Raw genomic sequence first — 54,806 nt, 5'->3', positions numbered from 1 at the left:
CCGGCGGAGGCGCTGTCGCGGGCGGCCGCCTTGCCACCGGCGGACGTGTTGTCGCGGGTCGCCGTCTTGCCACCGGCGGAGGCGCTGTCACGGGCAGGCGGCCTGCCGCCGGAAGGAACCTTCTCGCGGGCCGGTGCCCTGTCACGGGCGGGCGGCTTGGCGTCGGCGGGTGGCTGGTCGCGGGTCGCCAGGGGGTTCCTGGGGGACGGGACTCTCGTGCCGGCCGGGGGCTGGGCGGCGGAAGGGGCGGCCCAGGGCCAGGGGAGGCGGCGGTGGGTGCCGCGGCGGCGGCCCGACACGCGGAGCGAGAGGACGATGGTCATGAGCACCATCGCGGCCAGCAGCGCGGGCGGAGTGCCTAAGACGTCCAGCGGCGACCCGTGCCCGGTCTCCGCGCGGGGCGGCGACACGAACGGCCGCTCGGTGGTCCGGATCTCCTCCAGCCGGTCGGACCCGGCCTTGACCATGCGCGGGATGCCGTACCCGACGACCTTGTCCGTCTCCCTGGTCTTGCGCTTGAGCCAGACGCGATCCACGTTCGCCTCGATGGTGTGGATCTTCGTGCCGCTGACGCGCTCCACGACGCCGACGTGGTCGATGCCCTTGTAACTCTTGCCGCCGCGCCAGTCGAAGAAGACCAGCGCGCCCGGCTCGGGCTTCTGCGTCCAGGCGCCCTGCTTGATGAACCAGGCCGCGTGGGAGGGCGTCCAGGCGAACTCACCGACGTAGTCGGAGATGCCGGCCTTGTTCGCGGCATAGGCGAGGAACATGTCGCACCATGGCGCGTTGCGGTACTGGGTGTCTTGGACGCGATCCGCGTACCACTGGCCGAACTTGGTGAACTGGCCGCTCTTCTCCTTATAGCCGAGTTCCTGCCGCACCGTCTTCAGCAGCTCGTCCGCGATCGGGTCCAGGGTGACTCCTCCCAGAAAACCGACAAATCACGATGGACTGTAGTAGCGCCGTCGCAGAATTGCGCGTGTCACCCGGAAAGTGTCTTGCTATGAGCCGAAATTTCGGCTATGTGGCTGCTGAGGCTGGTGGGACTTACTACTATCCTCGTTAGCAGCCGGCACCGACGCGATAGACGCCCGCGTCTCCCGCGCCCGGCGCGACCACGTCGGCCACGATCACGGTCACGTTGTCCGGCGAGCCGCCCTCGTTGGCCAGATCGATCAGCCTCTGGACGGCCGCCGCGGGGTCTGCCACCGTGGTCAGCACCTCGTGCAGGACTTCGGGCCCCAGCACGGTCGTGAGCCCGTCGGAGCAGAGGAGGTAGCGGTCATCAGGCTCCGCTTCGCGCAGCGCCATGTCGGGCTCCGCCCTGCCCTCGCTGCCCAGCACGCGCAGCACCATCGACCGGCGGGGGTGCACGGCGGCTTGATCCTCCGTTATCCGTCCTTCGTCCACCATCGACTGCACAAGTGTGTGATCCTTGGTCATCTGGTAGAGCGCACCATCGCGAAGCAAATATCCGCGGGAGTCACCGAGATGAGCCAGGGCGAACCGGTAGCCGTCCCACAGCATGGCGGTCACCGTGGTCCCCATCCCCCTGCGCGCGGGGTCGATGTCGGCCAGCTCGACCAGCCTGCGCGCCGCCTCGTGCACGGCGGCCTCCAGCGCGGCCTCCAGGTCCGAGCCCGTCTCGGGAAGCGTGGCATCCAACTCGCGCATGACGGCGATCGCCGCCGAGCTCGCCAGCTCGCCGGCCGCGTGTCCACCCATCCCGTCAGCCACCACGAGCAACCGGCCACTCGCGTAGCCAGAATCCTCGTTCTGCTCCCTGCGGCGGCCCACATCTGATCCGGCGGCATAGCGGATGTTGTGCTTCATACCCAGCAGTAAATCATTGGTTGAAAGACTTCACAAGCAGATGCGCTGAAGACTCTTGTGAACTACTGTGGGCTTCATGAGCCACGACCCGACCGTCAACGCCGGGGACATCGCCCGGCTCGCCGGTGTCGGGCGGGCCGCGGTGAGCAACTGGCGCCGCCGCCACGACGACTTCCCCCAGCCCATCGGCGGCACCGCCAACCAGCCGCTGTTCTCGCTGCGGCAGGTGGAGTCGTGGCTGCGTCGCTACGGGAAGTCCTACCAGGTCTCCCTGGGAGATCGGGTGTGGCAACGCCTGAAAGCGGCGGGTGATTTGCGGCTGGGCGAGCTGGTGGCCCACGCGGGAACCCTACTGACCCGGGCCGCCCCGCGCAGCGTCGGAGGCGCCGGGAACGGCGGCTCGCACGACGACGGCCCGCACGGTGACGGCCCGCATAGTGACGGCCCGCGCAGTGACGGTGTCGGCGGTGGTGCCGGGACGGAGCAGGCGCATGGCGGGGCGGACCGGACGCCGGGCGCGCTGGATCAGGCCCACGCCGCGCCCGGGCAGGCGGGCGCCGACCCTGATCAGGCGGCCACCGGCTCGGAGCGGGCAGGTCCCGCGTCCGAAGCGGCAGGTGGCGCGTCCGAAACGGCGGGTCGCGCGTCCGAAACGGCGCGTGGCGGGGCCGGTGCTGCGGGTGGCGGGCTGGATTCCGAGTTGGCCGGGCTCATTCTGGAGCTGGGCGAGCAGCTGGGCCCGCTGGCCGCGTACGAGTTCCTCTGCGAGCGCTACCTGGAGGCCCACTCGCGCCAGCTCTCCGTCACCCGCGACGACGTCGCGGAGCTGATGGTCCGCCTCGTGGGCGCGGACGCCGGCACCGTGCTCGACCCGGCGTGCGGCGTCGGCACGCTGCTCCTGGCCCCCACCCTCCTGAACCCCGCGGGTACGACGCGGATGCTCGGCCAGGAGCTCAGCGAGACCTCGGCCGCCATCACCGCCGCCCGGCTGCGGCTGCGCGGCATCGAGGCCGGTGTCGTGGCCGGCGACTCCATGCGCCACGACGGCTTCCCGGACGAGCGGGCCGACGCGGTGGTGTGCGATCCGCCGTTCAACGAGCGGGCCTGGGGCTACGAGGAGCTGACCGGCGACCCGCGCTGGGAGTACGGCCTGCCGCCGCGCGGCGAGCCCGAGCTGGCCTGGGTGCAGCACTGCCTCACCCACGTCAAGCCGCGCGGCCTGGTCGCCATCCTCATGCCGCCGGCCGCCGCCAGCCGCAAGGCGGGCCGCCGGATCCGTGCCAACCTCCTGCGCGCCGGAGCGCTGCGGGCGGTCGTGGCGCTGCCCGGCTCCGACCTGTGGCTGCTGCGCCGCCCGGCGGCGGGTGAGCGCCCGCCGTCCGAGGTGCTGATCCTGGACGCCACGGCCGACCTCCCGGCGGTCGAGCCGGCCTGGCAGGCGTACCTGGAGGACCGTTCCGACCAGACCGTACGCATCATCGACCTGCTGGCCGACGAGGTCGACATGACCCCGGCCCGCCACCAGCGGCGCGACGACGTGGGCCGGGCGTTCGCCGAGGCGCGCGACCGCTTCCTGGCCGCCGCCGCCGTGCCGCCCGACCTGAAGGTGCTGGAGCAGCCGCTCGACCAGCCCGCCACCACGCTGGGCGACCTGATCAAGGAGGGCCTGGTGACCACGTCGCAGGCCCCGCCCAAGATGGCCGCGGACGAGGGCGACGTGCCCGTCCTGACCTCCGACGACGTGTTCAGCGGCGGCTCGCCGTCCGGCTTCACCACCATGCAGCAGGGGCTCATCGCGATCCACCCGGGCGACGTGGTGGCCTCCTACTCCGCCGTACGCGTGATGGCCGACGGCGGCGGGGCCGTGCTCGGGCCGCACCTGACCCTCTACCGGGTCGACTCCCGCAGGCTGGATCCCGACTTCCTGGCCGGCTTCCTGCGGGCCGCGGGCGGGCGGGTGACGACCGGCTCCAGCAGGTTCGACGTGCGGCGCACCCGCCTGCCGCGGCTGTCGCTGAAGGAGCAGAAGGCGTACGGCGAGGCGTTCCGGCAACTGGCCGTGCTGGAGGACGCCATTCGCGAGACCTCGACGCTGGGGCAGACGCTGATCCGGCTGGGCCTCGACGGCCTCGCGGACGGCCACCTGCACCCGCAGTCCTGACGGTGTAGCTTTTTCCCGAAAGGCTGCTGGGAGGGGCGAATGGTCATCGGCGACCGCTATGAGCTCGACGACCTCCCACTCGGGCAGGGTGGCATGGGAGCGGTCTACGCGGGGCACGACCGCCACCTCGATCGCCGGGTCGCGGTGAAGCTGCTGCGGCTGCCCAGCGGGCCCGACCACGAGCTGGAGACCAGGTTCATCCGCGAGGCGCGCATCCTGGCCAGGCTGGAGCATCCCGGCGCTCCCGTGCTCTACGACTTCGGCACCCACGAGCAGCGGCTCTACCAGGTGATGCAGTTCATCGAGGGCGTCACGGTGGCCGACGTGGTGCACGAGCACGGGCCGCTGCCGGTGCCGTGGGCGGCGGCCATCGCGGCCCAGGCGTGTGCCGTGCTGTCGGCGGCCCACGCGCTGTCGATCTGCCATCGGGATCTCAAGCCGACGAACCTCATGCTCTGTCCGGACGGCAGCGTGAAGGTGCTCGACTTCGGGCTGGCCATGCTGCGGGAGTCCGACGTGACCACGTTCACGAGGATCGGGCAGATCCTGGGGACGCCGGCGTACATGGCTCCCGAGCAGATCCAGCACGGGGTGGCCGAGCCGCGCAGCGATCTCTACTCGCTGGGGTGCGTGCTGCACGAGATGCTCAGCGGGCGGCAGCTCTTCACCGGGCCCACCGACTACGTGGTCTTCGAGAAGCAGGTCAAGGAGCGGCCGCCGGCGATTCCCGGATTGCCGGAGGAGCTGGGGGCGTTGCTGGCGCAGCTGCTGGAGAAGAAGCCGGATGATCGCCCGGCGGATGCGAACGAGCTGTACGAGCGCCTTGATCCGTTCGCCGTGGGGTTGCCCATGTTGCCGGGGTTCCTCGCCAGGGCGCCGAGCCCGGGCCGGATGTACGCCCGGATGGCCGGTCGCGCCCTGACCGGTTGACCCAGGCCCTCGTGAGATCGAGGAGCGGGCGACCGAGGACACCGCTGCGTCCACTGCCTGAAGAAGCCGCCGACGTCGGTGATGGGACCGGGCGGGGTCGCCTGCGAGGACACCACGGGGCGCCGAGCGCGAGCGGGTGGCCGGTTTCCAATCTGGGAACGCGCTCTCTCGGGTAACACGGATCGTTATTTAACTTCCGTTGACAGAGGCATGTGAGCTCCAACAATCTCGTGAGAGAGCGCTCTCTCATCATCCCCCTAAGTGCGACCCAGGAGGGTTTCCATGACCCCTCGTATCCGGCGGCTCGGCCTGCCCTTGCTCACCGCGTCCGTCCTCGCCCTGGCGACGGCGTGCGGTGGCGGCGGTGGCGGGAACACCGCGACCGAGGCGAGCGCCAAGCCCGGAGAGAAGATCAAGCTGACCGTCGGCCTGTTCGGCGACTTCGGCTTCAAACCGCTCTACGAGGAATACAAGAAGACCCACCCCGACATCGAGATCGTCGAGAACGTCACGCAGTTCAACGACCACCACAGCAACCTGGTCAAGCGGCTGGCCACGAACGCGGGCGCGGGGGACATCGAGGCGGTCGAGGTCGGCTACGTCAGCACGTTCACCGCCCAGCCGGGCAGGTTCGTCGACCTCAAGCAGTACGGGCTCGACAAGCGGCAGGCCGACTACCTCGACTGGAAGTGGCAGCAGGGCCTGAGCAAGGACGGCGCGCAGGTCCTCGGCCTGGGCACCGACGTGGGCGGGCTGGCCATGTGCTACCGCAAGGACCTGTTCAAGAAGGCCGGGCTGCCGGAGGAGCGCGACAAGGTGGCGGCGCTCTGGCCGACGTGGGAGGAGTACATCGCGACCGGCAAGAAGTTCGCCGGGGCGAACGTGGCCGGCGCCAAGTTCGTGGACTCCCCCGGTGAGATCTTCCGCGCGATGGTCAACCAGGCGCCCGTCGGCCTGTACGACGCCCAGGACAACATCATCGTGGAGTCCAACCCCGACGTGAAGAAGGCCTGGGACCTGTCGAACCAGCTCACCCAGGAGGGCCTGACCGCCAAGCTGGCCGCCTTCTCACCGCCGTGGAACACCGGCTTCGCCAAGGGCTCGTTCGCCACGATCATCTGCCCGGCCTGGATGACCGGCTTCATCCAGGAGCAGGCCAAGGACGCCTCCGGCAAGTGGGACATCGCGACCGTGCCCGGCGGCTCGGGCAACAGCGGCGGCTCGCACCTGATGGTGCCCAAGCAGAGCAAGCACCCGAAGGAGGCGGCCGAGCTCATCGACTTCCTCACCTCGAAGGACAACCAGGCCAAGGTGTTCAAGGAGGAGGGCACGTTCCCGTCGATCCCGGCGCTGTACGACGACCCGTCCATCCAGAACTTCACCAAGCCGTTCTTCGGTGACGCCCCCATCGGCAAGATCTACTCCGAGGCCGCCAAGGCGCTCAAGCCGCAGCACCTCGGCCCGAAGGAGGCCGACGTCCGGGTCGCCATCGGCAACGGGCTCGGCCGGGTCGAGCAGGGCAAGCAGACGCCGGACGAGGCGTGGGCGCAGGTACTCGAGGACGTCAAGAAGATCAAATGAGCACCCTTCCCCTCGCGGTCACGCGACGGCGTAGGCGCAGCGTGCGGCACACCCTCGACGTGAGGGTGTCGCCGTACGCCTACGTGGCCCCGTTCTTCCTGCTGTTCTGCGCCTTCGGCCTGTTCCCGCTGGTCTACACGGCCTGGGTGAGCCTGCACGAGTGGACGCTGCTGTCCGAGACGCAGGAGTTCGTCGGGGCGGCGAACTACTCGACGCTGCTCGCCGACGAGTACTTCTGGAACGCCACCTTCAACACCCTGTCCATCGGCGTGCTGTCGACCGTCCCGCAACTCGCGCTGGCCATCTGGCTGGCGCACCTGCTCAACCGGCGGCTGCGGTTCCAGACGCTGTTCCGGGTCGCGCTGCTGCTGCCCAACGTCACGAGCGTGGTGGCGGTGGTGGTGATCTTCAGCCAGCTCTTCGGCCGGGACTTCGGCATGATCAACTGGGTCCTGTCCTGGTTCGGGGCGGGCACCATCGACTGGGGGGCGGGCACGGCCAGTTCGCACATCGCCCTGTCGGTGATGATCATGTGGCGCTGGACCGGGTACAACGCGCTGATCTTCCTGGCCGCCATGCAGGCCGTGCCGCGCGAGCTGTACGAGGCCGCCACCCTCGACGGCGCGGGCAACTTCACCCAGCTCCGCAAGATCACGATGCCGATGATCCGGCCGACGATCATCTTCGTGGTCATCGTCTCGACGATCGGCGCGATGCAGATCATCGCCGAGCCCATGCTGTTCGGGCAGAGCAGCGGCGGCGGTGGCGGCATCGCGACGGGCGGTCCCGACCGGCAGTTCCAGACCCTGGCGCTGTTCGTCTACGAGCAGGGCTTCGCGAACTCGACGTTCGACTTCGGCTACGCCTCGGCGGCGTCGTGGCTCATGTTCGTGGCCGTGGTGATCGTCGCCGGGATCAACTTCCTGATCACCCGCAAGGTGAAGGGCGGGCTGGTATGAGGCTGCGTTACCTGACCCTCATCGCGGTGGCCTTCTTCTCGGCCTTCCCGCTCTACTACAGCGTCGTGGTCGCCTCCCGGCACAACTCGGCGCTGGCCGAGGTGCCGCCGCCGCTGCTGCCCGGCGGGAACTTCTTCGCCAACGTCGCCAGGGTCTTCGACACCGTCCCCTTCGGGCTCGCGCTGGTCAACTCGGTCATCGTGGCCGGGTCGATCTCGATCGCGGTGATGTTCTTCTCGACGCTGGCCGGGTTCGCCTTCGCCAAGCTGAAGTTCCGGGGCCGGAACATCATGCTGGTGATCACGGTCGCGACCATGATGGTCCCGGCGCAGCTCGGCATCATCCCGCTCTACATGCTCATGGTGAAGCTGGAGTGGACCGGCACCAACTACGCGCTGATCGTGCCCGCGCTGGTCAACGCGTTCGGCGTGTTCTTCATGACGCAGTACCTGTCGCGCGCCCTGCCCACCGAGCTGCTGGAGGCCGGGCGAGTGGACGGGTGCTCGACGTGGGGGCTGTTCTGGCACGTCGTGCTGCCCACCGCGCGGCCCGCGGCGGCGGTGCTGGGCATGCTGACGTTCATGTCGGCCTGGAACGACTACTTCTGGCCGCTGGTCGTGCTGAACCCGGACAACCCGACCGTCCAGGTGGCGCTCTCGACCCTGGCCAGCGGGTACGTCAACGACTACGTGCTCGGCCTGGCCGGCACCGCGATCGGGACCCTGCCGCTCGTGGCCGTGTTCGCCCTGTTCGGCAAGCAAATCATCGGTGGAATCATGCAAGGAGCTGTTAAGGGATGATCTTTCCCGAGGACTTCGTCTGGGGCGCCGCCACGGCCTCCTACCAGATCGAGGGGGCGGTCAAGGAGGACGGGCGGGGCCAGTCGATCTGGGACACCTTCTCCCACACCCCCGGGAAGGTGTCCGACGGCGACACCGGAGACGTGGCCTGCGACCACTACCACCGCTACCGGGACGACATCGGGCTGATGCGCGAGCTGCGGCTGGGGGCCTACCGGTTCTCGGTGGCGTGGCCGCGCGTCCAGCCCGACGGCGATGGCTCGATCAACCCCCGCGGCCTGGCCTTTTACGACAAGCTCGTCGATGAGCTACTGCAAGCCGAAATTTCGCCTTATGTCACGCTTTATCACTGGGACCTGCCGCAGGCGCTGGAGGACCGCGGCGGCTGGACCAACCGCGACACCGCCTACCGCTTCGCCGACTACGCCCAGGCCGTCTACGACAAGCTCGGCGACCGCGTCGCGGACTGGGCGACGCTGAACGAGCCGTGGGTGGCGGCGTTCCTCGGCTACGGCAACGGCGTGCACGCGCCGGGCCGCCGCGATCCCGCGGACGCGATGCGCTCGGCGCACCACCTGCTGCTCGGCCACGGGCTGGCCGCGCGGCGGCTGCGCGCGGCCGGGGCGCGGCGCATCATGCTGGTGGTCAACTCCTCCCCCGTGCTCACCCCCGCCCAGGTCAACGACCCCTCGGCGGTGCCCAGCGAGGCGGACGCGGCCGTGGCCCACCGCATCCACACGTTGCTGACCAGGCAGTTCCTGGACCCGGCCGTGTACGGCACGTACCCCGAGGAGGTGCTGGAGGCCGCGGCGCGCAACGGCGGGACGGAGCACATCCACGAGGGCGACCTCGCGCTGATCAACGCGCCGATCGACCTGATCGGCGTCAACTACTACAACCCGTGCGTGGTCGAGTCGGGCCCCGGGCTGCCGGCCGACGCCGCGTGGCCGGGCTCGGAGGACGTCAGGTTCGCCACGGCTGACGCGCCGACGACCGCGATGGGCTGGCCGATCGTGCCCGACGGCCTGTCCCGGCTGCTCGTACGGCTCTCGCAGGACTACCCGCAGGTCGGGCTCATGGTCACCGAGAACGGCGCGGCCTTCGACGACCTCGTGGAGGACGGGCGGGTGCACGACGACGAGCGGGTGGCGTACCTGGACGGGCATCTGCGCGAGGTGCACCGGGCCATCGAGGCGGGTGCGGACCTGCGGGGATACCTGGTGTGGTCGCTGCTGGACAACTTCGAGTGGGCCGAGGGTTACCGGCGGCGCTTCGGCATCGTGCACGTGGACTACGCGACCCTGACCAGGGTGCCCAAGGACAGCGCGCTGTGGTACCGGGACGTGATCAGCAGAAACGGCCTGTAGATTTTTTCCGTGCTCTCCCTTCTGGTTCAGTCATGAGACGCCCGACGCTCGAGGCGGTCGCCGCCCGGGCGGGCGTCTCGCGTGCCACCGCCTCCCGTGTGGTCAACGGGCAGACGACCGTGGCGCCCCACATCCGCGACGCCGTGCTGCGCGCGATCGACGAGCTGGGCTACGTGCCCAACTCGGCCGCGCGCAGCCTGGTCACCCAGCGCACCGACTCCGTCGCCCTGGTCGTCAGCGAGCCGGGGACGCGGGTCTTCTCCGAGGACCCGCTGTTCTCCACCGCGATCAGGTCGGCGTCGGTGGAGCTGGAGGCGATCAACAAGCAGGTCGTGCTGATGCTCGCCTCCTCACCCAAGAGCCATGCCCGGGTGGAGCGTTACATCGCCGGCGGCCACGTGGACGGCGTCATGCTGCTGTCCATGCACGGCGCCGACCCGCTGCCGGCCGCGCTGGCGCGGCTGCGCGTGCCCGTGGTCTCCTACGGGCGGCCCGCCGTGCCGGTGGACATCCCGTTCGTGGACAACGACAACGTGGGCGGGGCCGAGTCCGGGGTGCGGCACCTGGTGGAGTCGGGGCGGCGCCGGATCGCCACGATCGCCGGGCCGCAGGACATGATCGCCGGGCAGGACCGGCTGGCCGGCTACCGCAACGTGCTGCGCGACTCCGACTGCCGCTCGATCGTCGCGGTCGGCGACTTCACGCGCGAGTCCGGGGCGATCGCGATGCGGCAGCTCCTCGGCGACGATCCGTCGCTGGACGCCGTCTTCGTGGCCAACGACCTGATGGCGGTGGGGGCGTTGCAGTCGCTGCGCCAGGCCGGGCGGCGGGTGCCCGACGACGTGGCGGTGGTGGGCTTCGACGACATCGAGGCGGCGAAATACACCGAGCCGCCGCTGACGACGCTCAGGCATCCGGTGACCGAGCAGGCGGCGGCCATGGTGGGGCTGCTGCTCAACCTGTTCGAGGGGGGCCCGACCGATCCGGTCATCCTGCCCACGGAGCTGGTGGTCCGGGAGTCGGCCTAGAGGTCCATTGACAAAAAATCATATTTAAGTAGAAGGTCGCATGTGCTGCCCACCAGAAGGGAATCGCACATGACGACGACCCGACGCATCCTCCTGGCGTTATGCCTGGTCACCGGCTTGCTCGCGAGCGCGGGCCCGGCCGGGGCGGACGTCACGGGGCCGCCCGTGCTGAACGCGCCGGTGTTCAACGACCCGACCGCCGACTCCGGGGTGGCCGGCAGCCCGAGCGCCAAGCAGTCGGCCGTCATGGACCAGCTCATCCGCCTGATCCGGGCCGTCCCCACGGGCGGGGAGATCCGGTTCGTGACGCATGAATGGGCGCCCGGCGACCGGTCGAGCGAGATCGCCGACCAGCTCGTCGCCGCGCACGACCGCGGCGTACGCGTGCAGGTGATCCTCGACAGCATGGAGAACGGCGCCAACGACGCCATCACCGCCACGCTCAGGGCGGCGCTGGGCACCTCGGAGTCGGCCGGCTCCTGGGTGATCCGCTGCGAATATCCGAACGAGTCGACGGTCGATCGCGGCTGCATCGCCCGGAACTACCTGCACAGCAAGTTCGCGCTGTTCTCCAACGTGGTGATCGACGGCACCTCGCACCCGAACGTGGTGTTCCAGACCTCGTCGAACCTGTCGAACTGGTACCTGTACAACTCCTACAACGACGCGTACACCTTCACCGACCAGGCCGTCTACAACGCCTACCGGACCTACTTCGCCGACCTGCAGGCGGGACGGCGCAAGGCGGTCGACCCCGGCTACTACTGGACCTCGCCGACCGGGACCACGCACCGGGCCACCTTCTACCCCCGCCTGGCCGGCGACCCCGACCCCATCGTCTCCATCCTGCGGCTCGTCGAGTGCGGCTACCAGGACGCGGACGGGGTCACGCGGCAGACCGACATCCGCATGGCGCTGACCGCGTTCAACAAGAACCGGGTGGCGATCGCGAACGAGCTGGTCCGGCTGCGCGGTGAGAACTGCTGGGTGGACATCGTGTACTACGAGAACGCCGCCGGGGCGGCCAGCAAGAACGTGGACGACACGATCCGGCAGACCCTGGCCAGGACGGTCAACGGGCGGGCCGTCCAGGTCACGCCGTGCCGGTTCAGGGTGGGCACGCGGGACGTGGTGACGCACAACAAGGTCATGATGATCGACGGGTTCTACGACGACGACATCACGCCACGGGTCTACACGGGGAGCGCGAACTTCACGTACATGGAGAACGCGGACGACGCCTTCGTCCGGATCTCCGGGCGGGACATCCACAGCCGGTACCTGTCCTGGTTCTACGGGCTGCGCACCGCCTGTAGACAATAGGGGCATGATCTCCCGCACCGCCGCCGTGTCCGCCGCCGTCGCCGTGGCCGCGGAGCACGGGGTGCGGGTGCGGGCGCCGGTGGTGCTGAACGACTCGTTCAACCTGCGGATCCATCTGGCGCCCGCGCCGATCGTGGCGCGGGTGCCCACCGTCACCGCGCTCGGCAGGCCCCGGCCCGCCGAGGCGCTGGAGCGCGAGCTGGCGGTCGTGTCCTACCTGCACCGGGCGGGCGCGCCGGTGGTGCCCCCGAGCGACCTGCTGCCGGCCGGGCCGCACGTACGGGACGGGGTCGCGCTGTCCTTCTGGGCCCACGCCGGGCACGATCCGGACCATGTGGTGACGCCGGACGCGGCCGGGCGGATGCTGTTCGAGCTGCACGAGGCCCTGCGCGGGTTCCCCGGCGAGCTGCCGCTGCTCGGGCCGGTGCTGGAGGAGCCGGCCCGGCTGATGGAGCTGCTCGGACCGCAGGTGCCGGCCCGCCTGCGGGACGCGCACGCCGGGCTGGCCGAGCGGCTGCGGGACGGGACGGCGGCGCAGGCCGTGCACGGTGACGCGCACCCCGGCAACCTGCTCGCCACCCCGGCCGGGCTGCTCTGGAACGACTTCGAGGAGAGCATGGCCGGGCCCGTGGAGTGGGACCTGGCGTGCCTGCTCCGCACGACGCGGCTCGACGGGCGGGCGGCGGTGCGCGCGTACGGGGCCGATCCGGACGCTCCCGGCCTGCGGGCCTGCCTGGCGGCTCGCGGGCTGCAGGGCACGCTGTGGGTGCTGGCCAGGGCGACGCGCTTCCCCTCGGAGGCCGGGAGGGCGCGCGCGGCCCTGGAAGCGTTGTTGCGCGACCCCAGCGGCGCCACCCGGTGACCTACACGCGGAAGACGCGGAGCTGGAGTGCGAGCGTGGAGTAGTAGCCCACCAGCGTGGTCAGCTCGAACAGCGTCCGCTCACCCAGCGCCGCGTACTCCTCGTCGTCCAGGTCGCCCTTCGCCACCAGGGCGCGGGCCACGCCGAGCACCGCCGCCTCGGCCGGGTCGTCGAGGGTCAGGGGCGAGCCGTCGCGCAGCGCCTGGAGCTGCTCCTCGGTGAAGCCCAGGCCGCGGGCGATCGGCTCGTGGGCCGCCCGCTCGAACGCGCTGTCCTGGTGCCCGGCCACGACCAGGATCGCCAGCTCCCGCGCCCGGTCGGTGAGCGAGGAACGGTAGCGGACGGCCGCCCCGAGCTCCTGGAGCGGGTCGCCGACGGGCGGGCTGAGCAGCATCGCGTTGAACGGGCCGGTGAGGCCGCCCTCCTCGTCGACCATGAAACCGCCGCGCGGCCCGGAGGCGATCTTGTCGTAGAGAGTCCGGGCCTCGGGGTCAAGGTCGTGCGGAGGCGTTCTGCGCAGCCGTGCCATGGCGTGATCGTAACGCCCTTTTCCTCGGGGAGCCGGGCGGTGTTGGCTGGAGGATATGACGGCGATATCCACGAAACGGCTGGAGCTGCGTCCCGCCGGGGTGCGCGATCTCGGCGTGCTCGTCCGGCACTGGAACGACCCGCAGGTCAGGCGTTACCTGTTCGACGATCGTGAAGTGGCCCCCCAGCTGGCCGGGACGCTGCTGCGCGACAGCGAGGCCGGCTTCGCGCGGCACGGCTACGGGCTGTGGCAGGTGTTCAGGGACGGCGTGCTGATCGGGGTGTGCGGGCTGCGGCGGCACGGCGAGGACCGGGTGGAGCTCCTCTACAGCCTGGATCCGGCTCACTGGGGGGCCGGGCTGGCGGCCGAGGCGGCCGAGGCCGTGCTCGCGGCGGGGCGGCGGGCGGGGCTGGCCGAGATCGTGATCGAGACCGACGCCGGCAACACCGCCTCGCAGCGGCTCGCGGAGCGGCTGGGCGCGGTGCTCGGGGAGGAGGCGGACGGGCTGCGGCGCTACACGCTCAAGCTCACGTCATGAACGATCGGGGTGCGGCGCCCCGAGCGGTACGCGGTCCGCTCGGGGCGCCGGACGTCAGGTCAGCCAGACCGTGGTGTCGGAAGGCAGGAGGCCGTCCTCGATCACGCCGCTGGCCAGCACGACCGTGCCCGCGGGCAGCGGGATCGGCTCCTTGCCCAGGTTCGTGATGCTGGTCAGGCCCGAGTCGCGGGTGAAGGCCAGCACCTCCTCCCCCAGGGACAGCCAGGTCAGCGTCCCGTCCCCGAGCAGGTCCCGGCGGACGCCCAGGCCCGCGCGGTACAGGTTGAGCATCGAGTCCAGGTCCGTACGCTGCGCCTCGGCCGTGAGCTTGCGCCAGCTCTCCGGCTGCGGGAGCCACGGCGTGCCGGTCCCGAAGCCGAACGGGGGCTCCTCGCCCGACCACGGCAGCGGGATGCGGCAGCCGTCGCGGCCCGGGTTCGTGCCGCCCGAGCGGGCGTACATCGGGTCCTGGCGGACCTCGTCCGGCAGGTCCTCCACCTCCGGCAGGCCCAGTTCCTCGCCCTGGTAGACGTAGACCGAGCCGGGCAGGGCCATGGCCAGCAACGCCGCCGCCCGGGCCCGGCGGTAGCCGAGCTCGGGGTCCGACGGCGTGCCGTGGAGGGCGCCCCCGTGCGCGAACGAGGTGTCGGCGCGGCCGTACCTGGTAACCGGCCTGGTGACGTCGTGGTTGGACAGCACCCACGTCGGCGGGGCGCCGATGGGGGTGTGGGTGGCCAGGGTGAGGTCGATGGACCTGCGCAGGTCGGCCGGGTCCCAGGCGCAGGACAGGAAGTCGAAGTTGAAGGCCGTGTGCAGCTCGTCGGGCCGCAGGTAGCGCGCGAAACGCTCCTGGTCGGGGAGCCAGACCTCCCCGATCAGGATGCGCTCGCCGTACTCGTCGGCCACCTCGCGCCACCGACGGTAGACGTCGTGGACCTCGTCGAGGTCTTCGTAGGCGGTGTCGGACTTGATCAGCAGGGCCGCCGAGTCGATGCGGACGCCGTCCACGCCGCGATCGAACCAGAAGCGCAGGACATCCTCGAACTCCCGGTGCACCTCCGGGTTGGTCCAGTTGAGGTCCGGCTGCTCCGGGGCGAACAGGTGCAGGTACCACTGCCCGTCGGGCACCTGCGTCCAGGCCGAGCCGCCGAAGATCGACTGCCAGTCGTTGAGCGGCTCGTCGGCGAACCAGAACCGGTCACGAGCCGCCGGGTTCTCCAGGGCCTCCTTGAACCAGGCGCTCTCGGTGGAGCTGTGGTTCGGGACCACGTCGATGATGACCTTGATGTCGAGTTCGTGCGCCTCCTGGATGAACCGCTCGGCCTCCGCCAGCGTGCCGAAGACCGGCTCGATGTCGCGGTAGTCGGCCACGTCGTAGCCACCGTCGGCCATCGGCGACGGATACCACGGGTTGAGCCAGATGGCGTCGATCCCGAGTTCTTGCAGGTACGGCAGGCGGGAGCGCAGGCCGGCGAGGTCGCCCACGCCGTCGCCGTTCCCGTCGGCGAAGCTACGCAGGTAGACCTGGTAGATCGCGGCCCCCCGCCACCACGTTTGCGACATGCGCTTATCCCTTGATGCTTCCGGCGGTGAGTCCCGCCATGATGTGCCGTTGGAAGATGAAGAAAACGATGATCATGGGGATGCTGGTGATCAGCAGGCCGCCCATGACCTGGTTCTGGGTGACGGCCCCGGCCGTCTGCGACAGGCCCACGCTGATGGTCATCTTGTCGCTGTCGGTCATGACGAGCAGCGGCCAGACGAAGTCCTTGAACGAGGTGACGATCGTGAAGATGGACACCACGCCCAGGATGGGCCTGGAGATCGGCAGGACCACCGAGCGGAGGATCCGCACGGCCCCGGCCCCGTCGATCTGCGCCGCCTCGATCAGCTCCCTGGGGATCGAGTCGAAGAAGCGCTTGAGCAGGAAGATGTTGAACCCGTTGGCCGCCGCGGGCAACCACAGCGCCCACGGGTTGTTGAGCAGCCCCAGGTCCACGACCGTGACGTACAGCGGGATCAGGATGACCATCGCCGGGATCATCAGCGTCGCCAGCATCATGCCCAGGATGACGTTGCCGAACATCGGCCGCAGCTTCGACAGCGCGTACGCCGCCGAGACGTCCACGGCCATGCAGACGATCCAGCCGCCTAGCGAGTAGTAGGCGGTGTTCGCCAGCAGCGTGCCGATGTCGAACAGGTCCCACGCCTCGAAGAACGCGTCGGGCGTGGGATCGGCCGGCACGAGCGTCGGCGGCATCTGCGCCAGCTCCTCCGGCGTCTTGAGCGCGCCGGTGACCATCCAGTAGAGCGGGAAGACGAAGGCCGCCGTGAAGACGACGAGGACCGTGGCCAGCACGAGCCAGTAGATCCGCCGGCCCCACCTGCTGTTGAGCTGGTGCGGGGAGACGATCGTACGGAACTGCACCTCGATCGGCTTCGGTGACCGCTTCCTGCCCCGCTTCCCCCCGGTCGTCGCCCGGGCTCCGACGGAGATCACGCCTTGTCCTCCCTGGTCAGCCGGAGCTGGAAGGCCGCGAAGACGAGCAGCACGATCATGAGCATCATGCCGAGCGCCCCGGCCGAGCCGTAGTCCTGGAGCGTGAACGCGTTCTGGAACATCAGGTACGCCACCGTGACCGTCGAGTTCTCCGGCCCGCCGCCGGTCAGCATGTACGGCTCGATGAACACCTGCATGGTCGCCACGATCTGCAGCATCAGCATGAGCAGCAGGATCAGCCGCGTCTGCGGGATCGTGACGTGCCTGATCCGCTTGAAGATCCCGGCACCGTCCAGCTCCGCCGCCTCGTACAGCTCCGGCGGGATGTTCTGCAGCGCGGCCAGGTAGATCAGCGTCGCGCTGCCCATGTTCATCCAGGTCGAGACGATGACCAGGGAGATCAGGGCGGTGGACGAGCTGTCCAGCCAGGCCAGCGGCGGCAGCCCGAAGAAGTCGAGTGCCTGGTTGAACAGCCCGGGCCCCGGGTCGTAGAACCACCTGAACAGCAGCACCGCCACGATCGGCGGCAGCATGACCGGCAGGTAGACCACGAACCGCAGGTAGGCCCGGGCGTGGCGCAGCTCGTTGAGCACGAGCGCGACGACGAACGGCACGGCATAGCCGCACAGCAGGGCGAGGAGCGTGAACTCCAGGGTGTTCAGCCAGGCTTCGCCGAAGGCCGGGTCCAGGAACGCCGTCTTGAAATTGTCCAGGCCCACCCAGATCGGCTCGTTGATCAGGTCGGTCTTCTGGAAGCTCAGGATGAACTCCCTGACCATCGGATACCAGGCGAACACCGTGAAGCAGGCCAGCGCCGCGCACAAGAACCCGTAGGCCGTCAGATTGCGCCTCAAGATCTGCATTGAGGTCAGCCCTTGGCCGCCAGCATCGAGTTGGCCTTCGTCTCGGCGTCCGCGAGCAGCTGGTCGACGCTGGCGTCCTTGCGGCTCAGCACGCCGGACATGGCCACGTCGAGGATGGCGTACAGCTCCTGCGCGTGCAGCGGCTCCGCCTTCGGCGGGATCGTGCCGGCGGCCTGTACGTACGACTCGTAGTTCGTCACCGGGAGCGAGGCGTTCTTCACCCGGTCGGCTTGGATGGCCTGGCCGGTGGGCGAGTCACCGAAGACGGCGTTGTCCGGCACGCCCACGGGGTTGCCGATGCTCTTGCCGCGGGCGAAGTCGAAGCGGCCCTTGCCGACGGTGTTGAAGCGGAAGTCGATCCACTCCAGCGCGGCCTTGGCCTCCTCCGGGGTCGCCTTAGGGTTGATCATGAACGCTTCGCCGCCGCTCAGCGACGCCTTGGCCTCGGGGAAACCGGTGATGCCGTAGTCGGCGACGTTGCCCTTGAACTTGTTCACCACGTCGGTGACCACGTCGGGGGCGCCCAGCATCATGCCGACCTTGCCGCTGCCCATGGCGACCATGAGCGACTCCCAGCCGACCAGCAGCTTGGAGCCCATGCTGTTGTCCACCCAGCGCATGTCGTGCAGGTTCTGCAGCACGGCCTTGCCCTCGGGCGAGTTGAACGCGGCCTTCTTGTTGTCGGGGGTCAGGATGTCGCCGCCGCGACCGTAGATGGCCTGGGTGAAGTGCCAGCCGCCGGTGTTGCCGCCGGAGTACTCGCCGTAGCCGACGTAGCCCTGGCCGAGCGCGGCGATCTTCTTGGCCGCCTCGCGGACCTCGGCCCAGGTCGTGGGCGGGGTGTTGGGGTCGAGCCCGGCCTTGGTGAACAGGGCCCGGTTGTAGACCAGGCCCACGCTGTAGTGGACGTTCGGGACGCCGAAGACCTTGCCGTCCTTGGTGACCAGCTCCTTGTGGTCGGCGCGCAGGTCGTTCCAGTTCTTGATGCTGCTGGTGTACTGCGTGATGTCCAGCGCCTGGCCCTTGGAGATCACGTCGTTGTAGTTGGTCACGGGCACCACGAAGGCGGTCTCCATCTGGCCGCCCGCCAGCTTGGGACCGAACGTCTTGGGGTCGAAGCACGGCTGCTGGTCGGTGCTCTTGACCGTCACGCCGGGGTGTTCCTTCATGAACGTGGCCACGTCGTCGTCCCAGGCCTGCCGCTCCTTCGGCGCGGACTTCGCCGGCTGGCAGGCCACCGTGATCGTCACGGCCTTGGCGCCGCCGCTGGCGTTGGGGGTGGCCGGCTCGCCGCCCGATCCGCAAGCCGAGGCCGCGAGTCCTAGCACGGTTACGAGCAAGAGTCCGGTGGATCTCTGCATGATCTGACCCTTCTGATGCGAGGTGCCCACACCATAGGATCCGTGACGTATGTGCGCAATATTTCGACTTCATATTGCAAGATAACGACTGCATTACGCCGCCGGTCCGGCGAACCTCCTCCACGGCACGGGGCCGCGCCCGTCCCCGCCGCACGGGCCGAGGGCTTGGGGACGACGGGAGGAGGATCGGCGGCGCTCGACCGCGTCGTGCCGCCGGACCGGCCCACGGAAGCGTCGTCCGCGGCGCCCACCGGTCCGGCCCGGGAAGCCGGCCCGCCCAGCACCGTCGTCAGGCGGTCCGGGGCGTGACGGGCCCGCGCACGCCGTTCACCGGGGGCGTGCTCCGGAAGGGGGGGCGGGGCCTCAGGAGGGGCGCCCGGAAGGCCCCCCTCGCCGGTGCCGGGCAGACCCCCTGGGGTCAGGGGTGGGCGCGGGCGGTGGAGGCGCGGACCACCAGTTCGGGTTCGAAGAGGAGCTCGTCGGCGGGCACCACGGCCTTGTCGATCTGGGCGACCAGGAGGTCGACGGCGGCGCGGCCCATGGCGTCGATCGGCTGGCGGACCGTGGTCAACGGCGGCTCCGTGCAGTTCATCAGGGCCGAGTCGTCGAAGCCGATGACCGAGATGTCCGTGGGGACGGCGAGGCCGGCGCGGCGGGCGGCGCGGACCGTGCCCAGCGCCAGCAGGTCGCTGGCGCAGATCACGCCGGTCACCCCGCGCCTGACCAGCCGGGCGGCGGCCGCGTGCCCGCCCTCCAGCGAGAACATCGTGTGCTCCACCAGCTCGGCGTCCCCGCCCCCGGCCTGGAACGTCTCCAGCTTGCGCCGCGACGGCATGTGGTCCTTGGGCCCGAGCACCATGCCGATCCGTTCGTGGCCGAGGGCGCGCAGGTGGGCGATGGCCATCTCGGCGGCCACCACGTCGTCGCACGACACCTGGGGAAAGTCGAGGTGCTCGACGGCGGCGTTGACCAGGACCGTGGGGAGCTTGCGCTCGTGCAGCAGCTCGTAGTGGCCGTGCGAGGCGTCGGCCTGGGCGTACAGGCCACCGGCGAAGACCACGCCGCTGACCTGCTGCTGGAGCAGGAGATCCACGTAGTCGGCCTCGGAGACGCCGCCGACCGTGCGGGTGCACAGCACCGAGGTGAAGCCCTGCTGCGCGAGGGCGCCCCCGACCACTTCCGCGAAGGCGGGGAAGATCGGGTTCTGCAGCTCGGGGAGCACCAGGCCGACCAGCCGGGCGCGGTCGCCGCGCAGCTGGGTGGGGCGTTCGTAGCCCAGCACGTCGAGCGCGGTCAGCACGGCCTCGCGAGTCGCGTCGGACACCCCGGGCTTGCCGTTGAGCACGCGACTCACGGTCGCCTCGCTCACCCCGACCTTCTTGGCCACCTCTGCGAGTCGTCGAGTCATGCGCAAACTATACGACCTTCCGCGCAAGCGCTTGCAACGGCTTACGTAGATCGGACGTCGTGGCTTGCGCCGCGCCCACGGCGGGGTTCGTGCCTGTACCCGCTCGCTGACCAGCACTTCGAGACGGCACTGTACAACTTTTGTCAGTCAAATGTTTGCGAAATGTCGTCGAAATATTGCGGCCTTCTGCTCGACATCTTATGGTTCGGCCATCCGCCTTACCCGAAGGGCCACCCCCATGAGAGCACTGCTTGCCGCCCTTACGTTACTGATCGGAATCCTGGTCGCCCCGCCCGCGTCAGCCGCGGCCGACACCAACCTCGCCGCCGGCAAGACCGCCACCGCGAGCAGCACCAACGACGTCTACACCGCCGCCAACGTGACCGACGGCAACCAGGCCACCTACTGGGAATCAGCCAACAACGCCTTCCCGCAGTGGATCCAGGTCGACCTGGGCACCACCGCCGGCGTGAACAAACTGGTGCTCAAACTGCCCACCGGATGGCCCAGCCGCACCCAGACCCTGACCGTCCAGGGCAGCACCACCGGCACCGCCTTCAACACCATCGCCGCCGCCGCCACCCACACCTTCAACCCGACCGCCACCATCACCTTCCCCACCACCACCACCCGCTACCTCCGCCTGCAGATCACCGCCAACAACGGCTGGCCGGCCGGACAACTGGCAGAACTCGAAGCCTGGGGCAGCGCCCCCGACAACCCCGACCCCGGCACCAACCTGGCCCTCGGCAAACCCATCACCGGCTCCGCACACACCCACACCTACGTGGCCGCCAACGCCAACGACAACAACGTCCAGACCTACTTCGAAGGCGCCGCCTACCCCAACACGCTCACCGTGCAACTCGGCGCGAACGCGGACCTCAGCTCGATCACCCTCAAGCTCAACCCGGACGCGGCCTGGGCCCGGCGCACCCAGACCATCCAGGTGCTGGGCCGCGAGCAGAACGCCACCTCCTTCACCAACCTGGTCTCCCCGACCGCCTACACCTTCGACCCGGCCACCGGCAACACGGTGACGATCCCGGTGACCGCCAAGGTCGCCGACCTCCGGCTGCAGATCACCGCCAACTCCGGCGCCCCCGGCGGCCAGATCGCCGAGTTCCAGATCTTCGGCACCCCGGCCGCCAACCCCGACCTCACCGTCACGAACCTGACCTCCGCCCCGGCCAGTCCGGTGGAGACCGACGCGATCACGCTGTCGGCCACGGTCCGGAACGCCGGGACGGCGGGCTCCGCCGCGACCTCGGTCACCTTCTACGCCGGCACCACCAAGGTCGGCACCGCCGCCGTGGGCGCCCTGGCCACCGGCGCCTCCACCACCGTCTCGGCGAACATCGGCGCCAGGGACGCGGGGACGTACCAGCTCTCGGCCAAGGCCGACGAGGACGGCAAGGTCGCCGAGCAGAACGAGGCCAACAACACCGCCACCGGCACGCTCACCGTGCGGCCGGTCGACACGGCCGACCTGATCGCCGCCCCCGTCGCCTGGACGCCGGGCAACCCGGCCGCGGGCAGCACGGTGACGTTCTCGGTCGCGATCAAGAACCAGGGCACCGTGGCGTCCGGCGGCGGCGCGCACGGCATCACGCTCACCGTCCTCAACGACGCCGGCACCGTCGTCAGGACGCTCACCGGCTCCACCAGCGGCGCCATCGCCCCCGGCGCCACGACCGGCCCGGTGAGCCTGGGCACGTGGACGGCGGCCAACGGCAGGTACACGGTCCGGACCGTGCTCGCCGACGACGCCAACGAGCTGCCGGTCAAGCGCGCCAACAACACCAGCACGCTGCCGCTGTTCGTCGGGCGCGGCGCGAACATGCCGTACGACACGTACGAGGCCGAGGACGCCGCGGTCGGCGGCGGCGCGACCCGCGTCGGCCCCAGCAGGGAGATCGGCACGGTCGCCGGCGAGGCGTCCGGGCGGCGCGCGGTGACGCTGAACCAGACCGGCGCCTACGTCGAGTTCACCACCAGGGCCCCGACGAACACCCTGGTCACCCGCTTCTCGATGCCGGACGCGCCGGGCGGCGGCGGGATCGACTCCACCCTGAACGTCTACGTCGACGGCACCTTCCTCAAGACCATCAACCTGACCTCCCGCTACGCCTGGCTGTACGGCCCCGAGGCGAGCCCGAACAACAACCCCGGCTCCGGCCCGCCCAGGCACATCTACGACGAGGCGAACCTGCTGCTCGGCAGGACCGTCCCGGAGGGCAGCAGGATCAGGCTGCAGAAGGACGCGGCCAACGCCCACAACTACGCCATCGACTTCGTCGACTTCGAGCAGGTCGCGCAGCTCGGGAACCCGGACCCGGCGAAGTACGCCGTACCGGCCGGATTCTCGCACCAGGACGTGCAGAACGCGCTGGACAAGGCCCGCATGGACGCCAACCTGACCGGCGTCTACCTGCCGCCGGGCGACTACCAGACCTCCAGCAAGTTCCAGGTGTACGGCAAGGCGATCAGGGTCGTCGGCGCCGGCCCCTGGTTCACCCGGTTCCACGCGCCCGCCGGCCAGCAGAACACCGACGTCGGCTTCCGGGCGGACGCGACGGCCAACGGCTCGACGTTCGCGAACTTCGCCTACTTCGGCAACTACGTCGAGCGCATCGACGGGCCGGGCAAGGTGTTCGACTTCACGAACGTGGCGAACATGACGATCGACAACATCTGGGTCGAGCACCAGATATGTATGTTGTGGGGCACGAACACGGACAACCTGACGATCAAGAACTCGCGGATCAGGAACGTGTTCGCCGACGGCCTGAACATGACCAACGGCAGCACCGGCAACCACGTCACCAACATCGAGACCAGGTCCACGGGCGACGACAGCTTCGCGCTGTTCTCGGCCATCGACAACAACTCGGGCGAGCAGTTCGGCAACGTCTACGAGAACCTGACCTCGCTGCTGACGTGGCGGGCGGCGGGCCTGGCGGTGTACGGCGGCTACGACAACACCTTCCGGAACATCTACGTGGCCGACACGCTGGTGTACTCGGGCGTCACGATCAGCTCGCTGGACTTCGGGATCCCGATGCACGGCTTCGGCGCCAGCCCGCCCACCACGTTCGACAACATCTCGCTGGTCAGGGCCGGCGGCCACTTCTGGGGCCAGCAGACGTTCCCAGCGATGTGGCTGTTCTCCTCCTCCAAGGTGTTCCAGGGCATCCGCGTCAGCAACCTGGACATCGTGGACCCGACGTACAGCGGGATCATGTTCCAGACCGGCTACTCCAGCCCCTCGACCCCGCTGAACCCGGTCAAGGACACGATCCTCACGAACGTGTCGATCAGCGGGGCGCAGAAGAGCGGTGACGCCTTCGACGCCAAGTCCGGGTTCGGCATCTGGGTGAACGAGATGCCCGAGCCCGGCCAGGGCCCGGCGGTCGGGTCGGCCACGATCAACAACGTCAGGTTCAGCAACAACCATCAGAACATCAAGAACACGACCTCGACCTTCACCCTGACCGTGAACTAGAGCTCGTCCCTGGTGGGCAACCCCTGCCAGTCGCTCACGCTGGTCACCGCGGCGGCGCTCAACAGCGCCCCGCGGTGCAGGCGCTCCTGGGGGATGAGGCCGTCGAGCGCAGCGCTGATGTAACCGGCCGCGAACGCCTCCCCCGACCCTGCCGGGTCCACCACGGGGACCTGCCGGCCCTGCACGTCGTACCGCATCCGGTCGGCCCGCACGCTGGCGCCCTTCGCGCCGCGGTCCACCACGACCTCCCGCTCCGGCGTGAGAGCCGGTTTGACCAGGTCGAGCTCGTCCTGGCGGAGGAAGAGCAGGTGCGAGTCGCAGGCCAGCTCGCTGAGCACCTCCTCGGCCTCGCGCACGGACGGCCACAGCTCGGGGACGTACTCGACGGAGAAGGAGATCATCACCTCGGCGTTCTTGGCCGCGCTCACGGCGGCGAGCACGGCGTCCTGCGCGTCCCTGCCCAGGCCCGCCGTGACGCCGCTCACGTGCAGCATCTTCGCGGCGGCGATCCGGTCGATCGGTACGTTGCCCGGCGCCAGCAGCGAGCCCGCCGAGCCGGCGCGGTAGTGCGTCACCTTGGGCTCGCGGGCGACGCGGGACTCCCGCAGGACCAGTCCCGTACGCACGCCGCCGGCCACGCGCACGTCCTCGACGTCCACGCCCTCGCCCCTGAGCACGGTCAGCGCCCGGGCGCCCAGCTCGTCGTCGCCCACCTTGCCCAGGTACGCACACCGGTGCCCGAGCCGGGCCAGGCCGATGGCGAGCGTGAACTCCGGCCCGCAGACGTCCAGCCTGGCCTCGGTCTCATGGCGAACACGGCCGCTGGAGACCACCCCCAGCGGCTCGCCCAGCGTGTACACGTCCGTCATGAGGCAGACTGTAGTAGGTCAAGTCACCGCAAAAGTGATTTTTTTGCATAAGCCCTGGTTAAAGCCGTGATCAAATATTTTCTGTAACTTTAGCGAACCTTTTCCCCATCCGGTGGCTCAAAGTAGTAGAGGGAGCCGGCACCCCGGGCCGGCTCTGAGTCAATACGGGGAGAGGAATCAGCACCCTCATGAAAAAGATCGCAGTAGGTATCCTTTCCGCCCTTGTGGGCGGGGCCATGCTGGTGTCTGGCGCGGGAGCCGCCACGGCCGCCACCAAGACGGACACCCAGCTCAAGATCCGTGACATCAGCCCGAACCCCGTGGTGGTCAAGGCCGGTGCCGAGACGACCGCGTACTTCGATATCGGGGCCAGCTCCGACGTCGAGAAGGTCGAGCTCAGCGTCGCGCCCGCGGACGCGAACTTCCGCACGATGCGCGGCAAGGACGCCAAGGACCTCGAGGGCTGGCGTTGGGCCATCGGGTTCAACGAGAACGACCCCGCCGGCAAGTGGCGGGCCACCGCCGTCGCCTTCGACAAGGGCGGCAAGGAGATCGCGAAGGACGAGGCGTTCTTCTCGGTCGAGATCGTCAAGGGCAAGGCCGACACGCGGATCTCCCGCTTCAGCGCCGACCCCTACAAGGTCCGCAAGGGCAAGTCGATCTACTTCTCCGGCCGTCTCCTGGTCGATGACCACGGTTGGGAGGGTGTCCGCGGCGAGCGCGTGAGCATCTACTACCGTGCGAACGGCTCGAGCGCCTGGAAGTGGGTCGCCTCCGACTGGACCGACCGCGGCGGCAAGTTCTACGCCAAGACCCGCGCCTACAAGAGCGGCACCTTCAGGGCCGTGTACGCCGGTGACGACGAGCTCGAGGGCGCCAAGAGCCGCACGGACTACGTGCGGGTCTACGGCTCCTGGTGGCGTCGTTGATCCATTCGCCTGAGGCCCGGTCTCCCTTTGGGGACCGGGCCTCCGGTTTTCCGGAATCTTTTACCTCTCGGAGGTTTATCGATCACTCGATCGCCGCATGGACAGTCCCATTGCGCTGATCGACCCCGAACGATCGACCCCCGAAGGAGCCCCCGGTATGCCGCACCCCGTGATCGCCCTCGTCCTGAGCATGACGAGCACACTGGGGGCGGCGCCCGCGCCGGAACTGTCCGTACGCTACGAACGCCCCGACTCGTCGCGCGCCGAGCAGGCCAGGCAGGTGCTGAAGGACAGCGGCGCGCTGCGGACCGGGATCCGGCTGCCCGAGCCGGTCAAGGTCGTCGCCCGCGACTGCGACTCCCCCACGGCCACCTGGGACCACGAGCGACGCGAGATCACCCTCTGCTACTCGCTGGTCGACAAGGTACGCGGCACGATCAAGGGCATCTCCCAGACCGAGGAGACCAGCCCGGACGCCGCGCGGGCCCACCTGGACGGCGCGCTGTCCGTGCTCTTCCACCACCAGCTCGGCCACGCCCTGACCACGCTCAACGGCATGCAGGACAGCGACGCGCAGGCCGACCAGTTCGCGGCGCTGACGCTCGCGGCCGACCGGCCCAAGCGCGCGGCGGCCGCCGCCGAGGCCCGCCACCTGCTCGCCGGCCACGCCGGCATCGACCACCTGTCCGGCCTGGAGGAGTCCGCCACGTTCGCCTGCCTGCTCTACGGCTCCGACCCGGCCGAGCACGCCCGCATCGCCAAGGGCGGCTGGGTTCCGGCCGAGCGCGCACCTGCCTGCGCCGCCGAGTACGGCAGGGTCAAGTCCACCATCGGGGACAAGGTCGTGAAAGTCGGCACGTGAGGGGTAGCGTCCGAAGTATGGCCGAGGACCTGCTCAAAGACTTCAACCCGTTCGACATCTTCGACGCCGAGGCCGCCCGGCTCGACCGGTACTTCTCGGGTCTCGACGAGGCCGGTTGGCGGCAGCCGTCCCGGTGCGAGGGCTGGTCGGTGCGCGACGTGCTGGCGCACCTGGCGGGCGAGGAGCTGTACAACCACGCCTGCCTCGACGGGACCGTCCATGACCTGATGGCCCAGGTCGCCGACGTGGGCGTGACCGGGTTCAACGACTTCAACGAGTGGTGCGTACGCGAGCGCCGCGACCTGCCCGTCGAGGACGTCCTGGCGGAGTGGCGGACCAAGAACGGCGAGACGCGCGAGCGCATGCGGGCACTCGGCCGCGACGCCCTGCTGGACACGATGGCCGGCCCCTACCCGGTGGGCCTGCAGACATTCCACTACGACTCCGAGTACGCCACCCACGCCGACGACGTCGGCGCGCCCGTCTCCGACCACGAGATCGACGACAGGACGTTGTGGCGGGTGGCGGTGGGCCGGTTCGTGCTGGCCGAGCAGGACGCCAAGGTGCAGGTGGAGCAGACGGCCGACGAGATGTGGACGGCCGTGGACGGGGTCACCGCCGCCCTGTCGTATCCGGAGTTCGTCGAGGCCACGGTGGGCCGCCTGCCCGCCTCCCACGAGGTCGATCCGCGCGTCGTCTCGACCCTGAGGTGCCTCGCCTGAGAGGGGAACCGTCATGTGGCTGCGTAACCGCGAGGGCACCGAGCCGCTGACCGCGCGCAGCCCGTTGCGCGCCCGCCGCGTCCTGTCCCTCGTCGCCCTGGTGCTCGGTGTCATAGCGGCGGTCTTCTTCGCCGTGCAGGCCATGAACACGGGCGAGGAGGTGTGGCGCTGGGAGGCCGCCATCGCCGCCGCCGTGGCCGTCATCGCCGCCATCGACCTGCTGGTGCTGCGGCACCGGCGCTCACGTGGTGAGGACCGCCACCAGCAGTAGCAGGATCACCACCGCGCCCAGCCAGAAGATCGCCCACACGTGGGCCAGGGCCCACATGCGCAGCCGGTCGCCGTGGCCCTGAGGGAAGGCGTCTCCACCCGACTCGATCCGGTTGATCGCCGCGACCCGCCTGGCCAGCTCGGGGTCCTCCCGCTCGAGGGCGCGCTCGATCTCGGCGAGAATGCGGCGTTCCCTTCCGGAGAGACCCATCGCACCACCATCGCTCCCACGCCGGTGCCCACCTTTTACCCACCGGTAGCCGGGGCATGCCCGGCCGTTGACGAAGGCGACCGTCACGTGATGACACCGTGTGCTGGGATCGGAACTCAGGATAATGAAGGGATGTCCACACCGCGACAGCGCTACCGCGAGCAGGTCCGGAGCGAGATCAAGCAGGCCGCGCTCGCTCAGATCGGCGCCGGCGGGGCAGCGGCCCTCAGCCTGAACGCGGTGGCCAGGCACCTGGGGATGACCGGACCGGCCATCTACAAGTATTTCGAGAGCCGCGACAGCCTGCTCACCGAGCTGATCCTCGACGGGTTCGGTGAGGTGGCGGCGGCCGTCCGCGCGGAGGTCCCGGCGGAGGGCTCAGGGGGCGAGCCGCGCGAGCGCCTGCACGCTCTGGCGCGGGCGTTCTTCTCCTGGGTCGTGGCCCACCCGCACCTGTTCCACCTGCTGGCCGGGACACCGTCGCCCGGATACCGGGCGCCGCCGGAGAGCGTCCGGCAGGCCAGGGAGGTGCTGGGGCCGTTCCTGCCGGTGTTCGGTCGGGGGCGGTGCGGGCCGGCCGCCGCGCCGCTGCGGGAGGAGCTGCTCCGCTGGGTGGATGAGACGCCCGACGTGGCCGAATGGGTGCGCGCGTACGCGCCGGACGGCGATCCAGGCACGGCGCTGACCGGGACCGTCATGGTGTGGACCCGCCTCCAGGGGATCCTGAGCCTGGAGGTCCAGGGGCAGTTCACCGGGATGGGACACCGCGCCGCCACGCTGCTGACGGCCGAGATGGACTCGCTGGCCGACACCATGGGCCTCTAGCCCGGTCTCTAGTGTGGAAACGCCTTGGGCGGGCGTGGCGTGATCTCGTCACGGAACGCCTCGATGACGGAGACCACCTGCCGCATCAGCACGGTGTCCGCCAGGCGGTCGAGATAGAGCGAGCGCCGGGCCAGCGCGTCGAGGTCCACGGCGAAGTAGAGGGCCATGAGCGGGTTGACGAACAGCTCGCTGCCGCGCGTCCTGTCGGTGAAGCGCACGTCCCCGAACTCGCCGCGCACGGCCGCGGCGATCGAGCCGTTGACGATGCTCGGGTAGGCGGGCAGCTCCGCCTGCGCGTGCGCGACCGCGTCGAGGTAGAGGGCGCCCGCCTTCGTGGCCCTGGAGACCGAGAACGCGCCCAGGTAGGCGCCGTCGCGCTCCAGGGCGGCCAGGTTCTCCAGCACCTGTACGTGGTTGACGCCGTGATAGGCGTCCACGCCGAAGCCCAGGCAGGCCACGATCTTCTCGGGGACGTCGAGGGCGTGCACGGCGGCCAGGCTCGTCATGTCGTCGGCCGGGGTGCCGAGCCCGGCCTCGTCGCCGCGCATCAGGATGTCGGTGCCGCCGTCCACCAGGACGATCGCGTCGAGGCCGAGGTGCTCGGCGAGCTTGGCGTACGCCGCGCGCAGCGGTCGCACGCCGACCTTGGGGAAGGCGTACACGGTGGACGGCTGGCCGTGCGCCGCCAGCCAGCGCGACAGGCAGCCCTCGGGGAAGTACCAGTCGCGCGAGGGCGTGTCGGGGTGGATCTCGGCGACGTCCTCGTGCAGCCAGACGTCGAGGTCGAGGGCGTCGAGGTGGCTGAACGACAAGTTCGCCAGGTGCACCTCCTTGCCTGCTTCCCGGAGGGTCAGGGCAAGGGGTAACCCGGCGTACACGTCCGATCCCCCGCCCGCGCCGGCGACGAGGATGCGGCTCGAACGATCAAGCCGGGCGGACAGGGGCGAATCGAACATGCATCAGATCTTGCCACCGTATCGCTGCTTGAAGCGCTCGACACGGCCGGCGGTGTCGAGGACGCGGCCACGGCCCGTGTAGAAGGGGTGGCTGGCGGACGACACGTCCACGTCGACGACCGGGTAGGTCCTGCCGTCCTCCCACTCGACGGTCCTGTCGCTGGTCAGGGTCGAGCGGGTGAGGAAGGCGAAGCCGACGCTCGGGTCGCGGAAGACGACCGGACGGTAGTCGGGGTGCAGGTTCTTTCTCATGGCCCTTGCAACCAGGAGACAACGGTTTTCATTCCCTGGATTCGGGATCCAGACCGAGCACCGTACGACCGCCGTCCACCGGGATCGTGGCGCCGTTGACGAAGGCCGCGTCCGGGGAGAGAAGGTGCGCCACGACGGAGGCCACCTCGGACGGGGCGGCGACGCGGCCCAGGGGGTGCAGCCTGGCCAGCTCCGCCACCACCGCCGCCGCGTCCTCCGGGGCCTGCCCGGCCAGGAACTCCTCGTACCGTTCCGTCGCCACCGAGCCGGGGGCCACGGCGTTGACCCGGATGCCGTACCTGCCGTACTCCACGGCCAGCGCCCTCGTCAGCCCCTCCGTGGCGGCCTTGGCCGTCGAGTAGGGCAGGCTGCCGGGCACCGCCCTGGTGGCCTGGTGGGAGGTGACGTTCACGATGGCGCCGGGCGTGCCGGACGCCAGGAAGTGGCGTACGGCCGTGGCGCAGCCGACCACGGCGAGGTCCAGGTTGGCCGCGATCAGCGCCCTGACCTCGGCGATCGGCGACGAGTGCACGGAGGCGTCCCGGAACACGGCGGCATTGTTCACCCAGCCCGCCAGCGTGCCCGCCTCCTGGGCCAGGTCGGCGGCCCACGCGGCGACCTCCTCGTCGGCCGCGTCGCCGATCAGGGGGATGACCCGGGGGCCGGCCCAGTCCAGGGCGCCGGGGTCGCGCTCGACGGCCACCACGGTGTCCTTCTCACCGAGAAGGAGCCGCTCCACCACGGCTCTTCCGATGCCACGCCCGCCGCCGGTCACCACATAGGAAAGAGTCATGTCCCGACGCTATGTCCCCAGTGACCTATATCACCGTATTTCCGGGAGGTGAACGGGAAAGAAACAGGCGTGATCGCCGGCGCCGAACTGAAGTCCCCCGCGCGCATGATCGGCGCACTCGCGATCACCCAGACCGCCGGATACGGCATCCTCTACTACGCGTTCTCCGTGTTCATCCCGCCGATGTCGCGCGACCTGGACGCCGGGGTCGCCCAGCTGACCGGGGCGATCACGCTGGCCGTGCTGGTGTCCGGCCTCGTGGCGCCGCTCATCGGGCGCTGGCTGGACCGGCACGGCGGGCGCGGGCTGATGACGGTGGGCTCCGCGCTGGGCGCGCTGGCGGTGCTGGCCTGGTCGCAGGTGCGGTCGGTGGTGCAGCTCTACCTCGTGTGCGGGGTGCTGGGCATGGCGTCGGCCATGGTGCTGTACGAGGCGGCGTTCGCGGTGATCGTGGCCTGGTTCGACGCGCGCCGGCGGGCGCGGGCGCTGCTGGCGGTGACGGTGGTGGCGGGGTTCGCCTCCAGCATCTTCCTGCCGCTGACCGGGTTACTCGTGGAGCTGTACGGATGGCGGCAGGCGCTGGTCGTCCTGGCCGTCGGCTACGCGCTGACCGCCGTGCCGCTGCACGGGCTGGCCGTGCGGAGCCGGCGGGCGCCGCCCCAGGCCGGCCGGCGGGAGATCGTCCGGGCGGCGGTGCGGGGGCGGCCGTTCTGGCTGCTGGCCGCGGCCTTCCTGACCCAGACCGGCGCGGTGGCGGTCATGGGGGTGCTGCTGGTGACGTACCTGATCACGCTCGGGCATTCGCCGGTGTTCGCCGCCGGCGTGGCCGGGCTGCTCGGCGTACTGTCCGTGACCGGGCGGCTGGTCACCACCGGGTTGCAGGCGCGGTGGCCGGTGGCGCTGATCACGGCGGTCATGTTCGGGCTGCAGGGCCTGGCGGCCGTGCTCCTGCCGCTGGTCGGGCGGGGCGGGGTGGGGGCGGTCGTGGCGGTGGTGCTGTTCGGGCTGGGGTTCGGGGTGGCCACGATCGCGCGGCCCGCGCTGCTGGCCGACCGGTACGGCACGGCCGCGTACGCGTCGCTGAGCGGGGCGCTCGCGCTGCCGATCACCGTGGCCAAGGCCGTGGCGCCGCTGCTGGCCGCCGGGATCGCGCAGGTCGCCGGGTATCCGGCGGTGATGGGGGCGGTGGCGGGGGCGTGCGTGCTCGGCGCGCTGTCACTGGTGGCCTACGAACGCGGCGCCCGCGGCACGTCGGAGGCCGCTGCTTGACCGTGCGGGGAGTGACCCCGCGTTGCATGGACAGCCGCGCGGCCTTGGCCGTACGAACAGTCGCCCGGCCTTAGTACCGTAGGCGTACCGGCCTTTCGGGGCGGCCTTCGGGACGAGCACGGCGCTGCCCGCCGCTGACCGCCCCGGCCCGATCCGCCATCGGCGGAACTGACGATCCGTTCACCCGCGAACACGTAAGGTAGCCGCATGGATACCCCCACCGACGTCCTGCACCGCGTGTTCGGCTACGACTCGTTCCGGGAGGGCCAGCAGGAGATCATCGATCACGTCGTGGCCGGTGGTGACGCGCTCGTGCTGATGCCCACCGGCGGCGGCAAGTCGCTGTGCTACCAGATCCCCGCCCTGGTGCGCCGCGGCGTGGGGGTGGTCATCTCGCCCCTGATCGCGCTGATGCAGGACCAGGTCGACGCGCTGCGGGCGCTCGGCGTGCGGGCGGGGTTCCTCAACTCGACGCAGGACTTCGACGAGCGGCAGCTCGTGGAGTCGGAGTTCCTGGCCGGCGAGCTCGACCTGCTCTACCTCGCCCCCGAGCGGCTGCGCGTCGACGCCACGCTGCGGCTGCTGGCCAAGGGCGAGATCTCGGTGTTCGCGATCGACGAGGCCCACTGCGTGGCGCAGTGGGGTCACGACTTCCGCCCCGACTACCTGGAGCTGTCCCGGCTGCGCGAGCTGTGGCCCGAGGTGCCGCGCATCGCGCTCACCGCCACCGCCACGCCCGCCACGCACACCGAGATCTCCTCCAGGCTCGGCCTCGAGCAGGCCCGCCACTTCGTGGCCAGCTTCGACCGGCCCAACATCCACTACCGCATCGCGCCGAAGAGCGAGCCCAAGCGGCAGCTCCTGGAGTTCCTGCGCACCGAGCACCCCGGCGACTCCGGCATCGTCTACTGCCTGTCGCGCTCCTCGGTCGAGAAGATCGCGGAGTTCCTGGTGGACAACGGGATCGCGGCGGTGCCCTACCACGCGGGGCTCGACGCCCGCACCCGCGCCCTGCACCAGTCCCGCTTCCTGCGGGAGGACGGGCTGATCGTGGTGGCCACGATCGCGTTCGGCATGGGCATCGACAAGCCTGACGTGCGCTTCGTGGCCCATCTCGACCTGCCCAAGTCGCTGGAGGGCTACTACCAGGAGACCGGGCGGGCGGGGCGCGACGGGCTGCCCGCCACCGCGTGGATGGCCTACGGGCTCAACGACGTGGTGCAGCACCGGCGCATGGCCATGGAGGGCGACGACGCGCACCGCCGGCGGCAGGTGCTGCACCTGGACGCGATGCTGGCGCTGTGCGAGGCCGTGGGCTGCCGCCGGATGATGCTGCTCGACTACTTCGGGCAGAAGGGCTCGCAGCCGTGCGGCAACTGCGACACCTGCCATACGGCTCCCGAGTCGTGGGACGGCACGGTCCCCGCCCAGAAGGTGCTCTCCACGGTGCTGCGGCTGGCGCGGGAGCGGCGGCAGAAGTTCGGGGTGGGGCAGGTGGTCGACATCCTGCTCGGCAAGAAGACCGCGAAGGTGCTGCAGCACGGGCACGAGACGCTGAAGGTGTTCGGGGTGGGCGACGACCTGGGCAACGCGGAGTGGCACGGGGTCGTGCGGCAGCTGCTGGCCCAGGGGCTGCTGGCGGTGGAGTCCGACTACGGGGCGCTGGTGCTGACCGACGAGAGCGCGGCGGTGCTGCGGGGGGAGCGGGAGGTGCTGCTGCGCCGCGACACGCTGCGCCCGGCCCGCGCCAAGGTCGCCGCCACCTCCGCCGCCAAGGCCGTGGTGGAGCTGCCCGCGGAGGCCGCCGAGGTCTTCGAGCGCCTGCGCGCGTGGCGCGCGGCCACCGCCAAGGAGCAGGGCGTGCCCGCCTACGTCATCTTCCACGACGCGACCCTGCGTGAGATCGCCACCCGGGCGCCGTCGACGCTGGCCGAGCTGGGCACGGTCAACGGGGTGGGGGAGAACAAGCTGGCGAAATACGGGGAGCAGGTGCTGGAAACCCTCCACCAGGACATCGCAGCGCCCTGAACCGTGGGCACCCGACCCTTGCGGCTGGTCACCGGGGCAGCGGGAGCCGGTTCGAGCGCCGTTGAAGGCGTGGTGGTGGCGACGGCCGCACGAAGAACGGTCGTCGCCACCACGTTGGTCGGCCTGTCCGCGGTGGGCGGGCGCGCTGCCTCGCGGATCCGGCCGGACGGGTTCCGTCCCCCTGGAACGGTGTCGTCTGCGTGGTCATCCCGGCTGTGGTCGGGTTCCCGTTACCGATCTTCTCACCGTATCGGCTGGGGCGTCGTGGGTTCGCTGGGGAGGCGTGCCGGGATCGGTGGTCTGACTTTGGTCGTACAGAGTGATCGTACGACGTGTGGGCGCTGGATGACGGGTGGGTGGACCCTCAGTTGTCGAGATACCAGTCCGGGTGGCGGCCGAGGTAGGCGAGAAGGTGGTCCTGGGCGGGTGCGTGGGGGGCGACCGGCACCGGTGGGGCGAACCTGGTGGGGCGGTCGTGGGGGGTGACGAACAGGTGGGCCAGGTCGAGCAGTTCCTCGGCCAGGAGCGGCGGGATCGGGCGGTGCTCGCCGCAGGCCCTGGCCACGTCCCAGCCGTGTACGGCGATCTCGATGGCGCCCACCGCCGCGACCATGGGGCTGGTCAGGTGGCGGTCGTCGATGAAGACGAGATTGTCAGTGATCATGGCGGTCCACCGGCCGAGCACCTCCGTGGCGCCGTCCCTGACCAGGAGGGCCGGGTTGCAGCCCCGTGCGGTGGAGGGTTGCGCCCACGCCGGTGGACGCGGCGGCCGTCCCGCGGCCCGCCCCGGCCCCGCACCCACCCCGGAAGCCGCGGCACCACCGAGGCGGCCGACGGAGCCTTGCCGTGGTCCCGCAGCGCCCGGCTCTCCGCCCGTGAAGCCCTGCCGTCCTCCCGTAGTGCCGTGTCGTCCTCCCGTAGTGCCGTGTCGTCCTCCCGCGATGCCCTGCCATGGGCCCGCGGCGGCTTGCCATGGGGCCATCGGCGGGCTGCCCGGCGGGTCGGGGGTGATGCGCCGCGCACCCGCGGGGGGACCGCCGGCCTCGCCCGGTGTTGCCTGCCACGGATCCGCCGATGGGTCGCCGGTCCGGGTACGAAGGGGGTGGGTGGGGGTGGGTGGGATGTGGCCGGCGGCGGCTTCGTGCAGGGTGCGCAGGGAGTCGTCCATGTGCGCCAGCAGGCGCTGGAGGTTCCAGCCGGTGCAGGGCGTCGCGCGGCAGAGGGCGGCCGGGGTCACGACGCGCAGGCTGCCGAGGGTGTAGTCGATGGCCCGCTCCAGCAGCGCCACGCCCGCCGCCAGCGCCCGATCATGCTCGCTCATATCGCCTCCTCATGGATGGAGACCCACCGGCAGGTGAAAAATCATCGCCTCGTATAGGGCTTTTCTCCGAAGGGGTGGCATCCGTCCCCGTTCGTACGGTGGGTGCGCCGTACGCTGAGGGCGGAGCGAAAGGATCTGCCATGGGCATGCTCAGCAGACTGTTCGACCGATTCCTCGGCCTGCCCGAAGCCACCACCCCCGACATCGACGTGGCCCGTGACCTGCGGGTTCCGATGCCCGACGGGGTCGTGCTGCTCGCCGACCGCTACCGGCCGCGCGGGTCGGGGGCGATGCCGGTGGTGTTGATGCGCACCCCGTACGGCAAGCACAAGTTCGACGCCAAGGGCACCGCCCGCGTGCTGGCCAGGCGCGGCATGCAGGTCGTCGTGCAGAACGCCAGGGGTACGTTCGGCTCGGGCGGCGAGTTCACGGCCTTCCACCAGGAGAAGGCGGACGGCCTGGCCACGGCCGCCTGGCTGCGGGAGCAGCCGTGGTGCGACGGCCGGCTGGCGATGGCCGGGGCGAGCTACCTGGGATACACGCAGTGGGCGGTCGGCCCCTACCTCGACCCGCCGCTGGAGGCCATGTGCCTGGGGGTGACGGCCAGCGAGTTCCGGAGCACGTTCTATCCCGGCGGGGTGTTCGCCCTGCACAACCTGCTGACCTGGGCGTCGCTCATCGGTACGCAGGAGACGGCGCCGCTGGGCGGCCTGCTGCCGAATCCGCGGTTCGACAGCCGGGTACGCCGGGCCATGGCCCACGTCCCGATCGGCACGTCCGACGTGGCCGCCATCCGTACGCGGGTGCCGTTCCTGCGGGAGGCGGCGGCACACTCCGAGGCGGGTGACGCCTTCTGGGTGGAGACCGACAACAGCGCCGCCGCGGTCAAGATGACGACGCCCACCAGCATGGTCACGGGCTGGTGGGACCTGCTGCTGCCGGCCCAGCTCCGTGACTTCACCGCGCTGCGGGAGGCCGGGCGGCGCAGCCGGATCGTGATCGGCCCCTGGGGGCACGACCTGGGCGCGATGCGGGCGCTGCTGTCGGACGAGGTGTCGTGGCTGTCGGCACACCTGCTCGGCGACACCGCCCAGCTCCAGCGCGCACCGGTGCGGCTCTACCTGCAGCGGGCCGACCGGTGGCTGGACTTCGACGAGTGGCCGCCGCCGCAGTCCGTGCCCACGCCGCTGTACCTGCTGGCGCATCGCGGGCTCGGCTGGGACCCGCCGGACGAGGGCGGCACGGACACGTTCACGTACGATCCCGCCCATCCCACGCGGTCGTGCGGCGGGGCGCTGCTCGACATGCGCGAGTCGAAGCAGCGCGACAACCGGGACGTCGAGGCCCGCCCCGACGTGCTCGTCCACACCGGGACGCCGCTCCCCCGCCCCCTCGACCTGATCGGGCCCGTCTCGGCCACCGTGCACGTGCGGACCGACACCGGGCACGGCGACGTGTTCGTACGGCTGTGCGACGTCGACACCGCCGGGGTCTCGCGCAACGTCACGGACGGCATCCTGCGGTTGCCCGCCGGGAGCGAGGGCGTGGTCAGGGCCGAGGTCGAGCTGCACCCGACCGGGTACCGGTTCCGGCGCGGGCACCGGCTGCGGGTGCAGGTGGCGGGCGGGGCGTTCCCCCGGTACGCGCGCAACCACGGGACCGGCGAGCCGGTGGGGCAGGCCGTGCGGACGCGGCCCACCCGGTTCGAGGTCTTCCACGACACGGAGCACCCCACGTCGCTGACCCTGCCCGTGTTCGAGGGGCGGCGGCCGCCGGTGTAGGCCCCTGACGTCTGGAACCTCCTGCCCGGGATGCGGGTAATGAGGGCGAGGAGGTTCTCGACGATGTTGTTTTCGGACGGCCTGAAGATTCTCGGGCCGGTGGTGGTCATGGCGCTCGCCGCTGGGTGCGGGGCCGCGGTTCCGGCGGGTGGACCCGCTGCGACGGGTGGATCCGCGCCGACGGGTGGATCCGTGCCGACGGGTGGGTCCGTTCCGGCGCCGGTGACGCCGACGGCGGCGCCCGTGGTCACCGGTGCGGGTTGTAACGGCACGCAGGTTCTCCGGGGGAGCGGGTTTCCGGAGGTGAAGGGGGAGGCTCGGGACGCGGAGCTGTGGGGATTGCTGTTCCTGCGGGCGCCGCCGCCGCTCCCCCGGAGAGAGGAGGTCAAGATCGTGTGGCGGATGACCGGTGAAGGGCCGCTGCGCGTCCGGGCCACGCTCGCGGACGGGACCGCCGCCAAGCCGGCCTGGGGACCCAAGGAGCACGGCGGGTCGAACTGGCGGCGGCCCGGGCAGGAGTGGGGCACCGGGTTCGTGTTCCCGAAGCGCGGCTGCTGGAAGGTCGAGCTCACCCGCACCCGGGGGTCAGGGCACGTCTGGTTGTCGGTGAAATGAAGTCATCCCCAGGTCATCCCCGGGGCAGGGTGCGGTCGATGAAGGCGGTCACGTCGTCCAGGACCTCGTCCTTGTTCGTCTCGTTGAAGACCTCGTGCCGGGCCCCCGGGTAGATCCGCTCCGTCAGGTCGGTGCCCTTGACGGCCGCCACGCCGATGCGGCTGCCGGGGAGCGGCACCAGCTGGTCGTCCTCCCCGTGCACCCACAGCGTGGGGAGCGCGCCGAAGGTGCCGCCCTTGGCGATCGTGGCCAGCATCGCCGCGAACGCCTCCAGCGTGGCGCGCTTGAACGGCCCGTGCCACACCATCGGGTCGGCGGCGTACGCGGCGCCCACCGACGGGTCGCGGGAGAGCGTCGCCGGGTCGATGGGAACGTCCGGCGGCTCCTCGTACGCCAGCAGCTGGGGCACGGCCGCCCACTCGCCGATCACCGGCCCGGACAGGACGAGGGCGGTCAGGCCCGCGCCGTACCGCTGGGCGTAGCGGGCCGCGATCATGCCGCCCATCGAGTGGCCGATCAGCACGACCGGGACGCCCGGGTGCTCGGCCCTGGCGCGTTCCTCGACCGAGTGCACGTCGGTGACCACGTCCTCGAAGTCCTCGACGAGCACCCGGTCGCCCTCCGACCTGCCGTGGCCCATGTGGTCGAGGCCGAGGACGGCGGCGCCGTGACGGACGAGCCGGTCGGCCACGTACTCGTAGCGGCCGATGTGCTCGCCGTAGCCATGGACCAGCAGGGCGAGGTATCGGGGCTGGTCATGGGGCCATTCGCGGACCTTGTTGAGGCCCCTGGTGCCGGTGAAGGTGTGCTCACGTGATCGCGCCATGTTCGCTCCCGCCTCGAAATTGCGGTGAGCGTACGCCGCCGGCCGGGCATCGTCCAACCGGGCGCGGAAAGGGTGGCCGCGATGTCCGAAAACCGCTGACTTCTGAGGGGGCGGCGGTGTTGAAGAAGGTATGGACATCTACACCACGATCGACAGCCCGGTGGGCGAGATCCTGCTCGCCGGGGACGGCACGGCGCTGACCCGCGTCTCGTTCGACCGGTCCGCGGTGCGGGCGGGGTGGCGGCGCGAGCCGCTCGCGTTCGCGGCGGCGGAGCGGCAGCTCGGCGAGTATTTCGCGGGCGAGCGCACCTCCTTCGACCTGCCCCTCGGCCCGCGCGGGACCGCGTTCCAGGAGCGGGTGTGGGCGGAGGTGGCGACGATCCCGTACGGCACCACGACCACCTACGGCGCGCTGGCCGCCCGCGTCGGCGCGCCCGCGGACCAGATCCGGGCGGTCGGCGCGGCCGTCGGCGCTAACCCGCTGCTCGTCGTCCTGCCCTGCCACCGCGTGGTCGCCGCGAACGGCGCGCTGACCGGGTACGCGGGCGGCCTCGAACGCAAGCACGCGCTGCTCACGCTCGAAGGCGCCCTGCAGCCGCAGCTCTGGAGCGTGCTCTCATGAGGCTCATGGAGGCCGAGCGGGTCGACGCGGCCGACTGGGGGAAGCTGGCGGGCGAGCTCGACGCGTACGGGTGCGCGCTGACGCCCCCGGTGCTCACCGCCGAGGAGTGCGCGGAGATCGCCGGCCTGTACGACGAGACCGGGTTCTTCCGGGCCACCATCGACATGGAGCGCTACCGGTTCGGCGCCGGACAGTACCGGTATTTCGGCCACCCGCTCCCGCCGCTGGTCGAGCGGCTGCGGGCGGCGTTCTATCCCCGGCTGCTGCCGATCGCCCGCGACTGGGCGGCCCGGCTGGGGCAGCCCGCGCCCTGGCCGGACGACTTCGGCGAGTGGCTGGACATGTGCCACCGGGCCGGGCAGACCAGGCCGACGCCCATCCTGCTGCGCTACCGGGAGAACGACTGGAACGCCCTCCACCGAGACCTGTACGGGGACCTGGTGTTCCCGCTGCAGGTCGTGATCGGGCTGGACCGGCCCGGCGAGGACTACACCGGGGGCGAGTTCCTGCTGGTGGAGCAGCGGCCCCGGGCCCAGTCGCGGGGCACGGTGACGCTGTTGCCGCAGGGGCACGGGCTGATCTTCACCACCCGGGACCGGCCCGTGCGCTCCTCGCGGGGGTGGTCGGCCTCGCCCGTGCGGCACGGGGTGAGCACCGTACGGTCGGGGCTGCGGCATACGCTGGGGCTGGTCTTCCACGACGCCAAGTGACTTCATGGGAAAGATCGTGATTCCACTGCCGATGAGGGAGGTCGCGCCAGGGGCCGTCCACGTCCCCGGGTGGTTGCCGCTCGACGAGCAGCGGCACCTCGTCCAGGCGTGCCGCGAGTGGGCGACCGGGCCCGTGCCGATCCGGCACACCGTGCTGCCCAGGGGCGGGGTCATGTCGGTGCAGACCGTCTGCCTGGGGTGGCACTGGCAGCCGTACAGGTACACCCGGCTCGCCCACGACGTGAACGGGCGCCGGGTGGCGGAGTTCCCGGCGTGGCTGGGCGAGCTGGGCCGCCGCGCCCTGGCCGACGCCTACGGCCAGGAGCACCCCGCCGAGGCGTACGAGCCCGACACCGCGCTGATCAACTTCTACGACGGCCAGGCGAAGATGGGCATGCACCAGGACAAGGACGAGAAGTCCGACGCCCCGGTGGTGTCGCTGAGCATCGGTGACGCCTGCGTGTTCCGCTTCGGCAACACCGAGACGCGCGGGCGGCCGTACACCGACGTCCGGCTCGCCTCGGGCGACCTGTTCGTGTTCGGCGGGCCGTCCCGCTTCGCCTACCACGGCGTGCCGAAGGTCTACCCGGGCACCGGCGATCCCGCCACCGGGCTGGCCTCCGGCCGCCTCAACCTCACGATGCGCGTCACCGGCCTACGGTGACGTAGTCGAACTCGTCGTCGGAGAGCGTGCGCCGCAGCGTGCGCAGCACCTTGGCCGGGTCGTCGCCGGGCCCTTCGACGTAGAAGGGCCGGCCGTCGCGGCCGAACGTGATCGCCGAGCCGCCCTCCCACTTGCCCAGCAGGTCGGCGCCGGGCCCGAAGTCGTCGTGCGGCTCGAACCCGAACGTGCGCGCGTAGTCGATCGAGCCGAACAGCAGGTGCCTGGCCAGCTCGATCGGCGCCTCCTGCCAGCCCGCGTACTCGCCGAAGAAGTATTCGCGGAAGCGCGCCAGGTCGCGGTCGTCGAGCACGTCGGGGCCGATGGCGTTCTTCACGCCCAGGCAGTAGACGTCGGCCAGGTAGCCGCAGACCGACAGCCGGTCCCAGGTGTGCCGCCGGGCGACGAGCACGCTGACCATGCCGCCCACCCCGCTGGCGGGGGCCTGGTCCACCCATCCGCGGGCGGGATCGACGCCGAGCCCCTCGCTCCAGCCGACGTTGATCCAGCAGCCGGCCACCTCGGCCTCTTCGGTGCCCGTGGTCTCGGCGGCCACGGCCCGCACCAGCGGCGCCACGACCGACGGCGAGACCTTGAGCGCGCGGGCGATCTCCTTGGGCGACTTGCCCTGGCGGCGCAGCTCGCGTACCTGGTCCATCAGTTCCATTGGGGCAGCCTAGCCTCACCCGCCACACGCATCGAGCCACCACCAGCCGTCCGCGAGCTCGAAGCTCGGGCAGACGCGCACGCCGAACCCGTCGTAGGCGCCGCGCGGCGCTCCGGTGAAGTGGGCGTACCCGACGGCGTCGTCCGGGATGCCGACCCGGTCGGGCACGAACAGCACCCGTCCCCCGTCCTCGGCCCGCCAGGTCACCACGCCGCAGGTCGCGGAGACGAAGCAGAGCTCGCCGGGCAGCCGCGCCCCGTGGTACGACCCGGAGGCCAGCCGGCCCGCGCGGGCCAGCTCCACCACGCGGCCGAACGCGGGCCGTTCCAGGTAGAACCGCGCCCGGGCGCGCAGGTCCGGAGAGACCGCCAGGACGGCGGGCGCCACCACGCCCGCGACCAGGAGCAGGCAGGTCGCGCTGATCACACCGGACCGTCCCCGGACGGCCACGAAGGCCACCGCGGGGGCGGTCAGCACCACGAACGCGGACATCGCGGCCACCAGCACGAACGGCGCCAGGATCCACAGCTCGGTGTGCAGCCAGCCGGAGTGCAGGACCAGGCCGACGAGCGCCAGACCCAGCACACCCATCCCCAGCAGCAGGAACCCGCAGATGATCCGCCATCTCACGGCAACCCAGCCTAGGAACCACATGTGCAGAGGCAGCCCGATAAATGTGGAGGTATTGCCGCAGTATCGCGGGCCGCCCGGCGGGCTACGTGAGGCGGCGGGCGAGCCAGGCCAGGGCCAGCGGGTAGCGGTATTCGATGCCGCCGTGACCGGCGTCGAAGAGCTCGAAGTGGACCCGCTCGCCCGGCACGCCCGCCGCCCGCACCGCCCGGTGGAACGCCACGGCGCCGAAGTCGAGGAAGTACTCGTCCCGGTTGCCGGCGTCCACCTCAGATCGCGCGCATCGACCGCAGCGCCTCGGCGTGCCGCGGCTCCCCGGCCATCACCACCGGGTCCCGGGCCAGCCAGCGCCGCCACACCTCCGGCACGACGGCGCCCGTGTCGTCGAACGGCATGCGCACGGTCCCGTCCTCGTCGGCGGAGTAGGCGGCCGCGTAGGCGTACATCTCCAGCAGCTCCAGGTCGCCCTCCTTGGTACCGGCCAGCCGGCCGCGGAAGTCGGCGAGGAACTTGTCGTACGAGCCGCCGTACATGTCGCGCAGCCTGCGGGCCAGCTCGGGGAACGACCGCCGCGCGCAGACCTCGAACAGCGCGTCCCCGGCGTGCGTGGCCAGCGCGCCGAACACGTCGGGCGCCAGCATCGCGGTCACCATGGCGCCGTAGCCGCCGCTCGACTTGCCGGTGACGGCCCGGTGGTCGCGGTCGGCGATCGTGCGGTAGCGCGCGTCCACGTACGGCACGATCTCGTCGCGCAGGTAGGAGTGGTAGCGGCCGGTGCCGGGCGAGTCGAGATACTGGCTGCCGCCGAGCGAGGTCCACGCGTCCACGTACACGACGATGGCGGGCGGCACGTCGCCGGCGGCGAACATCGCGTCGGCCAGCTCCGGGTACGGCTGCCGGAACGGCGCCCGGTTGAACCACATGGCGACGTGCCCGGTGTAGCCGAGCAGCACGTAGATGGACGGGTAGCGGCGGCCGGGCTCGTCGTCGTAGCCCGGCGGGACGTACACCACCAGCGGCCTCTCGTGCGGGTCGCCCAGCGGGTTGCCGCGCAGCAGGGCGCTGTCGACGACGTGGTGGTCGAGGCGGCCGGCCAGCTCGGCGGACCAGGGCAGCATGGGATCTCCTTCTGGGGACGGGTCAGCCGACCGACGTGGTCACCGTGTCGACGTCCGCCTGGCCGACGGACCGGCCGGAGACCAGCACGAGTGACAGGTTGTGCAGGTCGGAGATGCGTTCGAGCGGGTCGCCCGCGACCGCGATGAGGTCGGCGCGCTTGCCGGGATCGAGGCTGCCGGCCACCTCCCCCACCCCGCAGGCGTCGGCGGCCAGCATGGTGGCCAGCTCGATGATCTCCGCGTTGCCGTAGCCGGCCATCGCGAAGACCTCCAGACCCCCGACGTACCCATCGGTCCGGTTCTCGATGCCGCCCACCGCGAATCCGGAGTCGGTGCCCGCGATCTGCCGCACGCCCGCCTCCCGCATCGCGGAGATCCCGGCCAGCCAGGTGTCCAGCATCTCCTCCCCGTGCACTTCGCGGATCCGCCAGAACGCGCCGTGCACCGTGGGGCAGACGTACGTGCCGCTGGCCGCGACCAGGTCGGCGAGCTTGGCGTCGTAGCGGTGGCCCGACGGGGTGAAGAACGTGCAGTGCTCGATGGTGGTGACGCCGGCCTCGACGGAGCTGCGGATCGCCGCGTGGGCGTGGGCGTGGGCCGCGACGCCCTTGCCGCGCGTGGCGGCCTCCTCGACGACGACGCGGAGCTGCTCGGTGCCGTACTGCGGCACCCAGCTCGGCGGCGCGCCCGGCGTCATCTGGCCGCCGGAGGCCATCACCTTCAGGCAGTCGGCACCCGCGCGCAGGTTCTCCCTGGCCACGCGGCGGATGGCGGGCTCGTCGTCGGCCTCGCCGCCCATGTACCAGCAGTGGCCGCCGGTGATGGTGATCGGCCTGGTGGCGGCCACCAGGTGCGGGCCGACGGTCAGGCCCTCCTCGATGGCGTCGCGTAACGCCAGGTCGAGGAAGCCGCGCGCGCCGAGGTCGCGGGCGGTGGTGACGCCGGCGGAGACGAGCTTGCGGGCGTTCTCGGCCATGCGCAGGAGCAGGTGGTGGTCGCTCTCGGGGCTGCGCCGGGTCACCGGGTCGACCTTGTCGTCGAACCCCAGGTGCACGTGCGCGTCGACCAGCCCGGGCAGCACCGTGTGGCCGGGCAGGTCGAGGACCTCGTCCGCCTCGCCGGCGCTGCCGCGCGGCCCCACGGAGACGATCCGCGGCCCGTCGACGAGCACCTCGCCGTCCGGGATCACTTCTCCGGGACGCCCGGTGAGCACCTTGGCCGCGCGAATGATCCTCATGTGCTCCACCCTGCCACGCGCCTAAAGGCCGCGAGAAGGGGATCGTAAGCCGGGCGCGGCACCTTTGAGGACATCGCAGAGCCCAACAGGAAGGACCGGGACGATGATCCAGACCGCCGAGTACGACCTCATCCGCCTCTTCGACGCCCCCCGCGAGCTGGTGTGGGCCGCCTGGACCGAGCCCGAGCGGTTCTCCCGCTGGTTCGGGCCCACGTCGCTGGCCACGCCGGTGGGCCGGATCACCCTGGACGCGCGGCCGGGCGGGATCTGGCGGACGACGCTGGTGGGCGACGAGGGGTTCGAGGTGACGATGGACGGCACGTACCGGGAGGTGGTGGCGCCGGAGCGTTTGGTGTTCACGACGGGCGACCCCGACGCCCCCGGTGACGGGCCCGCGTCCGTCGTGACGATCCGCCTGACGGAGGTGGACGGCAGGACCGAGATGTGCTTCCACCAGTACGGTGTCAACACCGACCAGGAGCACGCCGAGCAGGCCAAGGCGGGCTGGCTCGAGTTCTTCGACCGCCTGGCCGAGCACGTGGCGCCCGCCCGCCTGGCGTGACGCGGCACGGATCCGGAGCAGGGGTCAGAACAGCTGCTCGGCGTCGTCGAGCTTGTACGTCGCCCCCTCCGCGTACGCGGCCGCGAACGCCTCCTCCCCGATCCCGTCGCGGGTCCGCGCGGTGACCCGCTCGACGTGGTCGGCCTCGGACGGCCCGGCCGGCAGCTGGTGCTGCTGCCTGGCCGCGGCCGCCAGGCCCAGCAGCCTGGCCGACCGGTCGGTGGGACCGGCCGCGGCGGCGGCACCCTCCACCGCGGCCACCGCCGACCGGGGATCGCCGATCTTCCGGATGGCGGCCAGGGCCTCGACGTGCAGCTCCATGGCCGTGGCCAGGTCGCCCCGCGCCTCCATGAGGTGGCCGAGCTCGATGAGCGTGTCCGGCAGGTGCATGGCCGGCTCGGCGTCGGGGTCGCGGGACAGCCCTTCGAGCAGGTGGTTCAGGTGCTTCTCGGCCAGCTCCAGGTCCCCCGACCGGCGCGCGGCGTAGGCCAGGCCCATCTCGGCCATGGTCGAGGCCAGCATGTAACCCTGGGCGACCGCCATCTTCAGCGACCGCCCGGACAGCTCGACGGCGCGGTCGTAGTCGCCGCTCTGCATCGCGACCCAGCCCAGCCAGGCGATGTGCGTGGCGACCTCGGACCACAGCCCCAGGTCCTCCGCCATCCGCAGGCCCTCGCCGAACAGCCGGTTGGCCCGGTCGAAGTCGTGCGCCATCTCGGCCACCGACGCCAGCCACTCGGTCGCCCGCAGCAGCCCCCACCGGTCGCCCAGCTCGGTGAACAGCCGGGCGCTCTCCCCGCCGATCCGCTCCAGCGCCTCGATGTCGCGCAGGGTGAAGGCGTCCATGGCCTGCCTGCTGAGCGCGGTGGCGATGCCCCACCGGTCGCCGAGCTCCCTGAACGTGACCAGCGCCCGCTCGTTCAGCTCCTGCCCGGTCTGCATGTCCTCGACGTGCAGCGCGATGAACAGCGCGGCCCTTGCGCGCTCCCCCGGGTCCTCGACCGCCTCCAGGACGGGTCTCCAGTCGGTCTGCTCGCCCAGGGTGAGGGCGAACCCGGCCGCCCAGGCCGCCGCCCTGGCGCGTACGCCGTCCCGCGGCCCCGGGATCGCCAGCGCCGCCGCCAGGGCCCGGCGGCCCTCGGCCAGCCGGCCGCGCAGGAACCAGTGCCAGGCCAGCGCGTTCACCAGCCGGGCCGCGCTGTCCGCGTCCTCGCGCGCCGCCGCCGTGTCGAGCGCCGCCCGCATGTTGGCGGCCTCCGCGTCCAGGCGCAGCAGCCAGTCGCGCTGCTGGTGCCCGTACAGCTCAGGCTCCGCGCGTACGGCCAGCGCCAGGTAGTGGCGCAGGTGCGCGAGGCGTACGCGGTCGAGCTCGCCGACGTCGGCCATCCTGGCCGCGCAGTATTCGGACACCGACTCCAGCAGCCGGTATCGGACTCCGGCGGGGGTGTCCACGACCACCACCAGCGAGCGGTCGACCAGGCGGGCCAGCAGGTCGAGCACGTCGAGCGCGAGGTCGTCGTCCGCCGCGCAGACGGACTCGGCGGCCTCCAGCGTGCACCCGTCGGCGTGCACGGCCAGGCGGCGCAGCACCACGCGCTCGTCCTCGGACAGCAGGTCCCAGCTCCAGTCGATCACCGCGGTGAGCGTCTGCTGGCGGGCGGGCGCGCCACGCTGGCCGGAGGCCAGCAGCCGGAACCTGTCGTCCAGCCGGGCCACCACGCCCTGCACGCCGAGCGCCCGCACCCGCGTGGCGGCCAGCTCCAGCGCCAATGGGATGCCGTCGAGCCGGCGGCAGAGCTGGGCGACGGCCTGCGCGTTGCCCGCCTCGAGCGCGAACCCGCGGGCGGAGGCGGCGGCCCTGGTCACGAACAGCCGTACGGCGTCGGAGCGCGCCATGGCGGCCAGGTCGGCGCTCGCGGGCACGTCGAGCGGCGGGACGCTCCACAACACCTCGCCGGCCACGGCCAGCGGCTCCCGGCTCGTGGCCAGGACGCGCAGGCCCGGACAGGCCCGCAGGAGCACCTCGGCCAGCTCGGCGACCTGCTCGACCACGTGCTCGCAGTTGTCCAGCACGAGCAGCATCCGCCTGGGCTTGAGCACGGCCGCCAGCTGCGCGGCCGGATCGCCGTCGGCGGGCCCCTTCGGGGCGGCGTCCTCCCTGATGTCCAGGGCCGCCAGGATCGCCTCGGCGGGCGAGCGGGACGCCTGGTCCAGCGCGACCAGCCAGGCCCCGTCCGCGAACCCGTCCACCAGCCGGTTCGCGACCTCCACCGCCAGCCTGGTCTTGCCGACACCGCCGCTGCCGGTGAGCGTCACCAGCCGCTCCTCCTCGACCAGCCCGCGGATCTCGGCCAGGGCCTCGTCCCGGCCGATCAGCTTGCTGACGGAGGCGGGCAGGTTCGTCACGGGCCGCTCGGCGGGCACGCTCAGCGCCGGGTCCTGGCCGAGGATCGCCTGGTGGAGCGCGACCAGCTCCGGCCCGGGGTCGAGACCGAGCTCGTCGGCCAGCCGCTCGCGCAGCTCGCCGTAGCTGGCCAGCGCCTCGCTCTGCCGCCCCGCCCGGTACAGGACCCGCATGTGGACGGCGCGCAGCCGCTCCCTGAGCGGATGCCGGGCCACCAGGTCGCCCAGCTCGCCCACCAGCAGCCCGTGCTCGCCGAGCTCCAGCCGGGTCTCGGCGTGCTGCTCCAGCGCCGAGAGCCGCTGCTCCTCCAGGCGGTGGACGGCCGACCTGGTGTACTCCTCGTCGGCGAAGTCCGCGTACGCGGGGCCGCGCCACAGCGCCAGCGCGTCCGACAGCAGCCCCGCCCTGGTCCTGGGGCTGTCGGCGGCCTCTGCCCGGGCCAGCAGCTCCGCGAAGCGCATGGCGTCCACGGCGCCGTCGTCGGTACGCAGCAGGTAGCCGGGGGCCCGGGAGACGACGAGGTTCTTCCCGCCGGACTCGGCGTCCTCGAACGCCTTGCGCAGTTGCGAGACGCGCACCTGCAGCGCGCCCGCCGGGTTGGCCGGCGGGTCCTCCCCCCACAGGTCGTCGACCAGCCGGTCCACGGACACCGGATGGCCCTCGTGGACGAGCAGGTCCACGAGCAGCGCCCGGACCTTGAGACCCGGAATCGTGACGGCCTCCCCGGCGTCCGTCCAGACGGCCAGCGGCCCAAGCACCCCAAATCGCATGCTCGTCACCTTATGCGCGGTCGTAAGCCCGCGAGAAGCGCTCCTGAAGCCCCTTCCCGCACCGTGGAGCCACCGGAACCGAAAGGGGCACGACATGAACACCGCAACCACCGCTGGGCCGGCTGCCGAACCGGCTGCCGGGCGGCGCGAATGGATCGGGCTGGCGGTCCTGGCCGCCGTGGCCCTGCTGCTCTCCATCGACGGCAGCGTCCTCTACCTGGCGCTCCCGCACCTCAGCGCCGAGCTCGGGGCGAGCGGGCCGCAGCAGCTCTGGATCGTGGACATCTACTCGTTCATGCTGGCCGGGTTCCTGGTGACCATGGGCACGCTGGGCGACCGGATCGGCCGGCGGCGGCTCCTGATGATCGGCGCCGTGGCGTTCGGGGTGGCGTCCGTGCTGGCCGCGTACTCGGTGAGCGCCGAGATGCTGATCGCCACGCGGGCGCTGCTGGGGATCGCCGGGGCCACGCTGCTGCCGTCGTCGCTGGCGCTGATCAGGAACATGTTCCGGGACGCCGGGCAGGCGGGCACCGCGATCGGGCTCTGGTACGGCTGCTTCATGCTCGGCATGACGGTCGGCCCGCTGGTGGGCGGGGTGCTGCTGGAGCACTTCTGGTGGGGGTCGGTGTTCCTGCTGAGCGTGCCGGTCATGGTGGTGGTGCTGGTCGCGGCGCGTACGCTGCTGCCGGAGCACCGCGAGCCCGCCACCGGCCGGCTCGACCCGGCCAGCGTCGCGCTGTCCCTCGCCACCATCCTGCCGGTCATCTACGGCCTCAAGGAGGTCGCCAGGGGCGGCTGGGACCCGGTGCCGGTCGCGGCGATCGTGGCCGGGCTGGCGTTCGGCGCGCTGTTCGTCCGGCGCCAGCGCCGCCTCGCCGACCCGCTGCTGGACCTGAGCCTGTTCGCCCACCGGGCCTTCTCCGCCACGCTGGGGATCATGCTGCTGGGCGGGGTCGTCATGTCCGGTACGACGCTGATGACCACCCAGTACCTGCAGACCGTCGAGGCGCTGTCACCGCTGGCGACCGGGCTGTGGCTGGTCCCGCAGAACCTGGCCATGATCGCCGCCCTGGCCCTGGCCCCGGCGATCGCCCGCCGGGTCGGCGCCGCGTACGTGATGGCCGCCGGCTTGACGCTGGGCGCGGTGGGGCTGTTCCTGCACACCCAGGTCCCGAGCGTCGGCGGCACCGGCCTGGTGGTGGCGGGGCTGGTCCTGGCCTCGGCGGGCATCGCGCTGCCGATGGGCGTGGGCAACGGCATCATCATGATGGCCGCGCCGCCGGAGAAGGCCGGGTCGGCGGCGTCGGTGACGGAGACGAGCGGCGAGTTCGGCGTGGCGGTGGGCGTGGCCGCGATGGGCAGCCTGGGCACCGCCGTCTACCGGGGCGAGCTGCCCGAGCACCTGCCGGTGGAGGCGGCCCGCGAGAGCATCACGGCCGCGGTGAGTGCCGCCGAGGACCTGCCCGGCCTGCTCGAAGTGGCCCGTGCCGCCTTCACGACCGGCCTGAACACGGTGGCCGCGATCAGCGCGCTCACCTTCCTCGTCCTGGCCGCCGCCGCCTTCGTGATCCTCCGGCGACACGACACCGCCGCCTGAGTCAGGGGACGGCGGCGCCTTCCTGCACCTGCGTCAGGTGGACGGTGGCGCCTTCCTGCACCTGGGTCACGGGGACGGCGGCGCCTTCCTGGCCGAGCCGCGGTAGCGCTCGGCGTCGTAGCGGCGGTCGTTGTCGTCGAGCTTGGCCCGCGCCGCCGCCACCAGGTCCACCCCCAGGACGTCGGCCAGCCGCACCAGGTAGAGGGTCACGTCGCCCAGCTCCGTACGCATCCTGGCCAGCGTCTCCGGATCGGGGTCCGCGGACTCCTCGGCCGTGAGCCACTGGAACTCCGCCACCAGCTCCCCGACCTCCCCGGCCAGCGCCATCGCCAGGTTCTTCGGCGTGTGGAACCGCTCCCACTCCCTGACCCGCGCGAACTCGCGCAGCCGCTCGGCAAGGCACTCCAACTCCGTCGTCACGCCACAGGACCCTACCGACCCGCGCCTGTATGTTGCTGCTCGTGAATGGGGTCGAACTGTTCCTGCTGGGCCGGACGCTGATGAAGATCGGCGAGGAGGCGATGCCGACCGAGGGCATCGGCGAGCACTCGGCGAGCGTGCGTACGGTCCTGATCGTGGTGAGCGACCTGCGCGGGCACCCCGACACCACGGTGGGCGAGATCGCCGCCCGTACGGGCCTGCCGCAGAGCGCCGTGTCCGCCGCCATCGCGCGGCTGCGCACGGCGGGCGCGGTGACGGCCGAGACCGACCCCCGGGACCGCCGGCGCACGATCATCCGCGAGGCGCCCGCCGTGTCGGAGCGGGTGACCCGGGTCCGCGACACCCCGATCGACGCCGCGCTGGCCGCCGCGCTGGGCACGGACGACCCGGAGCGGGTGGGCCGGGCCGTGGCGGCGCTGGAGGAGCTGGCGGATCAGCTCATCCCGAAGCTACGGGACTAATCCATCAAACTTGATACATCGAAAATGATGGATTAGATTGTCGGCATGAACGCCGACATCTTGCGCGTGCCCGGAGCCAGCCTCTACTACGAGACGCGCGGCACCGGGCCGTACCTGCTCATCTCGCAGAGCGGCGAGGGCGACGCCGGCCGGAGCGTGGATCTGGTGGACCGGCTCGCGGACGACCACACCGTCATCACCTACGACCGGCGCGGGCTTAACCGCAGCACGATCGACGCCCCCCACCCGGGCGTGAGCGTGCGGCAGCACGCCGACGACGTGCACCGGCTGCTGGCCCACCTCACCGACCGGCCCGTCATCATGCTCGGCCAGAGCATGGGCGCCTCGATCGGCCTCCACCTGGCCGCCCGCCACCCCGAGCAGCTCAGCCTGCTCGTCGCCCACGAGCCCGTCTCGCCCTGGCTGCTCCCGGCCGCCGAGCGGGCGCGGCACGTGGCGGAGCTGGCCGAGCTCCGCGACCTCTACCTCGCAGCCGGTCTCCCGGCCGCGCTCGCGGAGATCGCGCGGGTCCTCGGCATCACCGGCGACGACGCCGAGCCCGGCCTGACCCCGCAGCCCATGACGCCCCAGCGGCGGGCCGGCTTCGACTTCTTCATCCGCCACGACTTCCGCGCGGTCATGGAGGACGACCTCGACCTGCCGGGCCGCCAGGTTCGCATCGTGCCGGCGGCCGGCCGGGCCACGCCGCGCACCGTCTTCGACCACCGGTGCGCGGTCGAGCTGGCGCGGCTGCTGGGCACCGAGGTCGCCGAGTTCCCCGGCGGGCACAACGGCAACCTCAGCCATCCGCGCGCGTACGCCGCCCGCCTGCGCGAGGTCGTCCAGTCCGCCGCCTAGGCGCACCCACCGTGTACGCTTCCGACGCGTGTCCGACTTATCCGTGCCCGGTTACGAGATCAAGGGCGTGCTCGGTCAGGGCGGCTTCGGTGTGGTCTACCTCGCCCTGCAGTCGGCCGTCGGCCGCGAGGTCGCGCTCAAGGTCGACAACCGGGTGCTGCTGTCCGACCGCGACCGGCGCCGGTTCATGCGCGAGGTCACGGCGGCGGGCGCGCTGTCCGGGCATCCGCACGTGGTGCCCGTCTATGACGCCGGGCTGCTGCCGGACGGGCGGCCGTACATGGTGCTGGAGCTGTGCCCCGGGGGCTCGCTGGCCGGGCGGCGCCTCTCCCCGGCCGAGGCGCGCGACGCGGGCGTGCGCATCGCCGACGCGCTCGCGGCCGCGCACGCGCAGGGGGTGCTGCACCGCGACGTGAAGCCGGGCAACATCCTGCTCAACCGGTACGGCCAGGTGGCGCTGTCCGACTTCGGGCTGGCCACCATGCCGGCCTCCGGCCCCGACGCCTCGGTGACCCGCGAGTCGCTCACCCCCTCCTACGCCCCGCCCGAGGCGTTCGAACTGGCCGAGCCGTCGCCGGCCGCGGACGTGTACGCGCTGGCGGCCACCGTCTACGCGCTGCTGTCCGGCCGCCCGCCCCGCTTCCCGGAGAGCGGCGTGCCCAACGTGGCGATGATCCTCGCCCTGCACCGCCTCCCCGTCCCGGACATCCCCGGCGTGCCACCGGACCTGACCGCCGTGCTCCGGCGGGCCCTGGCCACCGACCTCCGGGAGCGCACCCCGAGCGCGGCCGCCCTCCGCGACGCCCTCGCCGCCGTCCCCCTGGCGCCCTCCCCCGAGCAGCCCTCCGGAAGCCACGTGGCCGCGCCCGTCCCTTCCCACGTGAGCCCTCAGCGGCCCGCCTTCCCCCCGCAGGCCACGAACCCGCCGCCCGGCACCCCGACGGACACCAGGCCGCCCGCGCCGCGCGGGGTCAACAAGGCCCTGCTCGCGATCATCGCCGCCCTGACCCTGGTGATCGCGACCGGCGCCGGGGTGTTCATCCACAGCCAGGTCACCCGGACCCCGGAGACCAGGCAGGCCGCACCGGACACCGGCACCACGAAGCCCAAGGAGGCCGGCGCTTTCCAAGGGCTCGACACCTACACCGAGAACTGCCCGGCGGCCAAGGTACGCGGCGGCGGGGCGGCCTGCGTGCGGGAGTCGGAGTGCTGGAGTGGCCTGGTCATCATCACGGGCGACACGAAGGCCAGGCGGCTCGGGTGCGAGGAGACGCATGCGTGGGAGACGTTCGCGGTCGCCCCGATCCCGCAGGACGCCGAGACGTACGTCCAGCAGGACCTCGCCAAGCACCCGACGGTGAAGCGCGTCTGCAGCCGCTCGGTCCTGCTGGCCACCCGGACCGGCACGGCCAGGACCATCGGCGCGACCCGGTGGCGGGCCGATGTCATGCCGCCGTCCCAGGCCCAGTTCGAGGACGGGGTGCGCTTCTACCGCTGCGTCGCCGGCCTGAACGGCCAGGAACCCCGCAGGTCCTTCTTCCACTGACCGGCTGGGCGCGGCCTACACGTGGCGGGCGGTGCTCTCCCGGACGATCAGCTCCGTCGACAGTTCCACGCGCTTGGTCTCCGGGACGTCGCCGTGGCCCATCGCCAGCACCGTACGGGTGGCCAGCGCCGCCATCTCCTGGAGCGGCTGGCGTACCGTCGTCAGCGGGGGCCAGGCCGACTTCGCCAGCGGCAGGTCGTCGAAGCCCACCACGCTCAGGTCCTCCGGGACCCGGAGCCCGCGCTGCCGGGCCGCCTCGAACACGCCGAACGCCATCAGGTCGCTCCCGGCGAAGATGGCCGTGGGCGGGTCGGCGAGGGAGAGCAGGGCGTGGCCCTGGTCGTGGCCCGAGTCGACGAGGAACGTGCCGCGCCTGATCAGGTCGGGCACCACGGGCACCACGGCCGTCTCCAGCGCCGCCCGGTAACCGTCTATCCGGGCCTGGCTGCACAACATGTCCGCCGGGCCGCTGATCATGCCGATCCGCCGGTGCCCGAGCTCCAGGAGGTGCCGGGTCGCCGCCAGGCCGCCGTTCCAGTTGGTCGCTCCGACCGAGACGACCCCGGGCGCGGGCTCGCCCTCCGGGTCCACCACCGCGAACGGCAGGGAGCGGGCGCTGAGCTGGGCCTGGATGCCGGTCGAGAGCCGCGAGGCCACTATCACGACGCCGTCCGTCCGCCTGGCCGCCAGGCGCTCCAGCCAGTCACGGCCGGGGCCCGCGTGCGTGTGCAGGACCGAGATGACGACGCTGGCCCCGGCATCGTGGGCGGCGCTCTCCGCACCGCGGACGATCTCCATGGCCCAGGGCGACTCGATCTCCGCGAAGACGAGGTCCACCAGGCCGGCCGGCGTGTCGTCCTGGCTGATGCGTCGCTGGTAGCCGTGCTCCTGCAGGAGCCGTTCCACCCTGTGGCGGGTCGCCGGCGCGACCTCCGGACGCCCGTTGATGACCTTCGAGACCGTCGGGATGGAGACCCCGGCCTCCTCCGCGATCAGTGCGATCGTGACCCGCCTCTTCGCTGACACAAATCGGGAGTGTATCCGAAAGTTTCGGTTTGGGATCGCTCGCCCTGGAGGTGTTGACGCTTTACATGGCGTTTACCTACGATCACGGCAAAGAAATTATCGGGGGGTTCACGAAACTTTCGTCAATCGCTGAGGAAGGGACCCCTATGAAACGCAGTCTGGTGTTAGCCGCCATCGCCGTGCTCGTGGCCGGTTGCGGAGGTGGCGGCGGCGGGGAGACGGCCCCACAGCAGAGCGGCGGCGGCTCCCCCGCCAAGGTCACGCTGGAGTGGTGGCACCTGTCGACCGCCGAGCCGCTCAAGTCCCTCTGGGCACAGCGCGCCAAGGAGTTCGAGGCGAAGAACCCGCACGTCACGATCAAGGCGACGGTTCTGGAGAACGACGCGTACAAGGCCAAGCTCACCACGATCACGCAGTCGGGCAACGCGCCGGACGTGTTCGCCTCGTGGGGCGGCGGCGTGCTCAAGCAGCAGATCGACGCGGGACTGGTCAAGGACATCTCCGGCGACGTCGCGGACGTGCTGCCCACCTTCACGCCGGCGGCGCTCAGCGCGTACCAGATCGACGGCAAGACGTACGGTCTGCCGACCGACATCGGCTTGGTGGGTTTCTGGTACAACAAGAAACTTTTCGAAAAGGCAGGCATCACCGAGCCGCCGGCCACCTGGTCGGCGTTCCTCGAGGACGTCAAGAAGCTCAAGGCCGCGGGGGTCACCCCGATCGCCCTGGCCGGCAAGGAGAAGTGGCCCGGCCACTACTACTGGGCCTACCTCGCCCTGCGCATCGCCGGCCTGGACGCGCTCAAGCAGGCGGCCACCGACCACGACTTCACCAAGCCCGACTTCGTGGCGGCCGGCCAGCAGGTGAAGGCGCTGGCGGACCTCCAGCCGTTCCAGAAGGGCTTCCTGGGCGCGGCGTACTCCACCCCTGACGGCCAGTCCGCCACCGTGAGCAACGGCAAGGCGGCCATGGAGCTGATGGGCCAGTGGGCGCCGAGCGTGCAGGCCGACTCGGGCAAGGGTCTCGGCGACGATCTCGGGTTCTTCCCCTTCCCCGCCGTCGAGGGCGGCAAGGGCTCGGCCGGTGACGCCTTCGGCGGCGGCGGCGGGCTGGCCGTGGGCGCGGACGCGCCGAAGGAGGCCCTGGACTTCGTCAAGTTCATGACCGAGATGGGCAACCACTCCAAGGCCGTCGAGTCCGGTGGCGTGCTGCCGGTGCTCAAGGGCGAGGAGAGCGCGGTCAAGGACCCCAACCTCAAGCAGGTGGCGACGCTGCTGGCCGGTGCCAGCGGCTACCAGCTCTACCTGGACCAGGCCTACCCGCCGGCCGTCGGCCAGCAGGTCAACGACAGCGTGGCCGAGCTGATCGCCGGTACGAAGACACCGGAAGAGGTCGGCGCGGACATCACAGAAGTGGCCA

General features: G+C 71.2%; 52 protein-coding genes (2 of these 52 cut by a window edge). 29 read left to right on the top strand and 23 right to left on the bottom strand.

From position 1 onward, the window contains the following. A protein-coding gene (locus tag ACBJ59_RS27600; protein WP_375113154.1) for a CHAP domain-containing protein crosses the window boundary here: on the bottom strand, nt 1–881 show its 5' portion. It extends 283 nt beyond the left edge of the window; 881 of the gene's 1,164 nt are visible here — the first part of the coding sequence; its start codon is at nt 879–881; the stop codon falls past the left edge of the window. 181 nt (nt 882–1,062) lie between these two features. Further along, nucleotides 1,063–1,833 (bottom strand): PP2C family protein-serine/threonine phosphatase, encoded by a 771-nt coding sequence (locus tag ACBJ59_RS27595; RefSeq protein WP_375113153.1) that lies wholly within the window; start codon nt 1,831–1,833, stop codon nt 1,063–1,065. 76 nt (nt 1,834–1,909) lie between these two features. On the opposite strand from ACBJ59_RS27595, the gene ACBJ59_RS27590 reads away from it, so the two are divergent. The 9 genes from ACBJ59_RS27590 (at nt 1,910) to ACBJ59_RS27550 (ending at nt 12,844) form a co-directional block, all read left to right on the top strand. After that, nucleotides 1,910–3,994: an N-6 DNA methylase gene (locus ACBJ59_RS27590; RefSeq protein ID WP_375113152.1), complete on the top strand. Its 2,085-nt coding sequence runs from the start codon at nt 1,910–1,912 to the stop codon at nt 3,992–3,994. A 39-nt stretch (nt 3,995–4,033) separates the two neighbouring features. After that, nucleotides 4,034–4,924, top strand: a complete 891-nt coding sequence (locus tag ACBJ59_RS27585) for a serine/threonine-protein kinase (RefSeq protein ID WP_375113151.1) — start codon at nt 4,034–4,036, stop codon at nt 4,922–4,924. Nucleotides 4,925–5,206: 282 nt separating this feature from the next. After that, entirely contained in the window at nt 5,207–6,505 is a 1,299-nt protein-coding gene (locus ACBJ59_RS27580; RefSeq protein WP_375113150.1) for an ABC transporter substrate-binding protein, read from the top strand. Next, complete coding sequence (locus ACBJ59_RS27575; protein ID WP_375113149.1) at nt 6,502–7,464, top strand: carbohydrate ABC transporter permease; 963 nt, start codon at nt 6,502–6,504, stop codon at nt 7,462–7,464. The genes ACBJ59_RS27580 and ACBJ59_RS27575 overlap by 4 nt, the downstream gene beginning before the upstream one ends. After that, nucleotides 7,461–8,264 carry a carbohydrate ABC transporter permease gene (locus tag ACBJ59_RS27570; RefSeq protein WP_364120541.1) on the top strand — a complete coding sequence of 268 codons (804 nt, stop codon included), beginning with the start codon at nt 7,461–7,463 and terminating at the stop codon, nt 8,262–8,264. Before ACBJ59_RS27575 ends, ACBJ59_RS27570 begins: the two co-directional genes overlap by 4 nt. After that, complete coding sequence (locus ACBJ59_RS27565; RefSeq protein ID WP_375113148.1) at nt 8,261–9,631, top strand: GH1 family beta-glucosidase; 1,371 nt, start codon at nt 8,261–8,263, stop codon at nt 9,629–9,631. The genes ACBJ59_RS27570 and ACBJ59_RS27565 overlap by 4 nt, the downstream gene beginning before the upstream one ends. Nucleotides 9,632–9,663: 32 nt before the next feature. Continuing rightward, nucleotides 9,664–10,659 carry a LacI family DNA-binding transcriptional regulator gene (locus tag ACBJ59_RS27560; RefSeq protein WP_375113147.1) on the top strand — a complete coding sequence of 332 codons (996 nt, stop codon included), beginning with the start codon at nt 9,664–9,666 and terminating at the stop codon, nt 10,657–10,659. Nucleotides 10,660–10,728: 69 nt separating this feature from the next. Then, nucleotides 10,729–11,982: a phosphatidylserine/phosphatidylglycerophosphate/cardiolipin synthase family protein gene (locus tag ACBJ59_RS27555; RefSeq protein ID WP_375113146.1), complete on the top strand. Its 1,254-nt coding sequence runs from the start codon at nt 10,729–10,731 to the stop codon at nt 11,980–11,982. 4 nt (nt 11,983–11,986) lie between these two features. Next, on the top strand, nt 11,987–12,844 hold the full coding sequence (locus tag ACBJ59_RS27550; protein ID WP_375113145.1) for a phosphotransferase: 858 nt from the start codon (nt 11,987–11,989) through the stop codon (nt 12,842–12,844). 1 nt (nt 12,845) lies between these two features. Here ACBJ59_RS27550 and ACBJ59_RS27545 read toward each other — a convergent pair whose 3' ends face one another. Next, nucleotides 12,846–13,373, bottom strand: a complete 528-nt coding sequence (locus ACBJ59_RS27545) for a carboxymuconolactone decarboxylase family protein (RefSeq protein ID WP_375113144.1) — start codon at nt 13,371–13,373, stop codon at nt 12,846–12,848. Between the two features lie 55 nt (nt 13,374–13,428). On the opposite strand from ACBJ59_RS27545, the gene ACBJ59_RS27540 reads away from it, so the two are divergent. Next, entirely contained in the window at nt 13,429–13,911 is a 483-nt protein-coding gene (locus ACBJ59_RS27540; RefSeq protein WP_375113143.1) for a GNAT family N-acetyltransferase, read from the top strand. A 54-nt stretch (nt 13,912–13,965) separates the two neighbouring features. On the opposite strand, the gene ACBJ59_RS27535 is transcribed toward ACBJ59_RS27540, so the two are convergent. The 5 genes from ACBJ59_RS27535 to ACBJ59_RS27515 form a co-directional block, all read right to left on the bottom strand. Beyond that, nucleotides 13,966–15,474, bottom strand: coding sequence for a glycoside hydrolase family 13 protein (locus tag ACBJ59_RS27535; protein WP_375113142.1), 1,509 nt, complete (start codon nt 15,472–15,474; stop codon nt 13,966–13,968). 4 nt (nt 15,475–15,478) lie between these two features. Next, nucleotides 15,479–16,411: a carbohydrate ABC transporter permease gene (locus ACBJ59_RS27530; protein WP_375113141.1), complete on the bottom strand. Its 933-nt coding sequence runs from the start codon at nt 16,409–16,411 to the stop codon at nt 15,479–15,481. Further along, entirely contained in the window at nt 16,408–17,274 is an 867-nt protein-coding gene (locus ACBJ59_RS27525) for a sugar ABC transporter permease (RefSeq protein WP_364120571.1), read from the bottom strand. Before ACBJ59_RS27525 ends, ACBJ59_RS27530 begins: the two co-directional genes overlap by 4 nt. Nucleotides 17,275–17,279: 5 nt before the next feature. Continuing rightward, a complete protein-coding gene (locus ACBJ59_RS27520) occupies nt 17,280–18,602 on the bottom strand; it encodes an ABC transporter substrate-binding protein (protein WP_375113140.1) in 1,323 nt (440 codons plus the stop codon). Nucleotides 18,603–19,053: 451 nt separating this feature from the next. Continuing rightward, nucleotides 19,054–20,043: a LacI family DNA-binding transcriptional regulator gene (locus ACBJ59_RS27515; protein WP_375113139.1), complete on the bottom strand. Its 990-nt coding sequence runs from the start codon at nt 20,041–20,043 to the stop codon at nt 19,054–19,056. A gap of 238 nt (nt 20,044–20,281) precedes the next feature. Between ACBJ59_RS27515 and ACBJ59_RS27510 the strand changes: the two genes are divergently transcribed. Further along, on the top strand, nt 20,282–23,548 hold the full coding sequence (locus ACBJ59_RS27510; RefSeq protein ID WP_375113138.1) for a discoidin domain-containing protein: 3,267 nt from the start codon (nt 20,282–20,284) through the stop codon (nt 23,546–23,548). Here the strand turns inward: ACBJ59_RS27510 and ACBJ59_RS27505 are convergent. Further along, entirely contained in the window at nt 23,545–24,417 is an 873-nt protein-coding gene (locus tag ACBJ59_RS27505) for a sugar kinase (RefSeq protein ID WP_375113137.1), read from the bottom strand. The two genes, ACBJ59_RS27510 and ACBJ59_RS27505, sit on opposite strands and share 4 nt — an antisense overlap. 236 nt (nt 24,418–24,653) lie before the next feature. Between ACBJ59_RS27505 and ACBJ59_RS27500 the strand changes: the two genes are divergently transcribed. The 4 genes from ACBJ59_RS27500 (at nt 24,654) to ACBJ59_RS27485 (ending at nt 27,201) form a co-directional block, all read left to right on the top strand. After that, a complete protein-coding gene (locus tag ACBJ59_RS27500; protein WP_375113136.1) occupies nt 24,654–25,346 on the top strand; it encodes a hypothetical protein in 693 nt (230 codons plus the stop codon). Between the two features lie 157 nt (nt 25,347–25,503). Further along, complete coding sequence (locus ACBJ59_RS27495) at nt 25,504–26,208, top strand: DUF4344 domain-containing metallopeptidase (RefSeq protein ID WP_375113135.1); 705 nt, start codon at nt 25,504–25,506, stop codon at nt 26,206–26,208. Between the two features lie 17 nt (nt 26,209–26,225). Next, entirely contained in the window at nt 26,226–26,930 is a 705-nt protein-coding gene (locus tag ACBJ59_RS27490; RefSeq protein ID WP_375113134.1) for a maleylpyruvate isomerase family mycothiol-dependent enzyme, read from the top strand. A 13-nt stretch (nt 26,931–26,943) separates the two neighbouring features. Next, nucleotides 26,944–27,201 (top strand): DUF6343 family protein, encoded by a 258-nt coding sequence (locus tag ACBJ59_RS27485; protein WP_375113133.1) that lies wholly within the window; start codon nt 26,944–26,946, stop codon nt 27,199–27,201. Here the strand turns inward: ACBJ59_RS27485 and ACBJ59_RS27480 are convergent. Next, nucleotides 27,172–27,411 (bottom strand): DUF3040 domain-containing protein, encoded by a 240-nt coding sequence (locus ACBJ59_RS27480; protein ID WP_375113132.1) that lies wholly within the window; start codon nt 27,409–27,411, stop codon nt 27,172–27,174. The two genes, ACBJ59_RS27485 and ACBJ59_RS27480, sit on opposite strands and share 30 nt — an antisense overlap. Nucleotides 27,412–27,543: 132 nt before the next feature. On the opposite strand from ACBJ59_RS27480, the gene ACBJ59_RS27475 reads away from it, so the two are divergent. Continuing rightward, a complete protein-coding gene (locus ACBJ59_RS27475) occupies nt 27,544–28,236 on the top strand; it encodes a WHG domain-containing protein (RefSeq protein ID WP_375113131.1) in 693 nt (230 codons plus the stop codon). Between the two features lie 8 nt (nt 28,237–28,244). On the opposite strand, the gene ACBJ59_RS27470 is transcribed toward ACBJ59_RS27475, so the two are convergent. Genes ACBJ59_RS27470 through ACBJ59_RS27460 form a run of 3 tightly spaced genes read right to left on the bottom strand, consistent with a single transcriptional unit; the run spans nt 28,245 to nt 30,237 of the window. Then, on the bottom strand, nt 28,245–29,192 hold the full coding sequence (locus ACBJ59_RS27470) for a DUF1152 domain-containing protein (protein ID WP_375113130.1): 948 nt from the start codon (nt 29,190–29,192) through the stop codon (nt 28,245–28,247). Nucleotides 29,193–29,195: 3 nt separating this feature from the next. Then, a complete protein-coding gene (locus ACBJ59_RS27465; protein ID WP_375113129.1) occupies nt 29,196–29,444 on the bottom strand; it encodes a type B 50S ribosomal protein L31 in 249 nt (82 codons plus the stop codon). 28 nt (nt 29,445–29,472) lie between these two features. Further along, nucleotides 29,473–30,237, bottom strand: coding sequence for an SDR family NAD(P)-dependent oxidoreductase (locus tag ACBJ59_RS27460; protein ID WP_375113128.1), 765 nt, complete (start codon nt 30,235–30,237; stop codon nt 29,473–29,475). Nucleotides 30,238–30,306: 69 nt separating this feature from the next. On the opposite strand from ACBJ59_RS27460, the gene ACBJ59_RS27455 reads away from it, so the two are divergent. Both ACBJ59_RS27455 and recQ read left to right on the top strand, forming a co-directional pair. Further along, nucleotides 30,307–31,506: an MFS transporter gene (locus ACBJ59_RS27455; RefSeq protein WP_375113127.1), complete on the top strand. Its 1,200-nt coding sequence runs from the start codon at nt 30,307–30,309 to the stop codon at nt 31,504–31,506. A gap of 207 nt (nt 31,507–31,713) precedes the next feature. Beyond that, entirely contained in the window at nt 31,714–33,534 is a 1,821-nt protein-coding gene (gene recQ / locus ACBJ59_RS27450) for a DNA helicase RecQ (RefSeq protein WP_375113126.1), read from the top strand. 364 nt (nt 33,535–33,898) lie between these two features. Here recQ and ACBJ59_RS27445 read toward each other — a convergent pair whose 3' ends face one another. Next, complete coding sequence (locus tag ACBJ59_RS27445) at nt 33,899–34,855, bottom strand: maleylpyruvate isomerase N-terminal domain-containing protein (protein WP_375113125.1); 957 nt, start codon at nt 34,853–34,855, stop codon at nt 33,899–33,901. Nucleotides 34,856–35,001: 146 nt separating this feature from the next. Between ACBJ59_RS27445 and ACBJ59_RS27440 the strand changes: the two genes are divergently transcribed. Together ACBJ59_RS27440 and ACBJ59_RS27435 are read left to right on the top strand one after the other, a co-directional pair. Next, nucleotides 35,002–36,636: a CocE/NonD family hydrolase gene (locus tag ACBJ59_RS27440; protein WP_375113124.1), complete on the top strand. Its 1,635-nt coding sequence runs from the start codon at nt 35,002–35,004 to the stop codon at nt 36,634–36,636. A gap of 303 nt (nt 36,637–36,939) precedes the next feature. After that, nucleotides 36,940–37,251 carry a hypothetical protein gene (locus ACBJ59_RS27435; protein WP_375113123.1) on the top strand — a complete coding sequence of 104 codons (312 nt, stop codon included), beginning with the start codon at nt 36,940–36,942 and terminating at the stop codon, nt 37,249–37,251. A 13-nt stretch (nt 37,252–37,264) separates the two neighbouring features. On the opposite strand, the gene ACBJ59_RS27430 is transcribed toward ACBJ59_RS27435, so the two are convergent. Continuing rightward, nucleotides 37,265–38,077 carry an alpha/beta hydrolase gene (locus ACBJ59_RS27430; RefSeq protein ID WP_375113122.1) on the bottom strand — a complete coding sequence of 271 codons (813 nt, stop codon included), beginning with the start codon at nt 38,075–38,077 and terminating at the stop codon, nt 37,265–37,267. A 130-nt stretch (nt 38,078–38,207) separates the two neighbouring features. On the opposite strand from ACBJ59_RS27430, the gene ACBJ59_RS27425 reads away from it, so the two are divergent. Genes ACBJ59_RS27425 through ACBJ59_RS27415 form a run of 3 tightly spaced genes read left to right on the top strand, consistent with a single transcriptional unit; the run spans nt 38,208 to nt 40,073 of the window. Further along, on the top strand, nt 38,208–38,699 hold the full coding sequence (locus ACBJ59_RS27425; protein ID WP_375113121.1) for a methylated-DNA--[protein]-cysteine S-methyltransferase: 492 nt from the start codon (nt 38,208–38,210) through the stop codon (nt 38,697–38,699). Further along, nucleotides 38,696–39,409 carry a 2OG-Fe(II) oxygenase gene (locus tag ACBJ59_RS27420; protein WP_375113120.1) on the top strand — a complete coding sequence of 238 codons (714 nt, stop codon included), beginning with the start codon at nt 38,696–38,698 and terminating at the stop codon, nt 39,407–39,409. The genes ACBJ59_RS27425 and ACBJ59_RS27420 overlap by 4 nt, the downstream gene beginning before the upstream one ends. Nucleotides 39,410–39,413: 4 nt before the next feature. After that, on the top strand, nt 39,414–40,073 hold the full coding sequence (locus tag ACBJ59_RS27415; protein WP_375113119.1) for an alpha-ketoglutarate-dependent dioxygenase AlkB: 660 nt from the start codon (nt 39,414–39,416) through the stop codon (nt 40,071–40,073). Here ACBJ59_RS27415 and ACBJ59_RS27410 read toward each other — a convergent pair. The 5 genes from ACBJ59_RS27410 to ACBJ59_RS27390 all read right to left on the bottom strand — a co-directional run bounded on the left by ACBJ59_RS27410 (nt 40,057) and on the right by ACBJ59_RS27390 (nt 43,722). Further along, nucleotides 40,057–40,737, bottom strand: coding sequence for a helix-turn-helix domain-containing protein (locus ACBJ59_RS27410; protein ID WP_375113118.1), 681 nt, complete (start codon nt 40,735–40,737; stop codon nt 40,057–40,059). The genes ACBJ59_RS27415 and ACBJ59_RS27410 overlap by 17 nt on opposite strands. A gap of 15 nt (nt 40,738–40,752) precedes the next feature. Then, on the bottom strand, nt 40,753–41,367 hold the full coding sequence (locus tag ACBJ59_RS27405; RefSeq protein ID WP_375113117.1) for a hypothetical protein: 615 nt from the start codon (nt 41,365–41,367) through the stop codon (nt 40,753–40,755). Between the two features lie 85 nt (nt 41,368–41,452). Then, nucleotides 41,453–41,635 carry a hypothetical protein gene (locus ACBJ59_RS27400; RefSeq protein ID WP_375113116.1) on the bottom strand — a complete coding sequence of 61 codons (183 nt, stop codon included), beginning with the start codon at nt 41,633–41,635 and terminating at the stop codon, nt 41,453–41,455. Between the two features lies 1 nt (nt 41,636). Continuing rightward, on the bottom strand, nt 41,637–42,485 hold the full coding sequence (locus ACBJ59_RS27395; RefSeq protein ID WP_375113115.1) for an alpha/beta hydrolase: 849 nt from the start codon (nt 42,483–42,485) through the stop codon (nt 41,637–41,639). 22 nt (nt 42,486–42,507) lie between these two features. Beyond that, on the bottom strand, nt 42,508–43,722 hold the full coding sequence (locus ACBJ59_RS27390; RefSeq protein ID WP_375113114.1) for an amidohydrolase family protein: 1,215 nt from the start codon (nt 43,720–43,722) through the stop codon (nt 42,508–42,510). A gap of 103 nt (nt 43,723–43,825) precedes the next feature. Here ACBJ59_RS27390 and ACBJ59_RS27385 point away from each other — a divergent pair, with 103 nt between their 5' ends. Beyond that, nucleotides 43,826–44,284, top strand: a complete 459-nt coding sequence (locus tag ACBJ59_RS27385) for an SRPBCC domain-containing protein (protein WP_375113113.1) — start codon at nt 43,826–43,828, stop codon at nt 44,282–44,284. Between the two features lie 24 nt (nt 44,285–44,308). On the opposite strand, the gene ACBJ59_RS27380 is transcribed toward ACBJ59_RS27385, so the two are convergent. Continuing rightward, the gene (locus tag ACBJ59_RS27380; protein ID WP_375113112.1) at nt 44,309–47,458 is read right to left on the bottom strand and encodes a BTAD domain-containing putative transcriptional regulator; all 3,150 of its coding nucleotides are present in this window, start codon (nt 47,456–47,458) and stop codon (nt 44,309–44,311) included. A 94-nt stretch (nt 47,459–47,552) separates the two neighbouring features. Here ACBJ59_RS27380 and ACBJ59_RS27375 point away from each other — a divergent pair, with 94 nt between their 5' ends. Beyond that, nucleotides 47,553–49,055: an MFS transporter gene (locus tag ACBJ59_RS27375; protein WP_375113111.1), complete on the top strand. Its 1,503-nt coding sequence runs from the start codon at nt 47,553–47,555 to the stop codon at nt 49,053–49,055. A 66-nt stretch (nt 49,056–49,121) separates the two neighbouring features. Here ACBJ59_RS27375 and ACBJ59_RS27370 read toward each other — a convergent pair whose 3' ends face one another. Further along, complete coding sequence (locus ACBJ59_RS27370; RefSeq protein WP_364120658.1) at nt 49,122–49,475, bottom strand: nucleotide pyrophosphohydrolase; 354 nt, start codon at nt 49,473–49,475, stop codon at nt 49,122–49,124. 41 nt (nt 49,476–49,516) lie between these two features. On the opposite strand from ACBJ59_RS27370, the gene ACBJ59_RS27365 reads away from it, so the two are divergent. Genes ACBJ59_RS27365 through ACBJ59_RS27355 form a run of 3 tightly spaced genes read left to right on the top strand, consistent with a single transcriptional unit; the run spans nt 49,517 to nt 52,361 of the window. Further along, nucleotides 49,517–49,957 (top strand): MarR family transcriptional regulator, encoded by a 441-nt coding sequence (locus tag ACBJ59_RS27365; protein ID WP_375113110.1) that lies wholly within the window; start codon nt 49,517–49,519, stop codon nt 49,955–49,957. Nucleotides 49,958–50,002: 45 nt separating this feature from the next. Next, nucleotides 50,003–50,815 carry an alpha/beta fold hydrolase gene (locus ACBJ59_RS27360; protein WP_375113109.1) on the top strand — a complete coding sequence of 271 codons (813 nt, stop codon included), beginning with the start codon at nt 50,003–50,005 and terminating at the stop codon, nt 50,813–50,815. Nucleotides 50,816–50,843: 28 nt separating this feature from the next. Then, nucleotides 50,844–52,361, top strand: a complete 1,518-nt coding sequence (locus ACBJ59_RS27355; RefSeq protein WP_375113108.1) for a protein kinase — start codon at nt 50,844–50,846, stop codon at nt 52,359–52,361. A gap of 15 nt (nt 52,362–52,376) precedes the next feature. On the opposite strand, the gene ACBJ59_RS27350 is transcribed toward ACBJ59_RS27355, so the two are convergent. Then, a complete protein-coding gene (locus ACBJ59_RS27350; RefSeq protein WP_375113107.1) occupies nt 52,377–53,387 on the bottom strand; it encodes a LacI family DNA-binding transcriptional regulator in 1,011 nt (336 codons plus the stop codon). Between the two features lie 146 nt (nt 53,388–53,533). Here ACBJ59_RS27350 and ACBJ59_RS27345 point away from each other — a divergent pair, with 146 nt between their 5' ends. Then, a protein-coding gene (locus ACBJ59_RS27345) for an extracellular solute-binding protein (RefSeq protein ID WP_375113106.1) crosses the window boundary here: on the top strand, nt 53,534–54,806 show its 5' portion. It continues 14 nt past the right edge of the window; 1,273 of the gene's 1,287 nt are visible here — the first part of the coding sequence; its start codon is at nt 53,534–53,536; its stop codon lies off the right edge, out of view.

The organism is Nonomuraea sp. MTCD27, assembly GCF_041950495.1.
Taxonomy (GTDB): Bacteria; Actinomycetota; Actinomycetes; order Streptosporangiales; family Streptosporangiaceae; genus Nonomuraea.
This window is presented reverse-complemented; position numbering and strand designations above follow the sequence as displayed.

What these genes read in the sequence shown, in the direction of transcription:
- ACBJ59_RS27595 (WP_375113153.1), bottom strand. Translation starts at nt 1,833, where the DNA reads ATGAAGCACAACATCCGCTATGCCGCCGGATCAGATGTGGGCCGCCGC.
- ACBJ59_RS27590 (WP_375113152.1), top strand. Translation starts at nt 1,910, where the DNA reads ATGAGCCACGACCCGACCGTCAACGCCGGGGACATCGCCCGGCTCGCC.
- ACBJ59_RS27585 (WP_375113151.1), top strand. Translation starts at nt 4,034, where the DNA reads ATGGTCATCGGCGACCGCTATGAGCTCGACGACCTCCCACTCGGGCAG.
- ACBJ59_RS27580 (WP_375113150.1), top strand. Translation starts at nt 5,207, where the DNA reads ATGACCCCTCGTATCCGGCGGCTCGGCCTGCCCTTGCTCACCGCGTCC.
- ACBJ59_RS27575 (WP_375113149.1), top strand. Translation starts at nt 6,502, where the DNA reads ATGAGCACCCTTCCCCTCGCGGTCACGCGACGGCGTAGGCGCAGCGTG.
- ACBJ59_RS27570 (WP_364120541.1), top strand. Translation starts at nt 7,461, where the DNA reads ATGAGGCTGCGTTACCTGACCCTCATCGCGGTGGCCTTCTTCTCGGCC.
- ACBJ59_RS27565 (WP_375113148.1), top strand. Translation starts at nt 8,261, where the DNA reads ATGATCTTTCCCGAGGACTTCGTCTGGGGCGCCGCCACGGCCTCCTAC.
- ACBJ59_RS27560 (WP_375113147.1), top strand. Translation starts at nt 9,664, where the DNA reads ATGAGACGCCCGACGCTCGAGGCGGTCGCCGCCCGGGCGGGCGTCTCG.
- ACBJ59_RS27555 (WP_375113146.1), top strand. Translation starts at nt 10,729, where the DNA reads ATGACGACGACCCGACGCATCCTCCTGGCGTTATGCCTGGTCACCGGC.
- ACBJ59_RS27550 (WP_375113145.1), top strand. Translation starts at nt 11,987, where the DNA reads ATGATCTCCCGCACCGCCGCCGTGTCCGCCGCCGTCGCCGTGGCCGCG.
- ACBJ59_RS27545 (WP_375113144.1), bottom strand. Translation starts at nt 13,373, where the DNA reads ATGGCACGGCTGCGCAGAACGCCTCCGCACGACCTTGACCCCGAGGCC.
- ACBJ59_RS27540 (WP_375113143.1), top strand. Translation starts at nt 13,429, where the DNA reads ATGACGGCGATATCCACGAAACGGCTGGAGCTGCGTCCCGCCGGGGTG.
- ACBJ59_RS27535 (WP_375113142.1), bottom strand. Translation starts at nt 15,474, where the DNA reads ATGTCGCAAACGTGGTGGCGGGGGGCCGCGATCTACCAGGTCTACCTG.
- ACBJ59_RS27525 (WP_364120571.1), bottom strand. Translation starts at nt 17,274, where the DNA reads ATGCAGATCTTGAGGCGCAATCTGACGGCCTACGGGTTCTTGTGCGCG.
- ACBJ59_RS27515 (WP_375113139.1), bottom strand. Translation starts at nt 20,043, where the DNA reads ATGACTCGACGACTCGCAGAGGTGGCCAAGAAGGTCGGGGTGAGCGAG.
- ACBJ59_RS27510 (WP_375113138.1), top strand. Translation starts at nt 20,282, where the DNA reads ATGAGAGCACTGCTTGCCGCCCTTACGTTACTGATCGGAATCCTGGTC.
- ACBJ59_RS27505 (WP_375113137.1), bottom strand. Translation starts at nt 24,417, where the DNA reads ATGACGGACGTGTACACGCTGGGCGAGCCGCTGGGGGTGGTCTCCAGC.
- ACBJ59_RS27500 (WP_375113136.1), top strand. Translation starts at nt 24,654, where the DNA reads ATGCTGGTGTCTGGCGCGGGAGCCGCCACGGCCGCCACCAAGACGGAC.
- ACBJ59_RS27495 (WP_375113135.1), top strand. Translation starts at nt 25,504, where the DNA reads ATGCCGCACCCCGTGATCGCCCTCGTCCTGAGCATGACGAGCACACTG.
- ACBJ59_RS27490 (WP_375113134.1), top strand. Translation starts at nt 26,226, where the DNA reads ATGGCCGAGGACCTGCTCAAAGACTTCAACCCGTTCGACATCTTCGAC.
- ACBJ59_RS27485 (WP_375113133.1), top strand. Translation starts at nt 26,944, where the DNA reads ATGTGGCTGCGTAACCGCGAGGGCACCGAGCCGCTGACCGCGCGCAGC.
- ACBJ59_RS27480 (WP_375113132.1), bottom strand. Translation starts at nt 27,411, where the DNA reads ATGGGTCTCTCCGGAAGGGAACGCCGCATTCTCGCCGAGATCGAGCGC.
- ACBJ59_RS27475 (WP_375113131.1), top strand. Translation starts at nt 27,544, where the DNA reads ATGTCCACACCGCGACAGCGCTACCGCGAGCAGGTCCGGAGCGAGATC.
- ACBJ59_RS27470 (WP_375113130.1), bottom strand. Translation starts at nt 29,192, where the DNA reads ATGTTCGATTCGCCCCTGTCCGCCCGGCTTGATCGTTCGAGCCGCATC.
- ACBJ59_RS27465 (WP_375113129.1), bottom strand. Translation starts at nt 29,444, where the DNA reads ATGAGAAAGAACCTGCACCCCGACTACCGTCCGGTCGTCTTCCGCGAC.
- ACBJ59_RS27460 (WP_375113128.1), bottom strand. Translation starts at nt 30,237, where the DNA reads ATGACTCTTTCCTATGTGGTGACCGGCGGCGGGCGTGGCATCGGAAGA.
- recQ (WP_375113126.1), top strand. Translation starts at nt 31,714, where the DNA reads ATGGATACCCCCACCGACGTCCTGCACCGCGTGTTCGGCTACGACTCG.
- ACBJ59_RS27445 (WP_375113125.1), bottom strand. Translation starts at nt 34,855, where the DNA reads ATGAGCGAGCATGATCGGGCGCTGGCGGCGGGCGTGGCGCTGCTGGAG.
- ACBJ59_RS27440 (WP_375113124.1), top strand. Translation starts at nt 35,002, where the DNA reads ATGCTCAGCAGACTGTTCGACCGATTCCTCGGCCTGCCCGAAGCCACC.
- ACBJ59_RS27430 (WP_375113122.1), bottom strand. Translation starts at nt 38,077, where the DNA reads ATGGCGCGATCACGTGAGCACACCTTCACCGGCACCAGGGGCCTCAAC.
- ACBJ59_RS27425 (WP_375113121.1), top strand. Translation starts at nt 38,208, where the DNA reads ATGGACATCTACACCACGATCGACAGCCCGGTGGGCGAGATCCTGCTC.
- ACBJ59_RS27420 (WP_375113120.1), top strand. Translation starts at nt 38,696, where the DNA reads ATGAGGCTCATGGAGGCCGAGCGGGTCGACGCGGCCGACTGGGGGAAG.
- ACBJ59_RS27415 (WP_375113119.1), top strand. Translation starts at nt 39,414, where the DNA reads ATGGGAAAGATCGTGATTCCACTGCCGATGAGGGAGGTCGCGCCAGGG.
- ACBJ59_RS27410 (WP_375113118.1), bottom strand. Translation starts at nt 40,737, where the DNA reads ATGGAACTGATGGACCAGGTACGCGAGCTGCGCCGCCAGGGCAAGTCG.
- ACBJ59_RS27395 (WP_375113115.1), bottom strand. Translation starts at nt 42,485, where the DNA reads ATGCTGCCCTGGTCCGCCGAGCTGGCCGGCCGCCTCGACCACCACGTC.
- ACBJ59_RS27390 (WP_375113114.1), bottom strand. Translation starts at nt 43,722, where the DNA reads ATGAGGATCATTCGCGCGGCCAAGGTGCTCACCGGGCGTCCCGGAGAA.
- ACBJ59_RS27385 (WP_375113113.1), top strand. Translation starts at nt 43,826, where the DNA reads ATGATCCAGACCGCCGAGTACGACCTCATCCGCCTCTTCGACGCCCCC.
- ACBJ59_RS27380 (WP_375113112.1), bottom strand. Translation starts at nt 47,458, where the DNA reads ATGCGATTTGGGGTGCTTGGGCCGCTGGCCGTCTGGACGGACGCCGGG.
- ACBJ59_RS27375 (WP_375113111.1), top strand. Translation starts at nt 47,553, where the DNA reads ATGAACACCGCAACCACCGCTGGGCCGGCTGCCGAACCGGCTGCCGGG.
- ACBJ59_RS27360 (WP_375113109.1), top strand. Translation starts at nt 50,003, where the DNA reads ATGAACGCCGACATCTTGCGCGTGCCCGGAGCCAGCCTCTACTACGAG.